Source organism: Mycolicibacillus trivialis (assembly GCF_002102395.1).
GTDB lineage: Bacteria > Actinomycetota > Actinomycetes > Mycobacteriales > Mycobacteriaceae > Mycobacterium > Mycobacterium triviale.
Window position 1 is genome coordinate 1 of record NZ_LQPZ01000032.1, and the last position, 55,725, is coordinate 55,725.

Consider the following 55,725-nt stretch of genomic DNA (forward strand, 5'->3'; position numbering starts at 1 on the left):
GGGTGGGCCCGCGGCCCTCCAGTCCGCCCACAAGCGCCCCTACCACCCGGCCGCCAAGCGCGCCAAGGCCAAAGCCGCCCGCCAGACCCAACGCCGCGGCGACGACACCGAGACCGTGCTGGGCCGCAACCCGGTGGTGGAGTGCCTGCGCGCCGGCGTCCCGGCCAGCGCGCTGTACGTGGCGCTGGGCGCCGACGCCGACGAGCGGCTCACCGAGAGCGTGCGCCGCGCCGCCGACACCGGCATCCCGATCCTGGAGGTGCCGCGCAGCGACCTGGACAAGATCGCCGCCAACGGGCTGCACCAGGGCGTCGCACTGCAGGTGCCGCCGTATGACTACGCCCACCCCGACGACCTGCTGGCCGCCGCGGACTCCGACGCTCAGCCCGCGCTGATGGTCGCGCTGGACAACATCTCCGACCCGCGCAACCTGGGCGCCATCGTCCGGTCGGTGGCCGCGTTCGGCGGGCACGGCGTGCTGATCCCGCAGCGGCGCTCCGCGGCGGTCACCGCGGTCGCCTGGCGCACCAGCGCGGGCGCGGCCGCCCGGCTGCCGGTGGCCCGCGCCGCCAACCTCACCCGCGCGCTGGTCGATTGGGCCGGCCGCGGGCTGCAGGTGATCGGCCTGGACGCCGAGGGGGACACCACCGTCGACGAACTCGACGGCACCGGACCGCTGGTGCTGGTCGTCGGCTCGGAGGGCAAGGGTCTGTCCCGGCTGGTCCGGGAGAAATGCGACCGGATCGTGTCGATCCCGATGGCCGGGGACACCGAGTCGCTGAACGCCTCGGTCGCCGCCGGGGTGGTGCTGGCCGAGATCGCCCGCCAGCGCCGCCGCTGATGACCGCGCCGCCCCGCGGCGCACCGGTGGCGGTGCTGGTCGTGGTGCTGCTGCTCGGCGCGCTGCTGGCCGCGCCGGTGCGCGCCGAGCCTGCGACGTTCGACCTGCAGGCCCACCGCGGCGGGCGCGGCGAGACCACCGAATCCTCGCCGGCGGCGTTCGCCCATGCCCTGCGGGTCGGCGTGGACACCCTGGAACTGGATGTGGTGCTCACCGCCGACCGCCGCCCGCTGGTCTGGCACGATCCGGTCATCGAGGCGGCGAAATGCCGCGACACCGCGCCGGCGGTGCCCGCCGACCCGGCGTTCCCCTACGTCGGCAAGCGGGTGCATGACCTGACCCTGGCCCAGGTGCGCACCCTGGACTGCGGGATCCGGCTGCCGGAGTTCCCCGCCGCCACCGCACTCCCCGGGACCCGGCTCGCCACCCTGCCGGAAGTGTTCGACCTGGTGGCCGCGGCCGGCGCCGACGTCGGCTTCAACATCGAGACCAAGGTGGAGGCCGACGACCCGGCCGCCTCGGCGTCCCCGGCGGAGTTCGTCGAGGTGATCCTGGCCGCGGTCCGGGCCGCCGGGCTGACCGACCGGGTCATCATCCAGAGCTTCGACTGGCGCACGCTTCCGCTGGTCCGCCGCGCCGAACCGGCGATCCGGCTGGCCGCGCTGTGGGAGGAGCACACCTGGCGGCCCGGCTCGCCGTGGTTGGCCGGCGTCGACCCGGCCGACGGGACCGACCCGCTCACCGCGGTTCGGGGCATCGGCGCCGACATCGCCTCCCCGCCCCACCAGGCGGTCGACGCCGTGTTCGTGCAGCGGGCGCACGCGCTGGGGCTGGCGGTGATCCCCTGGACGGTCAACGACGCCGCCACGCTGCGCGCCCAGATCGACGCCGGGGTCGACGGGGTGATCACCGACTATCCGAGCATGGCGCGCGAGGTACTCGCCGGGCTCGGCATGCCGCTGCCGCGCGCCTACCCGGGCTGAGTCGGCCGGGGCCGGCACCGGGTCAGGCCCAGGGATCCTCGGGCCGCCACAACCGCGGCATGGACAGCGTCACGCCGTCACGCTCGGCGAGCTCGGCGAGCACCCGCACCGAGAAGTCCACGTCGTCGACGGCATACGGCAAGGCCCGCAACGGTTTCGACAGCGAGTAGAAGAAGTCGTCCCAGTGCACCAGCACCACGGTCGACCCGCTCACTGCGCGTACCGTCTCGGCCCAGTAGTCGACCAGGTAGGACCGTGGTTGCCGGCCCAGCTGCCCGATCCCCAGGTAGACCACCTCGGCGCGGTGGCCGGCCAGCGCGCCCGGGATGAACCCCGCGCTGCCCTGCACCAGCAGCCGCTGCCCGGACGGCCGGTGTCCGATCAGCGCCGACCAGGTCTCCCCGCAGCGGTAGGCCGAGGCGCGCACCGGCGGTACCACCGGCGCGGTGATCGCCCCGGGGAACCGGTCCGGCGGGCAGTGCCGCGATTCGACCAGGGTCAGCTCGAAGGACCCGAACGTCAGCGGTTCGCCCGGCTCGGCGACCACCACGTCGTCGGCGGGCAGGCCGTGCCCGGCGCCGAGTTGGGCCGCCGACCGCCCGCCGACCAGGGCCGCGCCGGTCTTCTCGGCCACCACCGCGCTGTCCAGCGCGTGGTCGATATGGGTGTGCACCGGGATGACAGCGGCCAGCCGCCGCACCCCGAGCCGGACCAGGCAGCCGTCGATGCGGGCCGGGTCGGGTGCCACCCGGCCGAGTGCGACCCGGGCCAGGCCGGGCCGGGAGAAGTAGCCGTCGGTGAGCACCGCGGTGCTGCCGTCGTCGATCAGCAGGGTGCTCACCCCGGCCCAGGTCACCGCGACCCGCGACTGCGGCCCGACCGCCGCGACGTCGAACCGCCTGGCATGCCGGGTCAGGTCGGGGCGACCGGGCTTGAGGCGCATCGCAACCGCCCGCCTAGACCTTCGGATGCTCACCGTCGCCGACCAGCAGGCGCACCGCCAGGTCCAGCCGCTTGCTGACGTCGGCGGCCGAGGCACGCCGGGTCAGCCAGGCCAGCAGGTTCGACAGCCAGACGTCGGAGATCACCCGGGCGATGTGGTACTGGTCCTCGGTGGGTTCGCCGGTGCTCATCGCCCGGGCGAACATCGAGTCGATGATCTTCTCCACGTGGTCGACCTCGGTGGCCGCCGACGCGTCGGCGAACACATAGGCCCGGGTCATCGCCTCGGTGAGTAGCGGGTTGCGCTGGTTGGCCCGGTTGAGCCGGTTGATCAGCGAGCTCAGCCGCTGATACGGGGTGTCACCGGACAGCGACGCCCGGTCGGTCTTGCCGTCGATGCGCTCGAACTCCCGGCCCAGCGCCGACACCAGCAGGTGAACCTTGGACGGGAAGTAGCGGTAGAGGGTGCCGACGGCCACGTCGGCCCGGTCGGCCACCGCACGCATCTGCACGGCCTCGTAGCCGCCCTTGGAGGCGATCGCCATCGTCGCGTCCAGGATCCGCTTGCGGCGTTCCCGCTGCGCCTCGGAACCCAACGTGGATTCGGCCATGGTCGCCACGAATCAACCCCCCACCGGTCCGGCCGCCGACGGCGGCACCGCGCCGTGCCCGACGATACCGTTGCGCAGGTGACGATGCCCACGATGGATCCCGATCGCTCGCCTCCCTGTCCTCGGGCCGCCGACCGGCCCGTTATCGGGGCCGCGGTCGACGTGACGGCCGTCTACTGGCACCATTAGAACACGTTCTAGTCTGGCCACAAGGTAGGTTCCGCGCAACCCCGTCGCGGTTCGCATCCACCCCGAGCACTCCGAGGAGCCCAGCGTGTCCCCAACGATCACCGACGAGCAGTCCGCCGCGCGGGAGCTGGTGCGGGATTGGGCGGCCGGCGTGGCCGCCGGCGACGTGGTCCGGGCCGTCGAGGCCGGCGACGCCGACGCCTGGCGCCCGGTCTTCGCCGCGCTGGGCCAACTCGGCCTGTTCGGCGTCGCGGTCGCTGAGGAGCACGGCGGCGCCGACGGCAGCGTCGCCGACCTGTGCGCCATGGTCGACGAGGCCGCCGCGGCGATCGTGCCCGGCCCGATCGCCACCACCGCGCTGGCCACCCTCTGCGTCGACGACCCAGCGCTGCTGGCGGCGCTGGCCGCCGGGCAGCGCACCGCGGGTGCCGCGCTGGCCGCCGACCTGCGCGTCGACGGTAATCGCGCCTCCGGCACCGCCGAGTACGTCCTGGGCGCCGAGGCCGACCAGCTGCTGCTGCTCCCGGCCGGGAACGGCTGGCTGCTGGTCGACGCCGCCGCCGACGGGGCGTGCGTCGAACCGCTGCCGGCCACCGACTTCTCCCGGCCGCTGGCGCGGGTGACGCTGGACGGGGCCGCCGTCACCGAGCTGACCGCCCCCGCCCAGCGGGTCGCGGACCTGGCCGCCACGGTGGCCGCCGCCGAGGCCGCCGGGCTCGCCCGGTGGGCGCTGCGCACCGCCACCGACTACGCCAAGGTGCGCGAGCAGTTCGGTCGCCCGATCGGCAGCTTCCAGGCCGTCAAACACCTGTGCGCGGAGATGCTGCTGCGTTCCGAGCAGGCCTCGATCGCCGCCGCGGACGCGGCCGTCGCCGCCGCCGAGGACGACGACGGGCAGCTGTCGATCGCCGCGGCCATGGCCGCCGCGGTCGCGGTGGAGGCCGCCAAGGCCAACGTGCGGGACTGCATCCAGGTGCTCGGCGGCATCGGCATCACCTGGGAGCACGACGCGCACCTGTACCTGCGCCGCGCCTACGGCATCGAGCGGTTCCTCGGCGGGCAGCCGGCCTGGCTACGCCGGGTTGCGGCGCTGACCCGGCAGGGGGTGCGCCGCGAGCTGCGCATCGACCTCGCCTCGGTGGAGGAACTGCGTCCGCAGATCACCGCCGCGGTGGCCGAGGTCGCCGCCCGGCCGGCCGAGGATCGCCAGCGCGCCCTGGCCGAGGCCGGCCTGCAGGCCCCGCACTGGCCCAAGCCCTACGGGCGCAATGCGTCGCCGGCCGAGCAGCTGCTGATCGACCAGGAGCTGGCCGCCGCCGGGGTGGAGCGACCGGACCTGGTCATCGGTTGGTGGGCGGCGCCGACCATCCTCGAACACGGCACCCCCGAACAGATCGAGCGGTTCATCCCCGCCACCCTCAACGGTGAGATCTTCTGGTGCCAGATGTTCTCCGAGCCGGGCGCCGGATCCGACCTGGCCTCGCTGCGCACCAAGGCGGTGCGCGCCGAGGGCGGCTGGCGGCTGACCGGACAGAAGGTGTGGACCTCGGCGGCGCACCGCGCCCAGTGGGGGGTGTGTCTGGCCCGCACCGACCCGGAGGCGCCCAAACACAAGGGCATCACCTACTTCCTCATCGACATGGCCGCCCCGGGTATCGAGATCCGACCGCTGCGGGAGATCACCGGCGACGACCTGTTCAACGAGGTCTTCCTCGACGACGTGTTCGTGCCTGACGAGATGGTGGTCGGCGCGGTCAACGACGGCTGGCGGTTGGCGCGCACCACGCTGTCCAACGAGCGGGTCGCGATGGCGGCGGGCACCGCGCTGGACAACCCGATGGAGGAGCTGCTGCGCACCGTCGCCGAGCTCGACCTCGACGCGGCCCAGCAGGACCGGCTGGGCCGGCTGCTGCTGTCCGCGCAGGTCGGTGCGCTGCTCGATCAGCGCATCGCCCAGCTGGCGGTCGGCGGTGCGGACCCCGGCGCGGAGTCCAGCGCCCGCAAGCTGATCGGGGTGCGTTACCGGCAGGCGCTCTCGGAGTTCCGCATGGAGCTCTCCGCGGGCGCCGGGGTCGTGGTCGACGACACCGTCTTCGATTTCCTCAACACCCGCTGCCTGACGATCGCCGGCGGCACCGAGCAGATCCTGCTCACCGTGGCCGCCGAGCGGCTGCTCGGCCTGCCCCGCGGGTAGCCGGTCAGTCGAACACGGTCTGCGCACAGGTGGGCGGACCGGTGATGTTCACCCCGGTGTAGACCACCTGGATGTGGGTGCACAGGATCACGGTGGCGCCCACCTTGGGCTGACCGGTGGTCAGCTCGGTGACGTTGATGCTGCCGTGGGTCTGGTACTTCTCCGGCGGCCCCGCCCCGCTGTACAGCGAGGTGATCTCGGACGGTCCGCCGTCCTTGAACACCTTGGTCCCCGGCCCGCCGCGGTCGCCCCACGGGCCCTCGCCGCCGTCGGTGTGCACGTCGAAGTAGGTGGTGCGCTGGGTGGAGCGGATCACGGTGCTCTGCCGCGACCACAGGTCGGCGGGGAACCCGGTCACCCCGGCGGGGGTGTGCAGGCTGGCCCCGACGGTGAACCGGCACTCGCCGGCCGGGGCCGGGCAGTCCAGCGTGGCGTGGGTCTCCAGCTGGTCGGCTCCGCCGACCGGGAACAGCGTGCTCGCGCTGTTGGAGCCGGCCGCGGCCACCGCGGGCTGCAGCCCCGCCACGACGATCCCGGTGCCCGCCAGCACCGCCGCCAGCCGTCTCATCGCTCTCCCTCGTCCACGCCGGTCGTTCTCGCCCGCCTCACGGCGAACCTAACCGTTCCGGCTAGTCGTCGTAGGTCACTTCCACCGAACCGGTGGTCGGGCGGGACTGACAGGCCAGGATCAGGCCCTCGTCGAGGTCCTGCTGGTCGAGCACGTCGTTGACCTCCATCGCGACCTTGCCGTCCTTGAGGGTGCAGGCGCAGGCCGCGCAGTGCCCCTCCCGGCAGGAGAACGGGGCGTCCAGGCCGGCGTCGAGCAGCAGGTCGAGCAGTTTGACGTGCCGCGGCCACGGCAGGGTCTGGGTCTCGCCGTCCAACTCCACGGTGACGCTGGCGGGCGGCTCGGCCCCCTCGGGCGCCTCCTCGATCGTGACCGCGGCGAACGGGTCGCTCTCCAGGGACTTGAACACCTCGATGTGGATCTGCTGGGCGGGCACCTCGAGCTGCTCGAGGGCGTCGCTGGCGGCCTGCATGAACGGTCCCGGCCCGCAGATGAACACCTGCCGGTCGGTGTAGCCGGCGGCCAGCCGCGCCAGCGCCGCCGGATTGGGCCGGCCCTGCACCGATTCCAGCCAGTGCACGACGCTGAACCGGTCGGGGTGGGCGGCGGCCAGCTCGCGCAGCGCCGCGGCGAAGATCACCGAGTTCTCGTTGCGGTTGGCGTAGAGCAGCGTCACCTGCCCGCTGCCCTCCGACAGCGCCGACTTGCAGATCGCCATCATCGGGGTGATGCCGCTGCCCGCCGCGATCAGCAGGAAGTCGTCGTCGAGGGTCTTGGGCACGAAGGTGCCCGACGGGGCCAGCACATGCACCCGCATGCCGGGTCGGGCGTTGTCGCACAGCCAGTTCGAGGCGTAGCCGTCGCCGTCGCGTTTGACGGTGACGGTCAGCCGGTCGTCGGTGAACGGGGAGCTGCACAGCGAATAGCAGCGCGCCACCGAGCCGGTCTGCTCGCTGGGCACCCGCAGGGTCAGGAACTGCCCCGGCGAGTAGCGCAGCCGGTCGGCGGGGATGTCGGCGTCCGCAGGCACGGTGAACACCAGCGAACGCGCCTCGTCGGTCTCGTCGACGACGGCGTCGATCTCCAATTCCAGGACGTGGCTTCCCAGCGGTTCGTCCGGGGTGGACTCGGTCACGGATTGCGCCACGATCAGCCCTTCTTCTCCGTCATAACTAGAACAGGTTACAGAAAGCCACCCGCCCGCCGCCACCTGCTGAAGCGGCACCCTGCTCGACACAAATCGGAACGTGTTCTAGTCTCTTCCTGTATCCGAGGCCCGACTCCCGGGAGGCAATAGCAGTGACGTCCATTCAACAGCGCGACGCGCAGGCGGTACTAGCCGGTATCGATGACCTGCTGCCGCAGCTCCGCGAGCGCGCCCAGGCCACCGAGGACCTGCGCCGCCTGCCCGCCGAGAACGTCCAGGCCCTGGAGGACATCGGCTTTTTCACCCTGCTTCAGCCCGAGCAGTGGGGTGGCCTGCAGTGCGACCCGGCGGTGTTCTTCGAGGCGGTGCGTCGGCTGGCCAGCGCCTGCGGCTCCACCGGCTGGGTGGCCTCGATCATCGGCGTGCACAACTGGCACCTGGCGCTGTTCGACCAGAAGGCCCAGCAGGAGGTGTGGGGCGAGGACCACAACGTGCGGATCTCCTCGTCGTACGCCCCGATGGGTGCCGGGGTGGTCACCGAGAACGCCGACGGCTACATCCTCAACGGGTCCTGGAACTGGTCGTCGGGCTGTGACCACGCCACCTGGGCGTTCCTGGGCGGCCCGGTCATCAAAAACGGCAAGCCGGTCGACTTCGGCAGCTTCCTGATCCCGATCAGCGACTACCGCATCGACGACGTCTGGCACGTGGTCGGGCTGCGCGGCACCGGCAGCAACACCATCGTGGTCAAGGATGTGTTCGTGCCGCGGCACCGCTTCTTGTCCTACAAGGCGATGAACGACCACACCGCCGGCGGCTACGAGACCAACACCGCCGCGGTGTACAAGATGCCGTGGGGCACCATGCACCCCACCACGATCTCGGCGCCGATCGTCGGGATGGCCTACGGCGCCTACGACGCCCACGTCGAGCACCAGGGCAAGCGGGTGCGGGCCGCGTTCGCCGGCGAGAAGGCCAAGGACGACCCGTTCGCCAAGGTCCGCATCGCCGAGGCGGCCAGCGACATCGACGCCGCCTGGCGCCAGCTGATCGGAAACGTCTCCGACGAGTACGCGCTGCTGCAGGCCGGCGAGGAGATCCCGTTCGACCTGCGGGCCCGGGCCCGCCGCGACCAGGTGCGCGCCACCGGCCGGGCGATCGCCTCGATCGACCGGCTCTTCGAGGCGTCCGGTGCGACCGCGCTGGCCAACGACGCTCCGGTGCAGCGCTTCTGGCGTGACGCCCACGCCGGCCGGGTGCACGCCGCCAACGACCCGGAGCGCGCGTACGTCATCTTCGGTAACCACGAGTTCGGTCTGCCCCCCGGCGACACCATGGTGTGACACCGGCGCCCGGGAGGGTTCCGGCGGCACGGCCACGAGTTTTCGGGCAGGGTGGACGGTGAACCGCGGTGGAAGGCCCGACACGGTCACCCAGCCGACCACCGATTTCTGAGGAGGTGCGGGATGAGCATCCGGTCCCTGGGGTACCTGCGCATCGAGGCGACCGACATCGCCAAGTGGCGGGAGTACGGCCTGAAGGTGCTCGGTATGATCGAGGGCAAGGGCAGCACCGAGGGCGCCCTGTATCTGCGGATGGACGAGTTCCCCGCCCGCTTGGTGATCGTGCCCGGTGAGCACGACCGGCTCTCGGTCGCGGGCTGGGAGTGCGCCAACGCCGCGGGCGTGCAGGAGATCCGCAACCGGCTGGACGCCGCGGGCGTGCCCTACAAGGAGGCCACCGCCGAACAGCTGGCCGAGCGTCGCGTCGACGAGATGATCGCCTTCGAGGACCCGTCGGGCAACAACCTGGAGGTCTTCCACGGCGCGGCCCTGGAGCACCGCCGGCTGGTCAGCCCCTACGGGCACCGGTTCGTCACCGAGGAGCAGGGCCTGGGGCATGTGGTGCTGTCCACCAAGGACGACGCAGAGGCGTTGCACTTCTACCGTGACGTGCTGGGCTTCCGGCTGCGCGACTCGATGCGGCTGCCCCCGCAGCTGGTGGGCCGGCCCGCCGACGGGGACCCGGCCTGGCTGCGCTTCTTCGGCTGCAACCCGCGCCACCACAGCCTGGCGTTCCTGCCGATGCCGACCCCGAGTGGCATCGTGCACCTGATGGTCGAGGTCGAGGAGGCCGACGACGTCGGCCTGTGCCTGGACCGGGCACTGCGCCGCAAGGTGCCGATGTCGGCGACACTGGGCCGCCACGTCAACGACAAGATGCTGTCGTTCTACATGAAGACCCCGAGTGGCTTCGACGTCGAATTCGGTTGCGAGGGGCTCGAGGTCGACGACGACGACTGGATCGCCCGGGAGTCCACCGCGGTCAGCCTGTGGGGTCACGACTTCACCGTGGGTATGCAGAACCAGTGACCGCGGCAGCCATCGACCCCCGCGCGTTCCGCAACGTCCTGGGCCAGTTCTGCACCGGGGTCACGATCATCACGACCGTCCACGAGGACGCCCCGGTCGGGTTCGCCTGCCAGTCGTTCGCCGCGCTGTCCCTGGAGCCGCCGCTGGTGCTGTTCTGCCCGACCAAGGTGTCGCGGTCCTGGCAGGCGATCGAGGCGTCCGGCACGTTCTGCGTCAACGTGCTGACCGAGTCGCAGAAGCACGTCTCGGCGCGGTTCGGCTCGCGCGAACCGGACAAGTTCGCCGGGATCGACTGGACCCCGTCGCCGCTGGGCTCGCCGATCATCGACGGCTCACTGGCCTACATCGACTGCACCGTCGACTCGGTGCACGACGGCGGCGACCACTTCGTGGTGTTCGGCGCGGTCTCCTCGCTGTCCGAGGTGCCCAAGATCAAGCCGCGCCCGCTGCTGTTCTACCGCGGCGACTACACCGGCATCGAACCGGAGAAGACCACCCCGGCGCAGTGGCGGGACGACCTGGAGGCGTTTTTGACCGCCACCACCGACGACACCTGGCTGTAGCCCCCTGCGTCCGGCGCTCGAACGACTCCGCGCGCACCGCGGCGGCGGTGCGCTGCTGGTCGCCGCGGTGGTGCTGGTCGCGCTGAACCTGCGACCGGCGATCACCAGCGTCGGCCCGGTGCTCGGCGAGATCCGGCGCACCTTCGGTCAGTCCGCGGCCTGGGCCGGGGTGCTGACCACCCTTCCGGTGCTGTGCTTCGCCGCGGCCGGGCTGGCCGCGCCGTGGCTGTCCCGCCGGATCGGGCTGGCCCGGGCGATCTCATGGGCGCTGAGCACCCTGGCCGCCGGGCTGGTGCTGCGCGTTCCGGCCGGTCCGGCGATCATGCTCGGTGGCACCCTGGTCGCCACCGCGGGCATCGCGCTGATCAACGTCCTGATCCCGGTCGTGGTCAAGGGCGCCTTCCCGGCCCGCATCGGGCTGATGACCGGGCTGTACACCGCGGCGCTGCAGGGCGGCGGGGCGCTGGGCTTCGCCCTCACCCCGCCGCTGACCGCGGCGCTGGGCGGGTGGCGTCCGGCGCTGGCGAGCTGGGCGGTGCTGGCCGGCGGGGCGCTGGCGGTGTGGCTGATCGCCGCCCGCGGCCACAACCGGCTGTGGGCGCCCGCCGGCACCCCGGCGCCGGGGCGCGGCGCCGGCCTGCTGCGCAACCGGCTGGCGTGGACGGTCACGGTGTTCTTCGGCAGCCAGGCGTTCCTGGCCTACGTGGTGATGGGCTGGCTGCCGGAGGTGTTCATCGAACGCGGGGTCAGCAAGGGCCAGGCCGGGCTGCTGCTGGGCCTGGTCTCGCTGATCGCGGTGCCGATCAGCCTGTTCCTGTCCCCGCTGGCCGCCCGCCAGGACAGCCAGGCCGGCTGGATCCTGGGGCTGGGGCTGCCCGGGCTGGTCGGAGTGCTCGGGCTGCTGCTCGCGCCGGGGGCGGCCCCGCTGCTGTGGAGCGTGCTGGTCGGGCTGGGGATGAGCGTGTTCTCCCTGGCTCTCACCGTGATCGCGCTGCGCACCCGTACCGCCGAGCAGACCGCCCGGCTGTCCGGGATGGCGCAGGGCCTGGGCTACCTGCTTGCCGCATCGGGTCCGCTGCTGTTCGGGCTGTTGCGCGAGCACACCGGCGGCTGGACGGTGCCGTGGCTGGTGGTCACCGTGGTCTACGTGGTGCAGCTGGTGGCCGGGACGCTGGCCGGGCGGCACCGCTACGTGTGAGGCGGCGCGCTCAGCGGCGGCGCAGATCGGCCAGCGCGGTCTCGGCGGCGTGGAAACCGTTCATGCCGTGCACCCCGGCGCCCGGCGGGGTGGCCGAGGAACACAGGTACAGCCCGCCGGCCAGCCGGTAGGGGTTGGCCGCGAACCGGGGCCGGAACAGCAACTGGGTGACGGAGTTGGCGCCGGCGCAGATGTCCCCGCCGACGTAGTTGGCGTTGTGCCGCTCCAGCTCGGCCGGGCCGCGGCTGGCGGTGGCCAGGATGCGGTCGGTGAAGCCGGGCGCGAACCGTTCGATCTGGGCGATCACCGCGCCGGTGGCGTCACCGGAATAGCCGTGTGGCACATGGGCGTAGGCGTAGATCGGGTTGACCGTGCCCTGCGACCGGGACGGGTCGCACAGATACTGCTGACCGAGCAGCACGAACGGCCGCTCGGGCATCACCCCGCGGGCGGTCTGCGCCTCGGCGGCGGCGATCTGCGCCGCGGTGCCGCCGAGGTGCACGGTGCCGGCCCGCCGGCACTGCGGGTTGGTCCACGGGATGTCCCCGTCGATGGCGAAGTCGACCTTGAATGCGGCCGGCCCGTAGGTGAACCGGTCCAGCGCCCGGCGCAGCCGCGGCGGCAGCCGGCCCCCGGCGATGCGCAGCGCCCCGCGTGCGGCGGTGTCGAACATGACCACCGCCGGTGTGGCGCCGGCGATCTCGGTGAGCTCGCCGAGATCGTGCACCGTCGTTGCGGTGACGACCCGGCCGCCGTGGGCGGTCAACTCTGCGACCAGCGCGTCGGTGATCGCGCCGCTGCCACCGGCCGCGACCGGCCACCCGACCGTGTGGGCCGTGCCGACGAATATCGCGCCCACCGCCGTGCTCAGCGGGGTGTCCAGCCGGCCGAACTTGTGCGCCGCCAAGCCGATGAACAGCGCGCGGGCCGGCTCGTCGGCGAACAGCCGCGCCACCCAGGTCGCCGGCAACGCGGCGCGCAGCCCGAACCGGGCCAGCGCCAGCGGGTGCCGCGGCAGGTGCAGCGGCGGGCCCAGCACTTCGCCGATCACCTGCTCGAAATCGGCGAGCACCGGCGCGAACAGCCGCCGCCAGCGGCGATGGTCGGCGCCCAGCGACTCCGCCGTCGCGTCCGGGTCGCGGGCGGCGACCCCGGCCCGGCCGTCGTCGAGCGGGTGCGCGAGATCGACGTCGGGCCAGCACCACCGCAGGCCGTGCCGCCCCAGGTCCAGCGCCGCGAAGTACGGGGAGGCCACCGCGGTCGGGTGGACCGCCGAGCACTCGTCGTGGCGCAGCCCGGGCAGGGTCAGTTTGGCGGTGCGGGCGCCCCCGCCGGGCCGGTCGGCGGCTTCCACCACGGTGACCCGCAGCCCGGCGTGGGCCAGCCGGATCGCGGCGGCCAGCCCGTTGGGGCCGCTGCCGACGACGACCGCTGCGCTCATACCGCCGGTTCCGGCGCGCGGGTCAGGGTGTGCTTGCGGGTGTAGCCGGCCGCGGCCCAGGTGACGGTCAGCGGCACCGGGCCGTCGGGCAGCCACGGCTGGCGGGCCACGCAGTCCGCGGTGCGCCAGGTGCCCCGTTCGACCACCCCGAGCGCGGCGTCGATCACCTTGTAGTCCTGGGTCTTGCGGAACAGCGGCTGCCCCTCGGCGTAGATCACCACGAAGTCACCGGGCGCGAAGTTCAGCCGTTTCTGCAGGGCGGCGATGAGAGTTTCGCCGTGCAGATGCCCGTCACCGAAGTTCCACCCGGTGATGGTGTTGCACGCCACCTCGCCTTCCCGCACCGTGCGGGCGTCGATGTCGTCGAGGTGTTCCCAGGCCACCGACAGCAGGCCGCGGCCCTGGCCGTGCAGGCTGCGCCAGCCGACCACCCGCTGCACCATCATCTCGGCCTGATCCGGCTCGTAGCCCATCGCGACCAGTTGGTCGACCTGCCGCACCGTGCCGGGCAGGGCGTTGAGCCGCTCCTCGACCCCGGGCCGCATCGCCCAGATCCCGGTGGCCCAGTTGCCCGAGTACTGCCGCATGCCGGGCAGGAACGACACCAGATCCGGGCGCAGTTCACCGAGCACCGGGAAGAAGAACGCCAGGACGAACATCGGGATCAGCAGCCACGCCGGCTCGAACCGGAAGATCGAGAACACCGCCGGGTCGTGGCCGATCCACAGGTTGATCGCCGCGTACCCGAAGAAGATGTTCCACTCCAGCGGCACCGCCAGCGGGAACGTCGAGGTGATGAACACGTGGAAGGCGACCATGACCGCCGCGCCGATCAGCGCCACGGTGGCGTTGGTGGTCAGCAACAACACGATGGGCACCGCGATCTCCACCGTCGTGCCCAGCAGGTGCGCGGCCAGCCAGGCCACCCGGGAGGGCCGCAGGTCGTGCGGCGCGTCCCGGTACTGCAGCCGCTTGAGGAACTTGACCGGGATGGCGGGGCTGTTGGAGATCATCGGCGGCACCACCATCGCGAAGTGCTCGGTGAACTTCGACACCCCGGCGGCCACCCAGACGCAGACGATGACGATCTTGAACGCCACCACCATCGACACGAAGTCCCCGGCGATGCCGAACACCGCCGCCCACAACATGATCGGCAGGTACTGCTCGGAGCGGCCAGCCAAAAAGATCACCTTGTCGCGTAGACCCATCAGCGGCATGACCACGAGCACCGGCAGGAACGCCCAGCCGGGCACGATCTGCTGTCCGCCGAACCCGGCGACGTCGACGGCCGGGGTGGCCAGCGGCAGCACCAGCGCGGCCAGCACCGCGAGGTAGCCGGCGACGTCGCCGCCGGTGCGGGTGTCCCCGCCGGTGCCCGGGACCATGCCGGGCCAGGGCGCCAGCCGGATGGTGCCCGGCCGCAGCCAGAACCGCCAGCCGCCGGTCATCGGTTTGAAATGCCCGCACAGCGGCCCCCAGGCGCCGCCGAGGCCGAGCACCTCCAGCAGCATCAGCCAGACGGCCAGCTTCTGGTAGGTGACGATGTTGGCCCACCACGAGCCGACGTCGGTGACGCTCACCGAGCTGCTGGTCAGCGCGGTGATCACGATGCCAAGCGCCAGGTACAGGCCGAGCATCTTGGCGATGTAGACCAGGTTGAGCACCTTGGGGGTGCCGAACCCCTCATACAGCCAGTCCTGGGCGGCGATCCGCACCCGCTCGCGCAGCGGCAGCGTCAGGTAGTGCGCCGGTCCGACCGGTGGTTCGGACGGTGTCAGAAAGCCCATCTCAGGCCCTTTCGTCGGCGGTGGCGGGGGTGGACAGGGTGCGCAGCGCCGGCTTGTCGATCTTGCCGACGGGGTTTTTGGGCAGCGCGTCGAGGACGGTGATCGCCGCCGGGACCTTGAACCGGGTGAGCCGGCGGGTACAGGCCTGCCGCAGCGCCTCGACGTCGACGGCGTGCCGCGGGCGGGGCGCGACGTAGCCGACCGGCACTTCGCCGTAGACCGGGTCGGGCTGGCCCACCACGGCGGCCTCCAGCACCGCCGGGTCGGCCAGCAGCACGTTCTCGATCTCCTTGGGGGAGATGTTCTCGCCGCCGCGGATGATCATGTCCTTGATCCGGTCGACCAGCCGCAGGTAACCGTCCTCGTCGAGGACGCCGACGTCGCCGGTGTGCAGCCAGCCGTCGCGCAGCGCCGCCGCGGTCGACTCGGGCAGGTTGTGGTAGCCGGCCATCACCTCGGGGCCGCGGATGACGACCTCACCGGCCTCGCCCGGTGGGAGCAGCCGCCCGTCGGGGGCCATGACGGCCACCGTCTGACCCGGCAGCGCGGGCCCGACGGTGCCCGGCTTGCGCAGGCCGTCCGGCGGGTTGCAGGTGCTGCCGCAGGTGGCTTCGGTCAGCCCGTAGCCCTCGACGACCGGGAACCCGAACCGCTGCTCGACGGCGTCGAGCAGCGCCGCGGGCGCCGGGGCGGCGCCGCAGACCGCGAACCGCACCGAGGAGGTGTCGGCGGTGACGGCGTCGGGCAGCGACACCAGATGCGAGTAGATGGTGGGCACCGCGGAGAAGTAGGTGGGCCGCAGCCGGTCGACGGCCGCCAGGAACTCCACCGGGTGGAACCGGCGCAGCACCGACAGCTGGCCGCCGGCGCGGATGGTGGACAGGAAGCTGACGCACAGCGCGTTGGCGTGGAACAGCGGCAGCACCAGCAGGCAGTGGTCGGCGGCGGTGAGGCTCATCGCCTCGACCATCGCGGCGGTCATCGCGTCGAGGTGGGAGTGGTGCAGCCGCACCCCCTTGGGCCGGCCGGTGGAGCCGCTGGTGTAGATCAGGAACGCCAGATCGTCGGGGCGGGTCGCCGGCTCGGGCAGCGCCGGGCCGGCCGGAGCCGGGGCGTGCCGCAGCTGCTCGGCGGTGAGGGTGGGGCGGTCGGCGGCCGGGCCGGGCGCCGCCTCGGCGACGATCAGCGCGGCGCCGGCGTCGGCGACCTGGTAGCCGGCCTCCTCGGCGGTCAGCGCCGGGTTGATCGGGGTGGCCGCGGCGCCCAGTCGCCACGCCGCGACGATCGCGATCAGCAGTTCGACCCGGTTGGGCAGCAGCACCGCCACCACCGAACCGGCGCGCACCCCGGCCTCGGCGAACTGGCCGGCCGCCGCCTCGACCCGCTCGGCGAACTCGGCGGCCGTCAACTCGGTGGTCTCGTTACGTACGCAGGGCCGGTCGCCGCCGCCGGCCGGGCGGCCGGGCGGGCGGGCCCACGGCAGGTAGTCCAATGCCACGGTCGGGTCGCTCCTCGGGGTCGTCGGCGGTCGGGTCTGCGTCTCGCTAGCAATGTCTCGCTAGCAATGTAATGTGCCTCACAGGAACGGTCATTGGTCTTGACGCACAAACATCGCCCGATCCTTGTGCGCTCGTGCCAGGAGAAGCCGATCGCGGTTGGATTACCGGACCAAGGCCGCGGGAGGGGGTGCGCGCCGGTGAACGCACCCGATGCCGCCGCGCTCGAGGCGCGGGCGGCGACGCTGGCCGCCGAGGCCGCCGCCGCCCTCGGGGCGGAGCTGCCCACGGTCGGGCCGACGCTGCACGCCCGGCTGGTCGAGCTCATCCCCGAACTACGCGGCGATCAGCCGATCATCGATCTGCTGCAGGACAGCCTGGAGAGCAACATCGCCTTGTTCGTCGACTCCGCCGTGCAGGCCCGCCCCGTCGAGGAACTCGCCCTGCCCGCAGCCGCGGTGGAATACGCCCGCCGGCTCGCGCAGTGCGGGATCTCCTCCAATGCGCTGGCCCGGGCCTACCGGCTGGGTCAGCGCTGGCTGCTGGACTGGTTCACCGTCGAGCTCGGCCGGGTCGAGCCCGACGCCCGGGTGGCCTACCTGGCGGCCGCCCGGCTGCAGACCTGGTCGTTCGCCTACATCGACTGGGTCTCCGAACGCGTCGTCGCCGAATACGAACACGAACGCGAGCAGTGGCTGGCCAACCAGAACCGGGTCCGGACGACGATGCTGACCGACCTGCTCGCCGGCACGGTCGCGGACACCGCCGCCGCGGAACGCGCGCTGGGCTACCGGCTGCGCGGACATCACCTGGCCGTGGTCGTCTGGACCGCCGACACCGAGTCGCCGGCTCAGCGGCTGCACCGCCTTGAGCGGCTCGTCACCCGGGTGGCCGAGACTCTCGGGGCCACCGGGGCGCCGTTCTTCCTGGCCCAGGACCGGGCCCGCGGCTGGGGCTGGCTGCCGCTGGGGCCCGGCCGGACCGGCCCCGACACCGCGGGGCTGCCCCGCCTCGTCGAGGCCGAAGAGCCGGCGGCGCGGCTGGCCCTGGGCGCCCCCGGCGCCGGGACCGCCGGGTTCGTCGCCAGCCACCGCGGCGCGCTGCGCGCCTACACCGTGGCGGTCACCGCGGGCGTCCGGGCCGGCCGGGTGACCTCCTATGCCGACCCGGGGGTGCGGGCGGCGGCGCTGCTCACCGCCGATCTGGCCGCGACCCGCGAGCTGGTGGCCGCGGCGTTGGGGCCGCTGGGCGCCGACGACCCGGCCGCGGCGGTGCTGCGCGAGACGCTGCTGGAATTCCTGACCGCGCAGTGCAGCTACGTCGGCGCCGCGGGACGGCTGCACGTGCACAAGAACACCGTCAAATACCGGCTGGAGAAGGCGACCGGCATCCTCGGTCGCCCGGTCGAGAACGACCCGCTCGGGCTGGAGTTGGCGCTGACCGCCTGCCGCTGGCTGGGGCCCGCCGTCCTGTCCGGGCGGTGACGGTCACCGGCTGTGCCAGCGCGCCTGGTGCTCGGCGTGACTGGGCAGGTAGGCGCCGGGGGCGAAGAACTCGTCGTAGAAGTCGGTGTCGAGGTGCTGGGCCTGCAGGTACATCAACACGTGCACGGTGGGCACGGTGCCGGGCAGCTTGCCGAACGTGTCGTGAATGTAGGTGGCCTGCAGCGTCACCAACTCGGCGATGCCCTCGGCGGGCAGCGCCGAGGAGCGCACCGCGACGCTGTCCGACCACGGGCCCGCGGTGTCGGGATGGAACGGGCCGCCGGGCCCGAACTTGCGGGCCACCAGTTTGTCCACCCCGGCGGCCACCGTCGGCACGTGCGGCGGGCTCAGCGTCTCGAACACCCCGGGCAGGCCGGTGGCGTTGGGGAACGGCCACCGCGGGTCGTGGTCGGCGCGGAACCCCAGCCCGGGGGCGCGCGGATCCCCGGAGCCGCCCAGCACCGACAGCCGGTCCAGACCGTCGAAGGTCCACCCGCCGAGTCCCATCGCCTGCAGCGCCAGCACCCCGTTGTTGGCGGCGATCGACAACTCCGCGCTGGCCTCGGTCAGGGTGTACTGCTCGACGAACGACAGCGGGATCGGGTCGTCGGCGTGCGGCAGCGCACCGAACCCGTCGACGCCGGGGATGGCGCGGCCGTGGACGTCGTCGAAGACCGGGTAGCCGTTGGCGGCGAAGAACCACAGGTTCTCCATCAGGTGCTCGGCCAGGTCGGCGACCGGGAACGCCAGCAGACTGCCGGGGTGGTTGGCGATCCAGGTGTTGTGGCCCTCCATGTAGGGCTCCTCGCGCGGTAGCTCCAGCCGCCGCGGGGAGAGCCGCCGGTAGCCGGCGACGGTGCCGGCCAGCCAGTCCTCGACACTCCCGGTGCCGCGGTGTGCCCCATCGCGGGTGTCCAACAGGTAGGTGCCGGTGTCGTCGGTGAAGAACAGCCGGCTGGTGTGGAACCCGGCCGCGCTGGGGAACGTGCGCCCGGTGGCGCTGCCCGGATAGTTGGGCAGCGCCGGGGCGTAGCGCGGGTGGTGGGTGATGCCGTCGTGCCAGCCGGTGACCCCGGCCAGGAACGACAGCACCACCGCCCGCTCCACCTCCGACAGCGGCTGCACCGGTCGCCGGCTGGTGAACGCCAATGCGCCCGAGGGGATCCGGCCGCCGACCGGGAAACGCCGGGACCGCCGGCCGGTGATCGCCGACAGCAGCGGGAACCGGGCCAGCTCGGCCAGCGCGGCCCGTTCCCGGTCGGTGATCGCCAGGTTCACGGCGCGCCGGGCGGGCCCGCTGCCCGGATCACTCGGTGATCGTGTCGATCAGGGTGGCCAGGTGGCCGGGGGAGAGCTCCACCCCGCACTCGTTGCGCATGTCGGTCAGCGGCCGGGCGATGTCCTGCAACTCCAGCAGTTCACCGGGGTGGGCGGTGAAGTAGCCGCGCACCGAGTCGCGGGCCTCCTGCGGGGGCTGCTTGGCCGCGGCGGTGATCACGTCGTTGGCCTCAGGGTGGGCGTCGAAGAACCCGCCGGCGCGGGCCAGCACCCCGCTGGCGGTGGTCGACAGCGCTCCCGCGGTGCACGGCGGGGCCGCGGCGGCGGTGCCCGCCGGCCCGGCGACGGCCAGCGCACCGGCCAGGCCGATCGCCGCCGTCCCGGCGACGAGACGGTGGGTGCGGGTCCGGCGGATGCGCGCCATCGAGAAGTCCTTCCGACAGGGGGCGGGGAGCCCTCGCCAACCTACCCGAGCCTGCTCAGCGCCGCAGCCAGTCGCCGAGGCGGTGCAGGCCGGCCTCGATGTCGGCGGTGGGCCCGGCGAACGACAGCCGCACGTGGCGCGGGCCGCGCACGGTGTCGAAGTCGATGCCGGGAGCGAGTGCGACCCCGGTGGCGGCCAGCAGGTCGGCGCAGAACACCTGCGAGTCGTCGGTGAACTCGCCGACGTCGGCGTAGACGTAGAACGCGCCGTCGGCCGGGGCCAGCCGGGTCAGTCCCAGGGCGCGCAGCCCGTCGAGCAGCAGGGTCCGGTTGGCGGTGTAGTGGCGCAGGTGCCCGTCGGCCTCGGCGAGGGCGTCGGCGCCGAACGCGGCGACCGCGGCGTGCTGGGCCAGCGCGGGCGGGCAGATGGTGAGGTTGCCGGTCAGCCGGTCGACGGCGCGGCGCAGCTGCTCGGGAACCAGCAGCCAGCCGAGCCGCCAGCCGGTCATCGCGAAGTACTTGGAGAAGCTGTTGGCGACCACCGCGTTGCGGGAGCTCTGCCAGGCGCAGCTGGTCGTCGGGGCGCCGGGGTAGACCAGACCGTGGTAGACCTCGTCGCTGATCAGCCGGGCGCCGGTCTCGTCGCACCAGGCGGCGATCGAGGCCAGTTCGGCCGGCTCGATCACGGTGCCGGTGGGGTTGGCCGGGCTGGCCACGATCACCCCGGCCACCGGCGGGTCGAGGGCGGCGAGCATCGCCGCGGTCGGCTGGTAGCGGGTGTCGGGCCCGCAGTCCAGTTCGACGACCTCGCAGCCCAGCGCGGTGAGGATGTTGCGGTAGCAGGGGTAGCCCGGGCTGGCGATCGCCACCCGGTCGCCGGGGTCGAAGCACGCCAGGAACGCCAACACGAACCCGCCCGAGGAGCCGGTGGTGATGACCACGTCGTCGGCGTCGACGGTCAGCCCGTGGTTGCGCCGGTAGGAGTCGGCGATGGCGGCGCGCAGCTCCGGGATGCCCAGCGCCACGGTGTAACCCAGCCGGTCGGTGGCCAGGGCGTCGGCGGCGGCGGCCCGCACCGCCGCCGGTGCGCCCGCACTCGGCTGGCCGGCCGACAGGTTCACCAGGTCGCCGTGGCTGAGCTGGCGTTCCGCGGCGGCCAGCCACACGTCCATCACGTGGAACGGCGGGATGCCCGCCCGCGCGGCGACCCGCGCCACCCGCTCGTCGCCTGCTCCGGTCACCGCATGACCCGCTGCAGGAAGGCGGTCGAGTCCGGCATCGACGCCAGGACGGTGCCGGAGTGGTCCTCCTCGGGGTAGATGTGCAGTTCCACCTCCTGACCGCGGGCGACCAGCTGCTCGTTGAGCCACAGGGTGGACTCCGGGGGGACGTCGACGTCCCGCAGGCCCGCACCCAGGAAGATAGGGCGGTCGTAGCCGTCGACCGGGGTGCCCATGAACTGCTCGAGCACCGCGTCGATGCCGGGCAGTGACGCGACCGGCGCGCTGAACAGCTCGTTGAGTGTGGTGCCTGCGACCCGGGTATCCAGGTCGGGTTTGCAGACCGTCTCGGCCAGGTCGGCCAGTTCCTTGCCGCGCGGAGTCAGCACGCTGTCGACCGGCAGCTCGGGGTGCGCCTCGCGCAGCGCGGCCATGATGAACGCGGTGTAGCTGATGGCCGCGGGCGGCACCGGCTGGGCGGGCATGTCGGGGCCGGCGCGCAGGACGGTCTGCTCGATGTTGGCCGGGGTACCGGTCGCCACCACGCCGCGGTAGTCCAGCCCGCTGCCCGCGGTGAACTCGGTGGCGCGGCGCGCGCTGTTGATCGCCGCCCCGCCGCCCTGGGACTGGCCGACGATCGCCCACTTCGGCGAGAGCGGCAGGTCCATGGCGTGGGCGGCGCGCACCGAGTCGACCACCGAGTGCGCCTCGGCGACACTGTTGAGGTAACTCATCAGCCCCGGTGTGCCCAGCCCGACGTAGTCGGTGCCGACCACCGCGTAGCCCTGATCGAGCCAGTGCGACAGGTATTGGTTGTCGCGGGCGCTGCGCGGGTGGGCCGACGGGGTGCAGTCGTCGCCGAGCCCGACGGTGCCGTGCGCCCAGGCGATCACCGGCCAGCCGCCGGGCGGTGGTGTGCCGTGCGGCACGAACACCGCCGCGGTGCTCACCGCGGGCCGGTCGTGCTGATCGGGGGTGGAGTACAGGATCCGCCACGCCTGCCCGGCGCCGGCCACTGACAGCGCCGGGTCCAGCGGCACCGCGGTGATCAGCTCCCCGGCCGGCGGGATCGGGCCGGCGTAGTCGCGGGCGTCCAGCCCCGACCAGGCCGGCGCGGCGGCCACCGCGACGGCCGGGGCGGCCGCAGCCGCGATCAGCACGGCCGCCAGCGCGACGAGCAGTCGCCTCACGCGCCGATCCCCAGGAACGCGAACGGCTCGGCGGCGACGAACTCCGCCGAGCTCTCCCCGGCGAACGTGTTGGATTCGTTGGCGCCCAGATCCAGTTTCAGCACCGGTGAGCCCTCGGCGAGGTCGAGTTTGTTCAGATCCACCCAGAACACGTTGGGGGTGAGGGCCGATTCGAAGAAGTACAGCTTGCGGGTGTGGTGGGCGACGGTGCGCCAGCGGGTCGAGGAGATGTTCGGCTCGTCGGCGGTGGCGATGCCGAACGGCACCGACACGTTGCGCACCACGCTGAACACCGACGCCAGCGCGGTGCGCGGGTCCTCCGGTTTGGGTACCGCGTTGACGTAGAAGGACGCGCGGGCGAACCGGTCGGCGGCCCGGTTGGTCCCGGGCAGCATCACGGTCCCGCCGAGCTGCTCCCAGTAGGCGTTGACCGCCAGCTGTTCGGCGAAGATCGGCGAGTTCGTCATGACCTGGTAGGCCCGGTCGTGGTGGATGGTCTGCACGCCGTCGATGTACTCCACGATCGCGCTGTCGCCGGTGGCGTCCGACAGGGACAGGTGCAGCGTGGCCAGCCGGTCCTGGCCGGGCACCCCGTCGGTGACCACGTCGAACGGGGCCGCGGTGAGCGCCTCGACGGCCTCGGCCACGGTGGCGAAGTTGTCCAGCATGTACTGCGCCCACGCGGCGATGGTCAGCCCGGGCCGGCTGCCGTCATGGGCCGGGTACGTCGACTCGGCCAGCCACAGCAGGTTGGCCGACAGCCCGGCCTCGTTGAGCCCATCGGTGGTGCACACGTCGTAGGCGGTGGCCACCACACTGCCGTACTTGGCGGTCCAGGACACCGAGTTCGGGCCGACCTTGCCGGTGCGGGCGATGCCGCGCGGCAGCGCCCACAGGTTGGTGGCCAGGTCCAGCTTCCAGTCCATCGACCGGCCGGTGATGATGTTGCCCGCCGTGCCCAGATACACCAGTCGGGTGCACATGTGTCCGTCCTCCAGGGTTTTTCCGGAGGCTACCCGACGGGCTGGGTGAGCACCTCCGATTGCAGGCCGCGCAACACATCTGCGGGTGACTGGAGAAGATGTGAACTTCCGTGTGCTCGTTTGAAATACAGCTGGATGTCACTTTCCCAGGTGATCGCGATGCCGCCGTGCAGCTGGACGGCCTCGGCGGCCACGGTGTTGAACGCCTCGCTGGCGTTGACCCGGGCCAGGGCCGCCGAGGTGGGCGACGGGTCGGCGATCGCCTCGGTGACCACCGCGCGCGCGGTCTGCACCGCGACGTACAGGTCGGCCATCCGGTGCTTGAGCGCCTGGAAGCTGCCGATCGGCCGGCCGAACTGCACCCGGCTCTTGGTGTACTCCACGGTCAGGTCCAGGCAGCGGCCGGCCGCGCCCACCTGTTCGGCGGCCAGCAGCAGCGCCGCGTAGTCCGCGATCCCCGGGTCGGCGGCCAGCGGCGCGGTGGTGCCCGCGGTGATCCGCCCGAGCCGGCGGGTGGGGTCCATGGTCGCCAGCGCGGTGGTCTCGAAGGTCTCCCAGCGGACGAGCCGGTCGCGGTCGACGCCGATCACCACGTCGTCGGGGCCGACCAGGTCGCCGTTGAGGGCGTAGCCGGGGTCCAGGGCCACCGTGCCGACGGCCTCACCGGCGGCCAAACGCTCCAGCGCGTCGGCGTCGGGGCTGTCGGCGGCCAGCAGCGCCAGCTCGGCGAGGATGGTGCCCAGCAGCGGGGTGGGGACCAGGGCCTTGCCCAGTTCCTCGAGCACCACCGCGGCGTCGGCCAGTTCGCCACCGGCACCGCCGAACTCCTCGGGCACCACCAGCGCGGCCGCACCGACCTGTTCGCACAGCAGCCGCCACAGCTGCTCGTCGTAGCCGCGCGGTGACTCCATCGCCGCGCGGACCGCCTCACCGGAGGCGTGTTTGTCGACCAGCGCGGCCACGGTCTGCCGCAGGAGATTTCGTTCGTCGCTCATCTGCGGCTCCTCTACAGCGCTTCCAGGACTCGGCGGCGGTGGGTCGCCGGGTCGCCCCAGGCCGAGCGCAGCGCCTGCACCCGCAGCAGCCACAGCGACAGATCGTGTTCGGCGGTGAAGCCGATCGCGCCGTGGGTCTGCAGCGAGGACTGCGCGGCCAGCAGCGCGGCGTCGGAGGCGGCCGCCTTGGCGGCGCTGACGTCGCGGGCGGTGTCGGCGGAGATCGGTCCGGTCGGGGAGTCGGCCAGCGCCAGCGCCGCGCCGTACAGCAGCGGCCGGGCCAGTTCCAGGGCGATGTGGATGTCGGCGAGCTTGTGCTTGATCGCCTGGTAGGAGCCGATCACCCGGCCGAACTGGGTGCGTTGTTTGGCGTAGTCCACCGAGGCGTCCAGCATCGCCTGCCCGGCGCCGACGAGGTGCGCGGCGGTGGCCAGTGCGCCGAACTCGTAGGCGCGGGCCACATCCGCCGCCCAGGACGAGGTTCCGGCGGCGGTGTCGAAGAGCCGCCTGCCGGGGTCGACCGAGTCGTGCCGGTCGCCGACGACGGCTTCGCTGACCGTGCCGTCGGCGGCGTGCAGCACCAGCCCGGCGGTGTCGGCGTCCACCGCGCGCGGCACCGCCGGCGGCAGTGCTGCGGTGGCGATCAGTTCACCGCCCGCCAGCGCAGCCAGCCGGCTCGCGGCGTCGGGAGAGCCGGCCAACAGGATCGGCGCCACCGCAACCGATTCCACCACCGGTCCGGGGACACACCAGCGGCCCAGCCGTTCCATCGCCACCACCAGGTCGACCGGATGGGCGTCCATCCCGTCGTGTTCCTCGGGGATCATCAGGGCGGTCACGCCCAGTTCGGCGAGCCGCTCCCACACCGCCAGGCCCGGCGCGGTGTCGCCCTCGCCCCAGGCGCGGACCGCGGTGGGGACGTCGGCGGCGCCGAGGGCGGCGTCGATGCTGGCGGCGAAGTCGCGCTGGTGCGCGTCAAGGTCGAATTTCACTTCTTCTCCCGGGGCAGGCCCAACAGGCGCTCGGCGATGATGTTGCGTTGGATCTCGTTGGTGCCGGCGTAGATCGGCCCGCCCAGGGCGAACAGGTAGCCGTGCATCCAGGAATCGGCGAGTTCGCCGTCGGCGCCGCGCAGGTCCAGCGCGGTCTGGTGCAGCGCGACGTCCAGGTCCGACCAGAACACCTTGGTCACCGAGGACTCCGCGCCCAGTTCGCCGCCTGCGGCCAGTCGGGTCACGGTGCCGAAAGTGTGCAGCCGGTAGGCCTGCGCCTTGATCCAGGCGTCGGCGACCCGGTCACCGAAGGCGGCGTCGGGGTTGGCCTTCCACGATTCGGCGAGTTTCTCGGCACCGACCAGGAACCGGGCCGGGCTGCGCAGTGACATGCCGCGCTCGTTGCTGGAGGTGCTCATCGCCGCGCGCCAGCCCTCGCCGGGGGTGCCGATCACGTCGTTGTCGGGCACGAACACGTCGTCGAGGAAGATCTCGCCGAACCCGGTGTCGCCGCCCAGCTGCGAGATCGGCCGCACCGTGATGCCGTCGGTCTTGAGGTCGAACATGAAGTAGGTCAGTCCGCGATGGCGCTGCTCGGACGGGTCGGAGCGGAACAGCCCGAACGCCTTCTCCCCGAACGGGGCCCGCGAGCTCCAGATCTTCTGCCCGTTGAGTTTCCAGCCGCCGTCGACCTTGGTCGCCGTCGAGCGCAGCGACGCCAGGTCACTGCCGGACTCCGGTTCCGACCAGGCCTGCGCCCAGATCTCCTCGCCGCTGGCCATCTTGGGCAGGATCCGGTCGAGCTGCTCCTCGGTGCCGTGCGCGAACAGGGTGGGCGCCAGCATCGAGGTGCCGTTGGCGCTGGCCCGGGCCGGCGCGCCGGAGGCGAAGTACTCCTCCTCGAACACCACCCACTGCAGCAGGGTGGCGTCGCGGCCGCCGTAGCGCTTCGGCCAGGCGATCACCGACAGTCCGGCGTCGAACAGGATCTTGTCCCACCGGCGGTGCTGCTCGAAGCCCTCGGCGGTGTCGTAGGACTTCGTCGGGAACGACGCGGTGTTGGCGGCCAGGAACTCGCGCACCTCGGCGCGGAAGGCCCCCGTCTCCTCATCGAATGTCAGGTCCATCAGGCCCACTCTCTCAATTCATGTTTGACCACCTTGCCGCCCGGGTTGCGCGGCAGGGAGTCCACAAAGGCCACCGATCGTGGCGTTTTGAAGTTCGCCAGATGCTCTTTGGCGTAGCCGATCACCTGCGCCTCATCGAGGCCGGCGTCGGGCCGGGCGACGACGAACGCCTTGCCGACCTCGCCGAGACGCTCGTCGGGCACCCCGATGACCGCGACGTCGGCCACTCCGGCCAGCCGGTTGAGCACCTGCTCGATCTCGGCGGGGTAGACGTTGAAGCCGCCGCAGATGTACATGTCCTTGAGCCGGTCGGTGATCCGCAGGTTGCCCGCCGCGTCGAGGGTGCCGACGTCGCCGGTGTGCAGCCAGCCGGCGTCGTCGATCGCGTCGGCGGTCGCGTTCGGGTCGTCGAGGTAGCCCAGCATCACGTTGGGGCCGCGCAGCAGCACCTCGCCGGCCGCACCGGGGGCGGTCGCGGCGCCGTCGGCGCCGGCGACGCGCAGCTCGAAGTCGGCGATCGGGCGCCCGCAGGTGGTGGCCACCGTCACCGCGTCGTCCTCGGCGCGGCACATGGTGCCGAACCCGCTGGCCTCGGTGAGCCCGTAGGCGGTGAGCACGATGTCGATGTCGAGTTCGGACTGCATCCGCTCGATGAGCACCACCGGCACGGTGGCCGCGCCGGTCACCGCGAACCGCAGTGAGCCCAGGTCGAACTCGCCGCGGCGGGGGTGGTCGAGCAGCGTCTGGTAGATCGTCGGCGGGCCGGGCAGCACCGTGATCCGGTGCTGCTGCACCGCGGCCATCGCGGCGGCCGGGTCGAAGGTGAGCTGCGGGACCAGGGTGGCGCCGGTCTGCAGGCAGGCCAGGATGCCGGCCTTGTAACCGAAGTTGTGGAAGAACGGGTTGATGCACAGGTAGCGGTCGTCGGCGCTGAGTTGCCCGCAGGCCGCCCAGGCGGCCGAGCCGGCCAGCGACTGCCGGTGTGCGCAGAGCACGCCTTTGCTGCGTCCGGTGGTGCCGGAGGTGAACAGGATGTCGGAGACGTCGTCGGGGCTCAGCGCGGCCGCCCGCACGTCGACCTCGGCCGGCGCCACGCCCGCGCCCGCGGCGACGAACTCGTCCCAGGTGCCGTCGTCGGCGTCGATCGGCACCCGCACCACCTCGCGCAGCGCGGGCAGCGCGGCGCGGTCCAGTTCGCCGGCCCGGTCGTGGCCGAGGAACTCGCCCATCGCGATCAGCAGCGGCGCCTGGGTGCGGGCCAGGATGTCGGTGGCCTCGGCGGCGGTGTAGCGGGTGTTCAACGGCACCAGGACCGCGCCGGCGTAGTGGGTGGCCAGGCACGCCACCACCCAGTGCCAGGTGTTCGGCGACCAGATCGCCACCCGGTCGCCGGCGCCGACCCCGCGGGCCAGCATCGCCGCGGCGGTGCGGCGCACCTCCGCGCGCAGCTCGGCGTAGGAGAACCGGCGCTCCTCGGTGAGCAGGGCCGGGTGGTCGGGAAGGTCAGCGGCGATCCGGTCCAACACCGCAGGCGTGGTCCGCGGATCGCTCGTCATGGACGCTCCTCTGGGCTGCTCGACGGGGCGGGCACGGCCACAACCGCGGTTGCGGGTGACAAAGTCGAGTAACAAAGCAAGTGCTTGGTAGGTTAGCCTACAAGGGTGCAAGAGGTCGAGGAGTTCCGGGCCGAGGTCCGCGCATGGCTGGCCGACAACCTCGTCGGCGAGTTCGCCGAGCTCAAGGGGCTGGGCGGCCCGGGACGCGAACACGAGGCGTTCCAGGAACGGCTGGCGTGGAACCGGCACCTGGCGGCCGCAGGGCTGACCTGCCTGGGCTGGCCGGTCGAACACGGCGGCCGCGGCATGTCGGTGGCCCACCGGGTGGCGTTCTACGAGGAATACGCCCGCGCCGACGCCCCGGACAAGGTCAACCACCTGGGCGAGGAGCTGCTCGGCCCGACCCTGATCGCGTTCGGCACCCCCGAACAGCAGCAGCGGTTCCTGCCCGGCATCCGCGACGTCACCGAACTGTGGTGCCAGGGCTACTCCGAACCCGGTGCGGGCAGCGACCTGGCCAACGTGGCCACCACCGCCGTCCTGGACGGGGCGGGTGAGCAGTGGCATATCAATGGCCAGAAGGTGTGGACCTCACTGGCCCACCTGTCGCAGTGGTGCTTCGTGGTGGCCCGCACCGAGAAGGGCTCCAAGCGCCACCACGGGTTGTCCTACCTGCTGGTGCCGCTGGACCAGCCCGGCGTCCAGATCCGCCCGATCAACCAGCTGACCGGCACCTCGGAGTTCAACGAGGTGTTCTTCGACGACGCGGTCACCGACGCCGACCTGGTGGTCGGCGAGCCCGGCGACGGCTGGCGGGTCGCGATGGGCACCCTGACCTTCGAGCGCGGCGTGTCCACCCTGGGCCAGCAGATCCGCTACGCCCGGGAGCTGGCCGCACTCGCCGAGCTGGCGCAGCGCACGGGCGCCGCCGACGACCCGCTGATCGCCGAGCGGCTCACCCGCTCCTGGGTCGGTTTGCGCGCCATGCGCTCCTACGCGTTGGCCACCATGGACGTCGAGCAGCCGGGGCAAGATAACGTTTCCAAGCTGCTGTGGGCCAACTGGCATCGCGACCTGGGGGAGCTGGCGATGGACGTCATCGGCAAACCCGGGCTGGTGCTCGGCGAGGCCGACGGTGCGGCCGACTTCGACGAGTGGCAGCGGCTGTACCTGTTCACCCGCTCGGACACCATCTACGGCGGCTCCAACGAGATCCAGCGCAACATCATCGCCGAGCGTGTCCTCGGCCTACCCCGGGAGGCGAAGGGATGAGCCCGTCCTCTGACCTGACGAAGGCACCCGAAGAGATCGGCGGCCACGGGCTGCTCACCGGCAAGGTGGTGGTCGTCACCGCGGCCGCCGGCACCGGGATCGGCTCGGCGGTGGCCCGCCGAGCGCTCGCCGAGGGCGCCGACGTGATGGTCTCCGACCACCACGAGCGCCGGCTCGGCGAGACCCGCGACCAGCTGGCCGCGCTCGGCCAGGGCCGGGTGGAGTCGGTCGTCTGCGACGTCACCTCCACCGCGCAGGTCGACGCGTTGATCGCCTCCACCACCGCCCGGCTGGGCCGGATGGACGTGCTGGTCAACAATGCCGGCCTCGGCGGGCAGACCCCGGTGATCGACATGACCGACGAGGAATGGGACCGGGTGCTCAACGTCAGCCTCACCTCGGTGATGCGGGCCACCCGCGCGGCGCTGCGCTACTTCCGGGAGGCCGGGCACGGCGGCGCGATCGTCAACAACGCCAGCGTGCTGGGCTGGCGCGCCCAGCACTCCCAGTCGCACTACGCCGCCGCCAAGGCCGGGGTGATGGCCCTGACCCGCTGCAGCGCCATCGAGGCCGTCGAGCAGGGGGTGCGGATCAACGCGGTCTCCCCGTCGATCGCCCGGCACAAGTTCCTGGAGAAGACCAGTTCGGCCGACCTGCTCGACCGGCTGGCCGGCGGCGAGGCGTTCGGCCGGGCCGCCGAACCCTGGGAGGTGGCCGCCACCATCGCCTTCCTGGCCAGCGACTACGCCAGTTACCTGACCGGCGAAGTGATCTCGGTGTCCTCCCAGCACCCGTGACCCAGATGACCCGCCGCGACGAACTACTCGATCTGGCGGCAGCCATGTTCGCCGAACGGGGGCTGCGCGCCACCACCGTGCGCGACATCGCCGACGGTGCGGGCATCCTCTCCGGCAGCCTCTACCACCACTTCTCGTCCAAGGAGCAGATGGTCGACGAGGTGCTGCGCACCTTCCTGGACTGGCTGTTCGACCGCTACCGGCAGATCGTCGAGGCCGAGCCCAACCCGCTGGAGCGGCTGCGCGGGCTGTTCATGACGTCGTTCGAGGCGATCGAGCACCGCCACGCCCAGGTGGTCATCTACCAGGACGAGGCCAAGCGGCTGTCCAGCCAGCCGCGCTTCGCCTACATCGACGAGCGCAACAAAGAGCAGCGCAAAATGTGGGTCGACGTGCTACAGCAGGGGATCCGGGAGGCCTACTTCCGCCCCGATGTCGACGTCGACCTGGTTTACCGTTTCATCCGTGACACCACCTGGGGGTCGGTGCGCTGGTACCAACCCGGCGGACCGTTGACCGCCGAACAGGTGGGCCGGCAATACCTCGCCATCGTGCTGGGCGGAATCACCGCAGAAGAAGGAGACTGACCATGTCCACTGCCGTTTCTGAGGCATATGTGATCGACGCGGCGCGCACCGCCGTCGGCAAACGCAACGGCTCGCTGGCCGGTGTGCACCCGATCGACCTGGGCGCCACCGCATTCCGTGGTCTGCTCGACCGGGTCGGGGTCGACCCGGCCGCGGTCGATGACGTCATCGCCGGCTGCGTGGATGCCGTCGGCGGGCAGGCCGGCAACATCGGCCGGCTGGCCTGGCTGGCCGCCGGCTACCCCGAGGGTGTGCCCGGGGTGACTGTCGACCGGCAGTGCGGGTCCAGTCAGCAGGCGATCTCGTTCGGCGCGCAGGCCATCATGAGCCGCACCGCGGACCTGATCCTGGCCGGCGGCATGCAGAACATGAGCTGGATCCCGATCTCCTCGGCGATGGTCGTCGGCGAGCAGTTCGGCTTCACCTCCCCGACCAACGAGTCCAAGAAGTGGCTGGAGCGCTACGGCGACCAGGAGATCTCCCAGTTCCGCGGGGCGGAGCTGATCGCCGAGCGCTGGGACCTGTCCCGCGAGGAGATGGAGCGGTTCGCGCTGCAGAGCCACGAGCGGGCGTTCGCCGCGATCGCCGAGGGCCGCTTCGACAACGAGATCATCCCGGTCGACGTCGACGGCACCGAGTTCCGCACCGACGAGGGGCCGCGGGAGTCCACCCTGGAGAAGATGGCCGGGCTCAAGACCCTGGTCGAGGGTGGCCGGCTGACCGCCGCGCTGGCCAGCCAGATCTCCGACGGCGCCTCGGCGGTGCTGCTCGCCTCCGAGCAGGCCGTCGCCGACCACAATCTGAAGCCGCGGGCCCGCATCCACCACATCAGCGCCCGCGGTGACGACCCGGTGCTGATGCTGACCGGGCCCATCCCGGCGACCCGCTACGCGCTGGACAAGACCGGCCTGAGCATCGACGACATCGACATCGTGGAGATCAACGAGGCGTTCGCGCCGGTGGTGCTGGCCTGGCTCAAGGAGTTCCCGATCGACCCGGCGAAGGTCAACCCCAACGGCGGGGCGATCGCGCTGGGCCACCCGCTGGGGGCGACCGGCGCGAAGCTGTTCACCACCATGCTCAACGAGCTGGAGCGCACCGGCGGGCGCTACGGGCTGCAGACGATGTGCGAGGGCGGCGGCACCGCCAACGTCACCATCATCGAACGCCTCTGAGTCCCAGCGGCGTTCACCGGTAGGAGTGCGCGCCGGTTCCGGCCAGCTCACCGCCCTGCACGATCAGGTACTCCGGGCGGATGGGCCGGCCGGCCAGCCAGTCCTCGAGGATCTCCCGGGTGCCCGCGGCGTAGCGGGCCTGCGCCGACAGGGTGCTGCCCGACACGTGCGGGGTCATCGCGTGGTTCGGCATCGACCGCCACGCGTGGTCGGCGGCCGGCGGCTGCGGATACCAGACGTCCCCGGCGTAGCCGGCGAGGTGGCCGCTCTCCAGCGCCGCCACCACCGCGGCCGGGACGGTCTCCTCGGCGCGGGCGGTGTTGACCAGATATGAGCCGCGGCGCATCGAGCCGATCAGCTGCTCGTCGAACATGCCGCGGGTGTCGGCGTACAGCGGTGAGTGGATCGAGACGATGTCGACCGCGCGGGCCAGCGACGCCACATCCGGATGGAACGTCACCCCGAGCTCCTGCTCCACCGACTCCGGCAGCCGGTGGATGTCGGTGTAGTGCAACCGGACCCCGAACGGCTTCATCCGTTCCAGCACCGCCCGGCCGATCCGGCCTGCCGCGATCACGCCGAAGTCCATGCCCTCCACGTCGTAGGCGCGGGCAACACAGTCGGCGATGTTCCAGCCGCCGTCGACGGCGTACCGGTGCGACGGGACGAAGTTGCGCACCAGCGCCAGCGTCTGCAGCACGGTGTGCTCGGCGACGCTGATGGAGTTGCTGTAGGTCTCCTCGGCCACGGTGATGCCGTGCTTGCGGGCGGCGTCGAGATCGACGTGGTCCGAACCGATCCCGGCGGTCAGCGCCAGTTTGAGCTTGGGGGCCCGGGCGATTCGCTCCGCGGTCAGGTAGGCCGGCCAGAACGGCTGGGAGATCACGATGTCGGCGTCGGCGAGCTCGCGCTCGAACACCGAATCGGGCCCGTCCTTGTCCGAGGTCACCACCAGCTCATGGCCGTTGTCGGCGAAGAACTTCCGCAGTCCCAATGCACCGGAGACGCAGCCCAGCAACTCGCCCGGGGTGAAGTCGACCGCGGACGGGGTTGGCAGGGTGGAGCCGTCGGGGTAGCCGTCGAGGACCGGAATGGAGTCGCGGGCGTACCGCGGCGGGTAGCCGTCGACCGGGTCGGGGTAGAGCACCATCACGCATTTCGCCATGACGCCAGTCTGTCCGGGCCTCGGCGCGGCGTCCAAGACGGATTTCCGACCGGCCGATAGGCCGGGCCGATCAGGCCGGCGGACCGAACTCCAGGCCGCGCGCGGTCGCCACCAGGGCCTCGGTGAGCACCGAGCCGGGTTCGGCGGCCGCGGTCACCAGCACCACCGGTGCGCTGATCGGCGGATGATCCAGCGGCACCTCCCGCACGCCGGCCGGCGGGCGCAGTGCCCGCAGCCACGACTGCGGCACGATGCTGGCCCATCGCCCGGTGCCGACCTGGGCGATCAGCGCGGCGATCGAGTCGGTCTCCAGGCGGGGGACGGCGGTCAGGCCCAACCCGGCCAGCGCGTCGTCGACCAGGTGACGCCCGCGCATCCCCGGCGCCAGCAGGCACAGCGGCAGCTGCACCGCGTCGGCCCAGCTCAGCGGGCCGGGCTGGCCGGCGAGCAGTTCGGCGCCGGCGATCAGCACGTGGTCCTCCCGGTACAGCGGGACCACCAGCAGCTCGGCGGTGTCCTGCCGGTCGGGGTAGAGGATCCCGGCGTCCAACTCGAAGCGGCGCAGCCGCTCGACGATCTCCGCGGAGCGCAGGCTGGTCTCCAGCTGCACCCGCACCAGCGGATGGGCGGCGCAGAACGGGTCGATGAGGCCGGCGACGGTGCTCGCCGCGGCCGGGATCACCCCCAGCCGCAGCCGGCCGGTGAGCCCGCTGCGCAGGGCGACGACCTCCTGTTTGAGGGCGTCGTGGTCGGCGAGGATGCGGCGGGCCCACAGCACCAGCCGCTCGCCTTCGGGGGTCAGGCCCTCGAACTTCTGTCCGCGCCGCACCAGCGGCACCTTCAGCTCGTTCTCCAGTTTGCGGATGGCTTCCGACAGCGCCGGCTGGGACACGTGGCAGGCCTGTGCGGCCCGGGCGAAGTGGCGTTCGCGGGCCAGCGCCACGAAGTACTCGAGCTGGCGGAACAGCATGACCTATTCGACCACGCCGGGACCGCTCGGGGTCAGCCCAGCTGCAGCGCCGCGGGTGCGCCGGCCGGCACGACCGGTTGCCGGGGCGGCACCGGCGGCAGCCGACGGTAGGGGGTGCCCAGCGGTGGGCGCGGGTCGGCCTCGTCCTTGTTGGGCCACAGCGCGGTGGCCCGCTCGGCCTGCGCGGTGATCGTCAGCGACGGGTTCACCCCGATGTTCGCCGAGATCGCCGCACCGTCGAGCACATGCAGCCCGGGGTGGCCGAACACCCGGTGGTAGGGGTCGACGACGCCGCGCTCCGGGGTGTCGCCGATCGCGCAGCCGCCGAGGAAGTGGGCGGTCATCGGGATGTCGAGGATCTCCCCGACGCTGCTGTAGGGCATGCCGTCGATGTCGTCGGAGAGCCGGCGCACCGCCTCGTTGGCCGCCGGGATCCAGGTCGGGTTGGGCACGCCGTGCCCCTGCCGCGAGGACAACCGGAACCGGCCCAGCCGGGTGCGTCGCGGGAACAGGGTCAGCGAGTTGTCCTCGGTCTGCATCACCAGCGCGATCACGGTGCGCTGCGACCAGTCCCGCAGCCCGGCGTACAGCGAGACCGCCTGGGCGGGATGCCGGATCAGCTGACCCAGCCAGCGCAGCCAGCGCGGCGCCCGGCCGCCGCCGTCGGTCATCACGGTGGTCAGCAGCGCCATCGAGTTCGAGCCCTTGCCGTAGCGGACCGGTTCGATGTGGGTGACCTCGTCGGGGTGGATCGAGGAGGTGATCGCCACCCCGGTGTGGAATTCGGCGCCGGCGCGGCGCCGCAGTTTCACGCTGGAGGTGCACAGCGCCTCGGAGTTGGTCCGGGTGAGCTCGCCGAGGCGGGGGGAGAGGTCCGGCAACACCGCGTCGGCCTTCATCCGGTGCAGCAGTTGCTGGGTGCCCCAGGTGCCGGCCGCGAAGACCACCTGGGCGGCGGTGACCGACCGCGCCGTCTTGCCGGCCCGCCACGCGCCGGTGCGTACGGTGTCGACCGCGTAGCCGCCGTCGATGGGGCGCACGGCGGTGACGGTGGTCAGCGCGTGGATGCGGGCGCCGGCCTCCTCGGCCAGATACAGGTAGTTCTTCACCAGCGTGTTCTTGGCGTTGTGGCGGCAGCCGCTCATGCACTCGCCGCACTCCAGGCAGCCGCGCCTGCGGGGGCCGGCACCGCCGAAGAACGGGTCGTCGAATTCGCGGCCCGGGGCCTTGGTGCCGTCCGGGCCGAAGAACACCCCGACCGGGGCCATGCCGAAACTGTCCTTCACACCCATCTTCTCGGCGACGGTGAGCATCGCCTTGTCCGACGGTGTCATGGTCGGGTTCGTCACCACCCCGAGCATGCGTTTGGCCTGGCCGTAGAACGGGGCCAGTTCGGCCTTCCAGTCGGTGATGCCGGCCCAGTGCGGATCGTTGTAGAACGCATCGCTTTTGGGTTCGTAGAGGGTGTTGGCGTAGACCAGTGATCCGCCGCCGACACCGGCTCCGGCCAGGACGAGCACGTCGGGCAGCATGTGGATGCGCTGAATACCCGTGCAGCCCAGCTTCGGTGCCCAGAAGAATTTCCGCACATCCCAGTTCGTCTTCGGCAGTTCCTCGTCGGCGAATCGGCGGCCGGCCTCGAAGACGCCCACCCGGTAGCCCTTCTCGGTCAGCCGGAGGGCGGCCACCGATCCACCGAAGCCGGAGCCGATCACCGCGACGTCGTAGTCCATCAGGCGGCGTCCATCAGGCGGCGCGACCGGCGGCGCGACGCAACGGGGTGCGGGTGGCGGCCTGCTTCGCTTCGGTTTTGGCCACCGTGTGGTAGCCGCTGATGGCGGCGGGGACGAACAGCGGGAACAGGACGAGCAGGAAGACCAGGATCGGACCCAGCATGACTTTCTCCTTCGCTACGGGGCGGGCGGGTGTTCGGTTCGTCGCCCCGGTGTCGGGTGTCACGTACGAGGCGTTGCTATGACGCACGTTACGAACCGATGGGGCGCGGCGGCGACGTCGTCGGGGCACCAACTCCGCGGCCGCTGTTGTCCCCCGGAGACAACGGGCGCCCGCGGCCCGTCCGGCCGCGGCGAATCGGTCCCCGGATCGCGCGGCGCGCATTACCGTCGGGTCTCATGCCCGACCCCAGCAGTGATGAACGGACCATCGCGGAGGCGGCCGCGGTCATCGTCGGCCGGCTCACCGCCCGCCTGGACGAGGTGACCCGGGTGACCCAGGAGCGGGTGATCAGTGAGATCTCGGAGCTGCGCGGCGACGCCCAGCTGCTGCAGTTGCTGCGCGACACCGTCGCGACCAACATCGACACCTACTTCTCCTCGATCCGGCACAACATCCCGATCGACCAGGTGGAGCCGCCCACCCCGGCGCTGGAGTACGCCCGGCGGCTGGCCCAGCGCGACGTGTCGGCGAACGCGCTGGTGCGCGCCTACCGGCTCGGCCACCAGTTGGTGCTGGGTGTGGTGCTCGACGAGGTGCGCGCCTCCGAGGTCGACCCGCGCCTGAGCCTGGACGTCTACGAGCTGGTATCAGCGACCTCGTTCGACTACATCGACTGGATATCGCGGCGGGTGGTGGCCACCTACCAGGACGAGCGGGAACGCTGGGTGGAGAACCGCAACAGCATCCGGGCGTCGCGGGTCCGGGAACTGCTCTCCAGCGACGACACCGACATCGACGCGTTGACCACCGCGATCCGCTACCCGCTGCGCCGCCACCACCTGGCGGCGGTGGTGTGGTGCGCGGAGACCGAACGCGGCGACGACATCACCGCGATGGAGCGGTTCGTGGCGGGGCTGGCGACCGCGGTCGGGGCGCACGAGGCGCCGTTGTTCATCCCGGTCGACGACGTGACCGGCTGGGCGTGGATCCCGCTGCCTGCCGACGCCACCGCGGGCGCCCTGTCCCGGCTGCGGGACTTCGCCGCGGGCGCGGCGGAGGCGCCGTGGCTGGCCGCGGGCAGCCCGCTGCCCGGCATCGAGGGGTTCCGGCGCTCCCACCAGCAGGCCAAGGACGCGCGTGCGGTCGCCACCGCCGCAGGCGCCGAGCCCCGCAGGGTCATCGCCGCGGGCGATCCCGGGCTGGCGGTGGCCGCGCTGTTCGGCGCGAACCTGGGGGCGGCGGCCGCCCTGGTCGCCGAGGCGCTGGGGCCGCTGGCCGCGGCCACCGAGTCCGATGAGCGGCTGCGCGACACCCTGCGGGTGTTCCTGCGCAACGGCGCCAGCTACACCGCCGCCGCCGACGAACTGCACCTGCACCACAACTCGGTGAAATACCGGGTGGGCCGGGCGATCGAACGGCGCGGCCGCCCGATCGACGACGACCGGCTCGACGTCGAGATCGCGCTGCTGCTGTGCGAATGGTTCGGCACGGCGGTACTCAGCTGAGCACCGCCGTGCCTGCCACCGCCGTTACGGGGTGAGCACCTCGCCGGTGTGCGCGTCGATGGTGTACTCGGTCTCCGCGCCCGCCGCGTCGACGAGCTCGACCTCCCAGACGACGACGTCGGCGTCGTTGGTGTCGATCTCCAGCTCCTTGAACTGGGCTTCGGGCTGTTTGCCGCTGGCGGTGTCCAGCGCCTGCGCGGCGGTCACCGTCGTGCCCGCGAGCTTGGCGACGTCGTCGTCGGGCTTGTCGGACTTGGTCTGCGAGATCACCTTCTCGCCGGCGGCGTCGATGACCAGCTTGTGCTCGTCGCCGTCGGAAGCCACCTTGGCCTCGAACTGCACCTGGCCGTCGGTGACCTCCACCTCGAGGTCGAAGGGCTGACCGCCGGGCACCGCCCCGGCGGCGGTCTGCAGCGCGCTCTGGGCCGCGGCCACGGTGGCCAGCTCCGCGGGCGCCTCGGTGGTGGTCGTCGCGCCGGTCGTGTCGGTGGACTCCGCCGACGCGCTGGTCGACGACGCGTCGGTCAGACTCGGCTGCTCGGGCTTGTTGTCGCCGCAGGCGACCAGCGTGAACGCGGTCAGCCCGGTCGCTGCGACCGCCGCGGTGGTACGGGTGAATCTCATTCGGAACTCCTTGCCTCGTGGGTTCCTACCGGTTCTACCCGTTCGCGCCGGTTCGTATACCTCTATTGCACCAGGGCGGCGGCGGCGCGCAGGTGCTCGGCCGCCTCGACCACGATCTGGTCGATCAGTTCCGCGCACGACGGCAGGTCGGCGACGATGCCGGCGACCTGGCCGGAGGCCAGCACCCCGGCGTCGGTGTTGCCCTCGACCAGACCGGCCTTGAGCAGCATCGGGGTGTTGGCCGCCATCACCACCTGCGACCAGGTCAGGTCCTTGCCCTGACGCATCGCCAGGCCGTCTTTGGCCATCGAACCCCAGGTCATCCCGGACATCTTCTTGAACTTGGCGGCGTTGCGGATCGCGGCGGTGAAGCCGCGCACCCGCGAGCCGCTCTCGAGTTTCTCCACCAGCCCGGTGCGCAACACCCGGTGCGGCATCCCGTCGACCCGGGTGGAGACCACGGTCCCGTCCAGCCCGGCGTCGAGGTAGCGCTGCTTGACCGCGTCGGGCACCGTCGAGTCGGAGGTGAGCAGGAACCGGGTGCCCATCGCCACCCCGGAGGCGCCGTAGGACAGGGCGGCGGCCAATCCGCGGCCGTCGAAGAAACCGCCCGCGGCGATCACCTGCATGCCGGTGTCGGCGACGGCGTCGAGGACCGAGGGCAGCAGCAGCGTGGTGGCGACCGGGCCGGTGTGGCCGCCGCCCTCCCCGCCCTGCACGATCACCGCGTCGGCGCCCCAGGACGCCACCTTCTTGGCGTGCTTGGCCGCGCCCACCGACGGGATCACCACCGAGCCGGCCTCTTTGAGGCGGGCGATCAGCTCCGGTTTGGGGGCCAGCGCGAACGAGGCCACCTTGACGCCCTCGGCGATCATCAGCTCCACCCGGTCGCCGGCGTCGGCGGCGTCGGCGCGGATGTTGACCCCGAACGGTTTGTCGGTGCCGGCCTTGACCTTCGCGATCGCGGTGGCCAGCTCGTCGAGGGTCATGGTCGCCGAGGCTAGGATGCCCAGGCCGCCGGCGTTGGCGGTGGCGGTCACCAGCCGGGCGCCGGCCACCCAGCCCATCCCGGTCTGCACCACCGGGTGCTCGATGCCGACCAGCTCGGTCAGCGGGGTGCGCAGCCGCATTACGCCCGCACTTCCTTGTCCCGCAGCGACTTCGGGTCGATGACCTCGCGGATCAATCGCAGCTCGTCGTCGGTGGGTGGGCGGGTCTCCTCGGCGGTGTCGAGCCCGGCCACCTCGAAGGAGGTGTTCTCCGCGACGTCGGCCGGGCTGACGCCGGGGTGCAGGCTCAACGCGCGCATGGTGCCGCCGGGCCCGCCGAAGTCGAACACCCCGAGGTTGGACACCACCCGGTGGACGTCGACGAACCGGTAGGCCGGGTTGTCGGCGTCGACCTTGTCGTTGCCGATGCCGGAGACCACGTCGACCTGTTCGGTGAACACCCGGGTGGAGTGGTTGCCGACGAAGTAGCTGGTGGCGTGGTTGATGGTGTTGCCGGGCGCGCCGCGCACCCCGAACATCTGCCGGGTCGGGTGCTGCAGCGGGCCGAACGCGGAGATGTTCTGGTTGCCGTACTTGTCGACCTGGTTGGCGCCCATCACCACGTGGCGCCGGCCCCAGGCCAGCGTCTCGAAGACCCGGCCGAACGGCATCCAGCCCTCGATGGCGCCCGCGGCGCCCAGGGCCGGGGTGTCGGCCAGCAGCCGTGCCTCCCCGTCGGTGAGCAGGATGTCGGGGGCGAAGGTCAGCCGGGCCAGCCGGGCGCCGACGCTCACCACGGTGGTCATCGGCGAGACCATGATCTCCCCGGCGTCGCGGAACATCTGCGCGCACGCGGTCACACAGATTTCGGCTCGGCTGGCCATGCTCATGATTCCTCCTGGAAGCGGCGCACCGCGGCCTGGTAGTCGGCTTCGCTGCCGGACAGGTAGGTGGCCGTGAACTGCTGCCAGCCCTCCTCCGAGCCGGCGGCCTCGGCGTAGTGCCGCTGGAACTTCTCGTCGCGGCGGTAGTCGGGTTCGGCGGTGGTGAAGTGCGCCCCGCCCGGCGCCTCGACGACGGCGTCGACCATCATCCGGTTGGCGATCAGCGCCTGCGGCGGCACCGCGTCGACCAGCTCGGCGGTGTCGACCACCTTCTCCACCGACAGGAAGCGCCGCTGCGCGGCCATCAGGTACAGGTCGTCGAAGTACGGGTCGATGCCGGTGTAGGCGGCGTTGCCGCGGGCGTCGCCGAGGTTGAGGTGCACGAACGCCGCGTCGAGGTTCAGCGCGGGCATCGCGATCAGGGTCTCGGGCTTGCCGTCGGTCGGGTACGGCGATGTCACCGTCTTGAGCTCGTCGCCCCAGAAGTCCAGCACCGAGCTGCCCAGCCCGGCCCGGGTCGGCAGGAACGGCAGCCGCTGGGCGGCGGCCTGCAGGCCACAGCGCAGCATGCCCTCGTCCATCTCGCGGGCCTCGATCGACCCCGACGTGCGGGCCTTGGCGAACCACGGGTCGTAGAACGGCGGGGAGTCCAGCGAGACGAAGCCGTAGTAGACCTTGGCCACCTTGCCCGCCGAACACAGCAGGCCCAGATCCGGCCCGCCGTAGGTGACCACGGTCAGGTCGGTGACGTCGGTGCGCAGCAGGGCGCGTACCCAGGCCATCGGCTTGCGCCGCGATCCCCAGCCGCCCAGGCCGATCGTCATGCCGCTCTCGATGCCGGCGACGGCCTCGTCGAGACTGGTCAGCTTGCTGGTGGCGGTGGTGGTCACTTCTTCCCCTTCTCGGTGCCGGCGAACTCGTCGCGGTGCTCGTCGGCCACGCCGGACAGGTTGAGCTCGAAGGTGAATCCCTGCTCCATCCGGTAGCTGGAGTTGACCTTCTGCACGTCGATGAGGTTCAGCGCCTCCTTGGCGGCCCGGATCACCCGGGTGTCCTTGGCGGCGATGTCGCGGGCCACCCGCAGCGCGGCCTCGTCGAGCTCGGCGCGCGGCACCACCTCGTGTACCGAGCCGTAGTGGGCCAGGGTGTGCGCGTCGACGGTGGCCGCGGTGTAGAACAGCCGCCGCATCATGTGCTGCGGCACCAGCCGGGACAGGTGGGTGGCCGCACCGAGCGCGCCGCGCTCCACCTCCGGCAGACCGAACTTGGCGTCGTCGGAGGCGACGATGACGTCGGCGTTGCCGACCAGGCCGATGCCGCCGCCGACGCAGAACCCGTTGACTGCGGCGATCACCGGCACCGCGCACTCGTAGACCGCCTTGAACGCGGCGAAGCAGCCCCGGTTGGCGTCGATCAGCGCGGTGAAGCCCTCGGTGGCCTGCATCTCCTTGATGTCGACCCCGGCGTTGAAGCCGCGGCCCTCGGCGCGCAGGATCACCGCGTGGGTGCTCATGTCGGCGCCCGCGGCGGTGATGGTGTCGGCCAGTTCGAACCAGGCGCGCGATGGCAGCGCGTTGACCGGCGGGTAGTCGACGGTGACCGAAACGATGCCCGGTTCGGTCGTGGTGGATGTGATCGGCATCAGAGCCTTTCCTGTCGCTTCCGGGGCACGATTACCTGAGCAAGCACTTGCTTGGTACGCTAGCACAGTGACCGACGCGATCAACCTCGGATTGGCCGGCCGGGTCGTCCTGGTGACCGGCGGGGTGCGCGGCGTCGGGGCCGGCATCAGCGCCGTCTTCGCCGACCAGGGCGCCACCGTCATCACCTGCGCCCGCCGCCCGGTGGACGGCCTGCCGCACGAGTTCCACGCCTGCGACGTGCGCGACGACGCCGCGGTCGCCGCGATGATCGAAGCCATCGTCGCCGCCCACGGCCGCCTCGACGTGGTGGTCAACAACGCCGGCGGCTCGCCGTACGCGCTGGCCGCCGACGCCTCGGCGAACTTCTCCCGCAAGATCGTCGAACTGAACCTGCTCGCCCCGCTGTACGTCTCCCAGCACGCCAACGCGGTGATGCAGACCCAGGAGCGCGGCGGGTCGATCGTGAACATCTCCAGCGTCTCGGCGCACCGGCCGTCGCCGGGCACCGCGGCCTACGGCGCGGCCAAGGCCGGGGTGGACAACCTCACCACCAGCCTGGCGGTGGAGTGGGCGCCCAAGGTGCGGGTCAACTCCGTCGTGGTCGGCATGGTCGAGACCGAGCAGTCCGAGCTGTTCTACGGCGACGCCGACTCGGTGGCCGCGGTCGCGGCGACCGTGCCGCTGGGCCGGCTGGCCAAACCCGCCGACATCGGCTGGGCGGCCGCCTATCTCGGCTCCGACCTGGCGTCCTATGTCAGCGGCGCCAGCCTGCAGGTGCACGGCGGCGGTGAGCCGCCGGGCTACCTGGAGGCATCCAGCGCCAACAAGTAATCAGCACACCACGTTTCATCCGAACGGTTCAGGAGGCAGTTGCATGGGAGTTCTCGACGGCCGGGTAGCCATCATCACCGGTGCGGGCGGCGGGATCGGCCGCGCCCACGCCCTGGCGTTCGCCGCCGAAGGCGCACGCGTCGTGGTCAACGACATCGGGGTGGGGCTGGACGGCTCACCGGCCGGTGGCGGCAGTGCCGCGCAGAACGTGGTGGACGAGATCGTCGCCGCGGGCGGTGAGGCGATCGCCAACGGCTCCAACGTCGCCGACTGGGGCCAGGCCGAGCAGCTGATCCAGGCCGCCGTCGACGGCTTCGGCGGGCTGGACGTGCTGGTGAACAACGCCGGCATCGTGCGCGACCGGATGCTGGCCAACACCAGCGAAGAGGAGTTCGACGCCGTCGTCGCCGTGCACCTCAAGGGCCACTTCGCGACCATGCGCCACGCCGCCTCCTACTGGCGCGGCAAGGTCAAGGCGGGGGAGGCCGTCGACGCCCGGATCATCAACACCACCTCCGGCGCCGGGCTGCAGGGCAGTGTCGGGCAGGCCAACTACTCCGCGGCCAAGGCCGGCATCGCCGCGCTCACCCTGGTGGCCGCCGCGGAGTTGGGCCGCTACGGGGTGACCGTGAACGCGATCGCCCCGGCGGCGCGCACCCGGATGACCGAGACCGTCTTCGCCGAGATGATGGCCACCCAGGACGCCGAGTTCGACGCGATGGCCCCGGAGAACGTCTCCCCGCTATTGGCCTGGCTGGCCAGCGTCGAGGCCCGCGACGTCACCGGCAAGGTCTTCGAGGTCGAGGGCGGGCTGATTCGGGTTGCCGAGGGCTGGGCGCACGGCCCGCAGGTGGACAAGGGCGCCCGCTGGGACCCGGCCGAGCTCGGCCCCATCGTCACCGACCTGCTGGCCAAGGCCCGCCCGAGCGTTCCGGTCTACGGCTCGGCGTAATCCGGTCGGCTCGGCTCTCTTCACGCGCCCACCCCCAGGCTCGCCCCCACCCCCACGCTCGCCGAGCGTGCACGTACTGCGAAGAAATCGCGAAATCCTCGCAGCCACTGCACGTTCGGCGCGGGGTCCGGTGCTTACCTCGGCGGCAGCTGACCGCTGACCCGCAGCGGGGTCAGATCGTCGCGGCTCAGGTGCATCCCGACGGACTCGGCGACGCAGGTCAGCCCGTCGCGCTCCATCCGACACGCGGTGGGGTAGGGGCCCTCCTCGAGCCAGATGGTCGACCCGTAGGGGAGCACCTGCGACTCCGCGTAGACGACCGGGTCTTCGGTGATCACCCCGTTGACGACACCGTCCCAGTCGAAGTTGACCACCGAGTCGTCCCAATCGCCCTCGTCAGCAGCGGGTTTCGGTGTGCGCGGGTAGGTGCCGTCGGGGACGGCGCAGAACAGCGAGTACTTCCGCCAGGTGCAGACGATGGATCCGGTCGGTGAGCGGAAGTGCAGATAGTCCGGGGTCCGCGTCGTCGGATCCCCGGGCAGGTAGCCGCCCAGGTGGTAGGGCTCGGGGTCGACGACCTCCCCCCGGGTGACCCCGGCCAGCTTCCGTGCCTCATCGGCGGACGGTTCGCGCAGCGGCATCGTCCCGGGTGGATCATCGAAGGGATCGGTCGACGGCCCGGTGTAGGGCTGGTAGTCGAACGGCGGCCGAGCGGTGTCGAATGACGCGAAATCCACGTTCTCCACGGTGGCGCGCAACAACTCTCCGGGTTGGTCCGACGGGGAGAGCGCGACCACCAGAATGCCGCGCACCCGGGTGAGGATCGTCCAGAAATCGAAGTTCGTCGGCGTCGAGCGCGTCAGGTGGACCGCATACGCCTCGTGCCCGGCCACGGTCGTCGGGACCAGGTCGACCGAGCCGTCGGCTGCCAGGCGGCCGACGCCGCGATAGGTCGCGCACTGCTGTGCCCACCTCTTCGTCGCCTCGAGCACGTCGGTGTTCGGGTCTTCGACGTTGAGCCGAACCTGCTGGGGTGTCGATTGCCAGTGGTCCAGTCCGCCCGGCAGGCCGACGCCGCCTTCGGGTTGTCCTTCGGCGGTGGCGATCTCGCGGAAATCGCGGCTGATGTCGGCCCGGGGTGCGCCCTCGTTCATGAACGGGATGGTGGCGCAGTCGCGCGGGTCGGTCTCGCCTTCGGGGGCGTAGTCGGCGATCCGGGCGGTGACGGTCGGGGAGGTGTGGCCGACGCTCCAGCCGGCCGGCAGGTCCGCGGTGGAGGGGAGGAGCCGGCTCAGGTCCGCGTCGGAATACCCGCGCAGATCGTCGGTGCCGACCGTGGGCCCCAGCAGCCTCGGAGCCGGGCGGTGAGCGATCAGCCGCCTCAGCGTGGCGGCGAACACCTCGTCGAGCACCGAGCCGCTGTCGTGGCGGCGGCCGCCGACCACGACGTCCCCCACCCGGGCCAGGTACACCACGCTCTCCCTGCGCCCCTCGGGCTGGTAACGGTGCTCGCGGTTGTCGGTGAGATGCACGCGCAGCACGTCGACATCGGCGATCCGGCGTGGCGGCAGGACGCTGACCGCCGTCGGCATCCCCGGGCCGCGGTCCTCGCCCGCGGCGGGGTACCACTCGACGTAGTCGGCGCAGTGCCGCGCCCAGGCGCGGGTCTCGGCGATGAGGTCGCCGGAGTCCTGCGGGTCGAACAGGACGACGGACGCCTCGCCGCCGAACCCGGTGGGGCCCAGGCTGGTGTGCCGGGCGATGGCACGGGCGGCGATGCGGTTCGGGTCGGCGAACGGCGCCTGCTCGCAACCGGCCGGTTCGGCGGTGCGCTCGGGGACCGTCTCGGTGGCTGGGCCGGCCTGCTGCACGACGGTCCAGCCGGTCCACGGGTAGTCGGCAAGACTCGGCAGATACCCGGCCAACCCGGGGTCCGGTGCCGCGCCCGGTGGGGATTGCGTTGGTGCGCAACCGGCGAGCAGCAGCGCCGCGACGATGCTGCGGCACGTTTTGCGCACGGGACCCTCCGGTTCGGCGGGCGGGCTGAGGACGGCGAGAAGGTCAGTCTAAGCACGGCCCGGCGACCCGGCGGACACCGTTTTTCCGAATGCCGTCGGCCCCCTCACAGCAGCGACGGCACCGCCGCGACCACCGCGAGCGCCTCGCCGGAGAGCCCACCGAGGCCGGCCAGGGTCTCCGCCGGGTTGACGCGCCGACCGGCTACGGGTCGCAGATGACGATCGGGATCTCACGGGTGGTGTAGGAGCGGTAGTCGGCGAAGTCGGGGTACATCGCGTCCAGCTTCGGCCAGTACTCGGCCCGCTCGGCCGCGGTGGCGTCGCGGGCGGTCAGCGTCAGCACCTCATCGCGGATCCGGAACGACACCGCCGGGTCGGCCTTGAGGTTCAGGTACCACATCGGGTTGGTGGCCCGGCCGCCCTGCGAGGCGACCAGCACCACCCGGTCTCCCTCACGCAGATACAGCAGCGGAGCCTCGCGGGGCTGACCGGACTTGCGCCCGATCGTGGTCAGGATGCCCACCGGCGGCAGGTCGCCGAAGCGCTTGCTGCCCATCCGCCACTTGCCGCCGACGCGGCCGTTGCTGGCTTTGTACATCGCGGTGTTGGCCCGCGACATCCATTTGATGATGACGCCGGTGAGCGCGGAGTTGAGCGCGCGCGGCGCCTGCGGGGTTTCCGTCATGGCTACCTCCCGATGAACGGCCGGATGTGCGCCCGGATGTGATGGATCCGGGCCCGCAGTTCACCGGCGGGGACCACGAACGTCTCGTCGACGTGGGCGCAGACCCGGCGGCCGAACAACGTCGGCTTGGTGATGATGTCGAACCGGGCCCGCACCTCGTCGCCGTCGACGCTGAACTGCGGCGGCGTCGCCGCCTTGATCAGCTTGAACTGCGGCCCGCGTTCCAGGCTGCGGCGCAGGTGGCTGCCGGAGAACCCGGTCTTCAGGCCCACCTCGATGCGCACACAGTCGTCGGTGAACGGGACCGCGGACGCGTCGTGGCTGACCAGGGCGTCGATGTAGGACTGTGCGGCCGCGATGCGCTCGGCGTCGGACAGGGTCACCGACGCCTCAGATCCGCTCGATGATGGTGCCGGTGGACAGCGCCCCGCCGGCGCACATGGTGATCAGCGCGGTCGACTTGTCGGTGCGCTCCAGCTCGTGCAGCGCGGTGGTGATCAGCCGCGAGCCGGTGCAGCCCACCGGGTGACCGAGCGCGATCGCCCCGCCGTTGACGTTGACCCGGTCCATGTCCGGGTTGTGCACCGCGGCCCAGGACAGCACCACCGACGCGAACGCCTCGTTGATCTCGACGAGGTCGATGTCGCCCATCTTCATCCCGGCCTTGGCCAGCACCTTCTCGGTGGACTGCACCGGGCCGTCGAGGTGGTAGTAGGGCTCCGCGCCGACCAGCGCCTGGCTCACGATCCGGGCGCGCGGCTTCAGCCCCAGCGCCTTGGCCTTCTCCTCGTCCATCCACAGCACCGCGGCGGCGCCGTCGGAGATCTGCGAGGAGGTGCCCGCGGTGTGGATGCCGCCCTCGATCACCGGCTTGAGCTGCCCGAGCCCCTCCAATGTGGTGTCGCGCAGCCCCTGGTCGCGGCTGACGGTGGTCCACTCCTCGGTGGGCTCCTTGTTCTCGTCGATCACCGGCGCCGCGATCGGGGAGATCTCCCGGTCGAACCGGCCCTCGGCCCAGGCCTGCTTGGCCAGCTGCTGGGAGCGCACCCCGAACGCGTCGATGTCGGCGCGGGTGATGCCGCGCCGTTTCGCGATCCGCTCCGCGGCGGTGAACTGGTCGGGCATGTCGATGTCCCAGGACGCGGCGCGGGCACCGCCGCCGTTCTCGCCGAGCCCCACCCGGCTCATCGCCTCGATCCCGCAGGCCACCCCGATGTCGATGGCGCCGGCGGAGATCAGCGCCGAGATCAGGTGGTTGGCCTGCTGGCCGCTGCCGCACTGGCAGTCCACGGTGGTGGCGCCGACCTGCTCGGGCAGGCCGGCGAGCAGCCAGGACTGCCGGGTGATGTTGTTGCCCTGCTCGCCGAACTGGGTGACGCACCCGCCGATGGCCTGCTCGACGCCGGCCGGATCGATGCCGGCCTTTTCGATCAGCGCCTTGTGCACCGCGCCGAGCAACTCGGTGGCGTGGAGCCCCGATAGCCAGCCCTTGCGCTTGCCGATGGGACTGCGGGTTGCTTCGACGATGACAGGATTACCCATGCGGCCAGGCTAGAACACGTTTCATTCGCCTGACAAGCGACGATGCCTGTACGCCTTTCTTCCACGGTGAAGGCATGTTTTACTAGCGGCTAGAACACGTTGTTATTCGAGGAGTGCACCGATGACGTCCCAGCCCAGCGCCAAGTGTCCCGTCGACCTGACCGACCCGGACATCTACGCCGAGCGGATCCCGCACGAGGAGCTCGCCGAGCTGCGGAAGAACTCGCCGATCACCTGGATCGAGCAGCCGGACGGCAAGTCGGGCGGGTTCAACGACGGCGGCTACTGGGCCATCACCAAGCACAAGGACGTCAAAGAGGTCTCGCTGCGCAGCGACGTCTTCTCCAGCGCGGTCAACACCGCCATCCCGCGGTTCACCGACGACATCCCGCGGGAGAACATCGACCTGCAGAACGTGGTGCTGCTGAACATGGACGCCCCGGACCACACCCGGCAGCGTCGCATCATCTCCCGCGGTTTCACCCCGCGTGCCATCGGCCGGCTGCGGGAGGAACTGCAGGAGCGCGCCCAGAACATCGCCAAGGAGGCCTTGGCCACCGGTTCGGGTGACTTCGTCGAGCAGGTCTCCGCGGAACTGCCGCTGCAGGCCATCGCCGGACTGCTCGGCGTGCCGCAGGAGGATCGCGGCAAGCTCTTCGAGTGGTCCAACCAGATGACCTCCTACGACGACCCCGAGTACGCCCACTACGACGAGAAGGCCTCCTCGATGGAGATCATCGCCTACTCGATGAAGCTGGCGGAGGAGAAGAAGAAGAACCCCGGCGCCGACATCGTCACGACCCTGGTGGAGGCCGACATCGACGGTGAGAAGCTCACCGAGGCCGAGTTCGGGTTCTTCGTGGTGCTGCTCGCGGTGGCCGGTAACGAGACGACCCGCAACTCGATCACCCAGGGCATGATGGCCTTCAGCGAGTACCCGGAGCAGTGGGAGCTGTTCAAGAAGGAGCGCCCGGAGACCGCCGCCGACGAGATCGTGCGCTGGGCCTCCCCGGTGACCTCGTTCCAGCGCACCGCCACCGAGGACACCGAGCTCTCGGGGGTCAAGATCAAGAAGGGCCAGCGGGTGGTGATGTTCTACCGTTCGGCCAACTTCGACGAAGAGGTCTTCGACGACCCGTTCAGCTTCAACATCCTGCGCGACCCGAACCCGCACGTCGGGTTCGGCGGGACCGGCGCGCACTACTGCATCGGCACGCACCTGGCCCGGATGACCATCCAGCTGCAGTTCGAGGCGATCGCCGACCACATGCCGGGCCTGCTGCCGCTGGCCAAGCCGGACCGGCTGCGCTCGGGCTGGCTCAACGCGATCAAGCACTGGCAGGTCGATTACACCGGCAACTGCCCGGTGCAGCACTGAGATTCGAGGGCACCGCAGGAGGGTGACGGTGAGCAGCACGACCGGGCCGGCGCGTCCGGCCGCCGCCGACGGTTTCGATCCGCTGGATCCCGACGTGGTCCTCCGCGGCATCCCCGAGGAGGCGTTCGCGGCGCTGCGGAAGTCGGCGCCGGTCTGCTGGATCGACCAACCGCCCGGCGAGGGGGGCGGCTTCCACGACGGCGGCTACTGGGCGATCACCAAGCACCGGGACGTCAAAGAGATCTCGCTGCACAGCGACGTGTTCTCCAGCTTCGAGAACTGCGTGATCCCGCGCTACCCGAACGACATGAAGCGGGAGAACATCGAACTGCAGCGTGCGGTCATGCTCAACATGGATGCGCCGCAACACACCCGGCTGCGACACATCATCTCCCGCGGGTTCACGCCGCGGGCGATCGGCCGGCTGCGCGAGGAACTGACCGAGCGCGCCCAGAAGATCGCCGCCGACGCGGCCGCCACCGGCTCGGGTGACTTCGTCGAGCAGATCTCCTGTGAGTTGCCGCTGCAGGCCATCGCCGGGCTGCTCGGGGTGCCGCAGGAGGACCGGGACAAACTGTTCCGCTGGTCCAACGAGATGACCGGCAGCGAGGACCCCGAGTACGGCGACATCGATCCGCAGGCCTCCTCGATGGCGTTGATCGCCTACGCCATGCAACTGGCCGAGGAGAAGCGCAAGAACCCGGGCCCCGACATCGTGACCACGCTGGTGGAGGCCGACATCGACGGGGAGAAACTCTCCGACGACGAGTTCGGGTTCTTCGTGGTGATGCTCGCGGTGGCCGGCAACGAGACCACCCGCAACTCGATCAGCCACGGGATGGTCGCCTTCGCCGAACACCCCGAGCAGTGGGAGCTGTTCAAGAAGGAGCGCCCGGAGACCACGGCCGACGAAGTGGTGCGCTGGGCGTCTCCGGTGATCTGTTTCCAGCGCACCGCGCTGACCGACTACGAGCTGTCCGGGGTGACGATCAAGAAGGGCCAGCGGGTGGTGATGTTCTACCGCTCGGCCAACTTCGACGAAGAGGTCTTCGACGACCCATACGCCTTCAACATCCTGCGTGACCCCAACCCGCACGTCGGGTTCGGCGGGACCGGGGCGCACTACTGCATCGGCACCCACCTGGCGCGGATGACGATCAACCTGATCTTCAACGCGGTCGCCGACCACGTCCCGGACCTGGCGCCGTTGGCCCCGCCGGAGCGACTACGGTCGGGCTGGCTCAACGGGGTCAAGCACTGGCAGGTCGACTACGCGGGCAACTGCCCGGTGGCGCACTGAACATCGAATCAAGGAGCAAACGGGTGGATTTCACTCCCGAACCGGAGCAGCAGGCTGTCGCCGATGTGGTCACCTCGGTGCTGAGCCGGGAGAACAGTTGGGAGGCGCTGGTTTCCGGCGGCGTGACCGCGCTGCCGGTTCCCGAACGCCTCGGTGGTGACGGCGTCGGCCTCTCCGAGGTGGCGACCGCGCTCACCGAGATCGGCAGGCACGGAACGATCAGCCCGGCCCTGTCCACCCTGGGGCTGACGCTGATCCCGCTGCTGGACCTGGCCACCGACGCCCAGCAGGACCGCTACCTGGCCGGGGTGGCCAAGGGAACCGTGCTGACCGCGGCACTCAACGAACGGGCCGACGCACTCCCGGAACAGCCGGCGACCACGTTGTCCGATAACCGGTTGTCCGGCACCAAGATCGGTGTCGCATACGCGGACACCGCCGAGTGGATGCTGGTCACCACCGACTCCGGCGTCGTGGTCGTGTCGCCGAAGGCCGACGGGGTGCGGCTGACCAGGACACCGACCTCCAATCACAGCGACGAATACGTGGTCGAGTTCACCGACGTGGCGGTGGCCGACGAGGACGTGCTGGCCGGGGCGAGCGTCCACCGGGTCAACCAGCTGGCGATGGCGATGATCGGGGCGTACGCCTCCGGTCTGGTCGCCGGTGCGCTTCGGCTGACCGCCGACTACGTCGGCAGCCGCGAGCAGTTCGGCCGTCCGCTGTCGACCTTTCAGACGGTGGCCGCCCAGCTCTCCGAGGTCTACATCGTCTCGCGCACGATCACGCTGGCGGCGACGTCGGTGGTGTGGCGGCTGGCCAACGGTCCGGGTGACGACGACCTCACCGAAAGTGACCTCGGGGTGCTCGGCTACTGGATCACCTCGGAGGCGCCGCCGATGATGCAGATCTGCCACCACCTGCACGGCGGTATGGGCATGGACATCGACTACCCGATGGACCGCTACTACTCGACCATCAAGGACCTGTCCCGACTGCTCGGCGGCAAGTCCCATCGACTCGACCTGGTGCCGATCGTGACCCCGGCCGGCCGGCGCCCGGAAACCAAGGTGGGAGCCTAATGTTCATCGATCTGACCCCCGAGCAGCGCAAGCTGCAGGCCGAGCTGCGCGAGTACTTCGCCACGCTCATCAAGCCCGACGAGGCCGAAGCGATGGCGGTCGACCGGCACTGCGGCGCCTACCGCGACGTGATCCGCCGGATGGGCTCGGACGGCAAGCTCGGTGTGGGCTGGCCCAAGGAGTTCGGCGGTCTGGGCTTCGGTCCGATCGAGCAGCAGATCTTCGTCAACGAGGCTCAGCGCGCCGACATCCCGCTGCCCGCGGTGACCCTGCAGACCGTCGGACCGACCCTGCAGGTGTACGGCAACGAGGCGCAGAAGAAGAAGTTCCTGCCGGCGATCCTCGCCGGTGAGGTGCACTTCGCGATCGGCTACTCCGAGCCGGAGGCCGGCACCGACCTGGCCAGCCTTCGGACCACCGCGGTCCGCGACGGCGACGACTACGTCATCAACGGCCAGAAGGTGTTCACCACCGGTGCCCACGACGCCGACTACATCTGGCTGGCCGCCCGCACCGATCCGAATGCGCCGAAGCACAAGGGCATCTCGATCTTCATCGTCGACACCAAGGACCCCGGCTACTCGTTCACGCCGATGATCCTCTCGGACGGCGCGCACCACACCAACGCCACCTACTACACCGACGTGCGGGTGCCCGCCGACATGCTCGTCGGTGAGGAGAACGGCGGCTGGAAGCTGATCACCACCCAGCTCAACAACGAGCGGGTCATGCTCGGGCCGGCCGGCCGCTTCGGCGCCATCTACGACCGGGTGCACGCCTGGGCCAACCAGCCCGGCAGCGACGGGGTCACCCCGATCAGCAACGACGCGGTACGCCGCGGCCTGGCCGAGATCCACGCCATGTTCCGGATCAACGAACTGCTCAACTGGCAGGTCGCCGCGGCAGGCGAGATCATCGACGTCGCCGACGCGGCCGCGACCAAGGTGTTCGGCACCGAGCGCATCCAGTACGCCGGGCGGCTGGCCGAGGAGATCGTCGGCGGCTACGGCAATCCGGCCGATCCGGGCACCGCGGAGCTGCTGGACTGGCTGGACGCGCAGACAAAACGCAACCTGGTCATCACCTTCGGTGGCGGGGTCAACGAGGTGATGCGCGAGATGATCGCCGCAGCCGGCCTCAAAGTGCCGCGGGTGCCGCGATGAGCGCCGACCTGCAGGCCGGGATCGACACGCTGCTGTCCGCAGGGCGCAGCAAGCCGCGCTTCGGCCGGGATCCGGTGAACCAGCCGATGATCCACCACTGGGTGGACGCCATCGGCGACGACAATCCGATCTACGTCGACGAGCAGGCCGCGCGAGCGGCCGGGCACCCGGGCGTCGTCGCCCCGCCGGCGATGATCCAGGTGTGGACGATGATGGGCCTGGGCGGCGTGCGCCCCGACGACGACCCGCTGGGCAAGATCATCGAATTGTTCGACGCCGCAGGCTATGTCGGGGTGGTGGCCACCAACTGTGAGCAGACCTACCACCGCTACCTACGGCCCGGAGAAGAGGTCAGCGTGACCGCCGAGGTCACCGACGTCGTCGGACCCAAGCAGACCGGGCTGGGCGAGGGCTACTTCATCAACCAGAAGATCCGCTGGTGGGTGGGCGAGGAGTCCGTCGCCGACATGGACTGGCGGATCCTGAAATTCATCCCGCGGGACAAGGCTGAGCAGGCGCCCGTCGCGGTGCCCGACGACTTGGTCCCGGACAAGATGATGCGGCCCTCCTACTCGCGGGACAGCAAGTTCTTCTGGGACGGGATCGCCGAGCACGAACTGCGGATCCAGCGCCGCCCCGACGGGTCGCTGCAGCACCCGCCGGTGCCTGCGGTGTGGGCCGACAAGACCGAGACCACCGACTACGTGGTGGCTTCCGGGCAGGGCAGTGTGTACTCCTACGTCGTGCACCACGCGCCGAAGGTGCCCGGCCGCTCGGTGCCGTTCATCATCGCGCTGGTCGAACTCGAGGAAGGTGTGCGGATGCTCGGCGAGCTGCGCGGCGTCGGACCCGATGAGGTGGCGATCGGGATGCCGGTTCAGGTGACGTATCTGGACTTCCCGGCCGGGGACAACGGGCCGGCCTGGACCCTGTACGCCTGGGAGCCGCGGGCATGAGCGCGCCGGCCGCGACGGTGGGCACCACGCTGCCCGAGCTGAAGATCTACGGCGACCCGACCTTCATCGTCTCCACGGCGATCGCCACCCGCGACTACCAGGACGTCCACCACGACCGGGACAAGGCACAGGCCAAGGGTTCCAAGGACATCTTCGTCAACATCCTCACCGACACCGGGCTGGTGCAGCGCTACGTCACCGACTGGGCCGGGCCCACCGCGGTGATCCGCTCCATCGGGCTGCGCCTCGGGGTGCCGTGGTACGCGTACGACACCGTCACCTTCACCGGTGAGGTCACCGCCGTCGAGGACGGGCTGATCACGGTGAAAGTCGTCGGCACCAACAGCCTGGGCGACCACGTCGTCGCCACGGCCACACTGACCATCGGGGAGGCGTGATGTTGTCCGGCAAAGCGGCGATCGCCGGGATCGGCGCCACCGACTTCTCCAAGGAGTCCGGCCGCAGCGAACTGCGGCTGGCCACCGAGGCGGTGCTCGATGCCCTCGACGACGCCGGCCTGACCCCCGGCGACGTCGACGGTCTGGTCACCTTCACCATGGACTCCAATCTGGAGACCGCGGTCGCCCGATCCACCGGCATGGGGGAGTTGAGCTTCTTCTCCCAGATCGGATACGGCGGTGGGGCGGCCGCGGCGACCGTGCAACAGGCGGCGCTGGCGGTGGCTGCGGGGGTAGCCGAGGTGGTGGTCGCCTACCGCGCCTTCAACGAGCGCTCGGAGTTCCGGTTCGGTCAGGTGATGACCGGGCTGACCGTCAACGCCGACTCCCGGGGCGTGGAGTACAGCTGGTCCTACCCGCACGGGCTGTCCACCCCCGCGGCGTCGGTGGCGATGGTCGCCCGCCGGTACATGCACGAATACGGCGCCACCAGTGCCGATTTCGGTGTGGTGTCGGTGGCCGACCGCAAGCACGCCGCCACCAACCCCAAGGCGCACTTCTACGGCAAGCCGATCACGATCGAGGACCACCAGAACTCGCGGATGATCGCCGACCCGCTGCGGCTGCTGGACTGCTGCCAGGAGACCGACGGCGGTGTCGCGATCGTGGTCACCACCCCCGAGCGGGCTCGCGACCTCAAGCACCGGCCGGCGATCATCGAGGCCGCGGCGCAGGGGTCGGGCGTCGACCAGTTCACCATGTACTCCTACTACCGCGACGAACTCGGCCTGCCGGAGATGGGGCTGGTCGGTCGGCAGCTGTGGGCCCAGTCCGGGCTCGGCCCGGCCGACATCCAGACCGCGGTGCTCTACGACCACTTCACCCCCTACACGCTGATCCAGTTGGAGGAGTTGGGGTTCTGCGGCAAAGGCGAGGCCAAGGACTTCATCGCCGACGGCGCGATCGAGCTCGGCGGCCGGCTGCCGATCAACACCCACGGCGGCCAGCTCGGGGAGGCCTACATCCACGGCATGAACGGCATCGCCGAAGGGGTGCGCCAGCTGCGCGGCACTTCGGTGAACCAGGTCGACGGCGTCGAGCACGTGCTGGTCACCGCGGGCACCGGGGTGCCCACCTCGGGGCTGATCCTGGGCTGACGCGCCCCGGGCCCGGCCCGCTCCCGCCCCACCTTCCCCGCCGAGCGTGAACCCTTGCTCACGCTCGAGGCCGAACGTGAACCTACGCGCACGCCCGGCGCAGTTGTACCCAGGCGAACCGGCACTGAAGTGACGCCCCGCCACGGCGATGGGACGCTGCGGCGATGGCCGAACCATTCCTGGGCAGTGAGGCGCTGGCAGCCGGGCGGCTGACCAGGGGCCGGCTCGCCGCCGCACACACCCGCCTGTACCCGGATGTGTACCTGGCCAACGGCATCGAGGTGAACGCCGTCGACCGGGCCCGGGCGGCCTGGCTGTGGTCGCGGCGCAGTGGAGTCGTCGCCGGCTTCTCGGCAGCGGCCCTACACGGCAGCGACTGGGTCGGCGCGGACCGGCCCGCCGAACTCCTCCACGACAACCGTCGCGGACCGCCCGGCCTGCTGACCCGCGGCGACGCCCTGCACCCCGACGAGGTCGAGGAGGTCGACGGCCTGCCGGTCACCATCCCGGCACGCACCGCCGTCGACCTGGGGTGCTGGTATCCCACCGCCGAGGCGGTAGCCGGGCTCGACGCCCTGGTGCGGGCGGTGAAGGTCAACGACCTCGACGTGCGGGAGATCCTGCGCCGCTCCGGCGGCCGACGGGGCATTGCGCGTGCTCGGGTTGCGCTGGACCTCGTCGACGCGGGGGCCGAGTCACCGAAGGAGAGTTGGCTGCGCGTCCTGCTGGTCGCCGCGGGTCTACCCCGCCCGCAGACGCAGATCCCGGTCTACGACGGCTATTGGAAACCCTTCGCGGTACTCGACATGGGCTGGCCCGAGCCGAAGGTCGCCGCCGAATACGACGGCGAGCAGCATCGCACCGACCCGCGCCGGTACCGCTGGGACGCCAAACGGCACGAGCGGCTGCAGCGCTGCGGCTGGATCGTGATCCGGGTACTGGCCGGCGACCCGCCCGCCGACGTCGTCCGGCGGGTGCGCAGCGCTCTGGCCCGCCGAGCGTGAGCACAGGTACACGCTGGCGCTCGAACGTGAACCTATGCGCACGTTCGAGCGGTTGGGTGCGCACGCTCGAGCGGTCGGAGCGGGTCGCACGCTCAAGCGGGCGGGCGCGCCGCGCGGCGCTTAAGCCCGCACCAACTCCACACCGCTGAGCACCACGGCGTCGTCGCGG

At 71.4% G+C, this 55,725-nt stretch carries 53 protein-coding genes (1 of these 53 only partly in view); 23 read left to right on the forward strand and 30 right to left on the reverse strand.

What is annotated here, in order from left to right; translation table 11 throughout:
- Together rlmB and AWC30_RS12185 are read left to right on the forward strand one after the other, a co-directional pair.
- Window positions 1-841 (forward strand): 23S rRNA (guanosine(2251)-2'-O)-methyltransferase RlmB (rlmB, locus tag AWC30_RS12180; protein ID WP_109562045.1); only part of this gene is annotated, 841 nt, incomplete at its 5' end.
- On the forward strand, window positions 841-1,824 hold the full coding sequence (locus AWC30_RS12185; RefSeq protein WP_085110494.1) for a glycerophosphodiester phosphodiesterase: 984 nt from the start codon (window positions 841-843) through the stop codon (window positions 1,822-1,824). The genes rlmB and AWC30_RS12185, both read left to right, overlap by 1 nt.
- 22 nt (window positions 1,825-1,846) lie before the next feature.
- Here the strand turns inward: AWC30_RS12185 and AWC30_RS12190 are convergent, their stop codons facing one another.
- Complete coding sequence (locus AWC30_RS12190; protein ID WP_085110495.1) at window positions 1,847-2,767, reverse strand: MBL fold metallo-hydrolase; 921 nt, start codon at window positions 2,765-2,767, stop codon at window positions 1,847-1,849.
- Between the two features lie 13 nt (window positions 2,768-2,780).
- Window positions 2,781-3,377 (reverse strand): cholesterol catabolism transcriptional regulator KstR, encoded by a 597-nt coding sequence (gene kstR, locus AWC30_RS12195; protein ID WP_085110559.1) that lies wholly within the window; start codon window positions 3,375-3,377, stop codon window positions 2,781-2,783.
- Window positions 3,378-3,651: 274 nt separating this feature from the next.
- Between kstR and AWC30_RS12200 the strand changes: the two genes are divergently transcribed.
- On the forward strand, window positions 3,652-5,760 hold the full coding sequence (locus AWC30_RS12200; RefSeq protein WP_085110496.1) for an acyl-CoA dehydrogenase family protein: 2,109 nt from the start codon (window positions 3,652-3,654) through the stop codon (window positions 5,758-5,760).
- 4 nt (window positions 5,761-5,764) lie between these two features.
- Here the strand turns inward: AWC30_RS12200 and AWC30_RS12205 are convergent, their stop codons facing one another.
- Window positions 5,765-6,328 (reverse strand): hypothetical protein, encoded by a 564-nt coding sequence (locus tag AWC30_RS12205; protein WP_085110497.1) that lies wholly within the window; start codon window positions 6,326-6,328, stop codon window positions 5,765-5,767.
- A 61-nt stretch (window positions 6,329-6,389) separates the two neighbouring features.
- On the reverse strand, window positions 6,390-7,463 hold the full coding sequence (locus tag AWC30_RS12210; RefSeq protein ID WP_109562046.1) for a ferredoxin--NADP reductase: 1,074 nt from the start codon (window positions 7,461-7,463) through the stop codon (window positions 6,390-6,392).
- A 164-nt stretch (window positions 7,464-7,627) separates the two neighbouring features.
- Between AWC30_RS12210 and hsaA the strand changes: the two genes are divergently transcribed.
- The 4 genes from hsaA (at window position 7,628) to AWC30_RS12230 (ending at window position 11,608) form a co-directional block, all read left to right on the forward strand.
- Window positions 7,628-8,818 carry a 3-hydroxy-9,10-secoandrosta-1,3,5(10)-triene-9,17-dione monooxygenase oxygenase subunit gene (gene hsaA, locus AWC30_RS12215; RefSeq protein WP_085110499.1) on the forward strand — a complete coding sequence of 397 codons (1,191 nt, stop codon included), beginning with the start codon at window positions 7,628-7,630 and terminating at the stop codon, window positions 8,816-8,818.
- Between the two features lie 123 nt (window positions 8,819-8,941).
- On the forward strand, window positions 8,942-9,847 hold the full coding sequence (hsaC, locus tag AWC30_RS12220) for an iron-dependent extradiol dioxygenase HsaC (protein ID WP_085110500.1): 906 nt from the start codon (window positions 8,942-8,944) through the stop codon (window positions 9,845-9,847).
- Window positions 9,844-10,410 carry a 3-hydroxy-9,10-secoandrosta-1,3,5(10)-triene-9,17-dione monooxygenase reductase subunit gene (gene hsaB, locus AWC30_RS12225; protein WP_085110501.1) on the forward strand — a complete coding sequence of 189 codons (567 nt, stop codon included), beginning with the start codon at window positions 9,844-9,846 and terminating at the stop codon, window positions 10,408-10,410. The genes hsaC and hsaB overlap by 4 nt, the downstream gene beginning before the upstream one ends.
- Window positions 10,411-10,414: 4 nt before the next feature.
- Window positions 10,415-11,608, forward strand: coding sequence for a CynX/NimT family MFS transporter (locus tag AWC30_RS12230; RefSeq protein ID WP_085110502.1), 1,194 nt, complete (start codon window positions 10,415-10,417; stop codon window positions 11,606-11,608).
- Between the two features lie 10 nt (window positions 11,609-11,618).
- Here AWC30_RS12230 and AWC30_RS12235 read toward each other — a convergent pair whose 3' ends face one another.
- Genes AWC30_RS12235 through AWC30_RS12245 form a run of 3 tightly spaced genes read right to left on the reverse strand, consistent with a single transcriptional unit; the run spans window position 11,619 to window position 16,337 of the window.
- Window positions 11,619-13,049, reverse strand: a complete 1,431-nt coding sequence (locus AWC30_RS12235; RefSeq protein WP_085110503.1) for a phytoene desaturase family protein — start codon at window positions 13,047-13,049, stop codon at window positions 11,619-11,621.
- Window positions 13,046-14,839, reverse strand: a complete 1,794-nt coding sequence (locus tag AWC30_RS12240) for a DUF3556 domain-containing protein (protein ID WP_085110504.1) — start codon at window positions 14,837-14,839, stop codon at window positions 13,046-13,048. The genes AWC30_RS12235 and AWC30_RS12240 overlap by 4 nt, the downstream gene beginning before the upstream one ends.
- 1 nt (window position 14,840) lies before the next feature.
- On the reverse strand, window positions 14,841-16,337 hold the full coding sequence (locus AWC30_RS12245; RefSeq protein ID WP_085110505.1) for a class I adenylate-forming enzyme family protein: 1,497 nt from the start codon (window positions 16,335-16,337) through the stop codon (window positions 14,841-14,843).
- 198 nt (window positions 16,338-16,535) lie between these two features.
- Here AWC30_RS12245 and AWC30_RS12250 point away from each other — a divergent pair, with 198 nt between their 5' ends.
- Window positions 16,536-17,819: a PucR family transcriptional regulator gene (locus AWC30_RS12250; RefSeq protein WP_085110506.1), complete on the forward strand. Its 1,284-nt coding sequence runs from the start codon at window positions 16,536-16,538 to the stop codon at window positions 17,817-17,819.
- A 3-nt stretch (window positions 17,820-17,822) separates the two neighbouring features.
- Here the strand turns inward: AWC30_RS12250 and AWC30_RS12255 are convergent, their stop codons facing one another.
- The 9 genes from AWC30_RS12255 to fadD3 form a co-directional block, all read right to left on the reverse strand.
- Window positions 17,823-19,097 carry a hypothetical protein gene (locus AWC30_RS12255; protein ID WP_085110507.1) on the reverse strand — a complete coding sequence of 425 codons (1,275 nt, stop codon included), beginning with the start codon at window positions 19,095-19,097 and terminating at the stop codon, window positions 17,823-17,825.
- Window positions 19,098-19,125: 28 nt separating this feature from the next.
- Window positions 19,126-19,521 (reverse strand): heme-binding protein, encoded by a 396-nt coding sequence (locus tag AWC30_RS12260; protein ID WP_085110508.1) that lies wholly within the window; start codon window positions 19,519-19,521, stop codon window positions 19,126-19,128.
- A gap of 55 nt (window positions 19,522-19,576) precedes the next feature.
- A complete protein-coding gene (locus AWC30_RS12265) occupies window positions 19,577-20,692 on the reverse strand; it encodes an aminotransferase class I/II-fold pyridoxal phosphate-dependent enzyme (RefSeq protein ID WP_085110560.1) in 1,116 nt (371 codons plus the stop codon).
- Between the two features lie 65 nt (window positions 20,693-20,757).
- Window positions 20,758-21,921 (reverse strand): alpha/beta hydrolase family protein, encoded by a 1,164-nt coding sequence (locus tag AWC30_RS12270; protein ID WP_372507134.1) that lies wholly within the window; start codon window positions 21,919-21,921, stop codon window positions 20,758-20,760.
- 5 nt (window positions 21,922-21,926) lie between these two features.
- Window positions 21,927-22,913, reverse strand: coding sequence for a bile salt hydrolase (locus tag AWC30_RS12275; RefSeq protein WP_085110509.1), 987 nt, complete (start codon window positions 22,911-22,913; stop codon window positions 21,927-21,929).
- A 29-nt stretch (window positions 22,914-22,942) separates the two neighbouring features.
- Window positions 22,943-23,908 carry an acyl-CoA dehydrogenase IpdE2 gene (gene ipdE2 / locus AWC30_RS12280; protein ID WP_085110510.1) on the reverse strand — a complete coding sequence of 322 codons (966 nt, stop codon included), beginning with the start codon at window positions 23,906-23,908 and terminating at the stop codon, window positions 22,943-22,945.
- A gap of 11 nt (window positions 23,909-23,919) precedes the next feature.
- Complete coding sequence (locus AWC30_RS12285) at window positions 23,920-24,900, reverse strand: acyl-CoA dehydrogenase family protein (RefSeq protein WP_085110511.1); 981 nt, start codon at window positions 24,898-24,900, stop codon at window positions 23,920-23,922.
- Window positions 24,897-26,027 carry an acyl-CoA dehydrogenase family protein gene (locus tag AWC30_RS12290; protein WP_085110562.1) on the reverse strand — a complete coding sequence of 377 codons (1,131 nt, stop codon included), beginning with the start codon at window positions 26,025-26,027 and terminating at the stop codon, window positions 24,897-24,899. Before AWC30_RS12290 ends, AWC30_RS12285 begins: the two co-directional genes overlap by 4 nt.
- Window positions 26,027-27,583 carry a 3-((3aS,4S,7aS)-7a-methyl-1,5-dioxo-octahydro-1H-inden-4-yl)propanoate--CoA ligase FadD3 gene (fadD3, locus tag AWC30_RS12295; RefSeq protein ID WP_085110512.1) on the reverse strand — a complete coding sequence of 519 codons (1,557 nt, stop codon included), beginning with the start codon at window positions 27,581-27,583 and terminating at the stop codon, window positions 26,027-26,029. The genes AWC30_RS12290 and fadD3 overlap by 1 nt, the downstream gene beginning before the upstream one ends.
- 105 nt (window positions 27,584-27,688) lie before the next feature.
- Here fadD3 and ipdE1 point away from each other — a divergent pair, with 105 nt between their 5' ends.
- The 4 genes from ipdE1 to fadA6 are packed head-to-tail and all read left to right on the forward strand — an operon-like array spanning window position 27,689 to window position 31,414.
- A complete protein-coding gene (ipdE1, locus tag AWC30_RS12300) occupies window positions 27,689-28,855 on the forward strand; it encodes an acyl-CoA dehydrogenase IpdE1 (protein ID WP_085110513.1) in 1,167 nt (388 codons plus the stop codon).
- Window positions 28,852-29,652: a (5R,7aS)-5-hydroxy-7a-methyl-1-oxo-2,3,5,6,7,7a-hexahydro-1H-indene-carboxyl-CoA reductase gene (gene ipdF / locus AWC30_RS12305; RefSeq protein WP_085110514.1), complete on the forward strand. Its 801-nt coding sequence runs from the start codon at window positions 28,852-28,854 to the stop codon at window positions 29,650-29,652. Before ipdE1 ends, ipdF begins: the two co-directional genes overlap by 4 nt.
- Window positions 29,653-29,657: 5 nt before the next feature.
- On the forward strand, window positions 29,658-30,239 hold the full coding sequence (gene kstR2, locus AWC30_RS12310) for a TetR family transcriptional regulator KstR2 (protein ID WP_085110563.1): 582 nt from the start codon (window positions 29,658-29,660) through the stop codon (window positions 30,237-30,239).
- Between the two features lie 2 nt (window positions 30,240-30,241).
- Window positions 30,242-31,414, forward strand: coding sequence for a steroid 3-ketoacyl-CoA thiolase FadA6 (gene fadA6, locus AWC30_RS12315; protein WP_085110515.1), 1,173 nt, complete (start codon window positions 30,242-30,244; stop codon window positions 31,412-31,414).
- 13 nt (window positions 31,415-31,427) lie between these two features.
- Here fadA6 and AWC30_RS12320 read toward each other — a convergent pair whose 3' ends face one another.
- The 4 genes from AWC30_RS12320 to AWC30_RS17840 all read right to left on the reverse strand — a co-directional run bounded on the left by AWC30_RS12320 (window position 31,428) and on the right by AWC30_RS17840 (window position 35,445).
- Window positions 31,428-32,579, reverse strand: coding sequence for an NAD-dependent formate dehydrogenase (locus AWC30_RS12320; RefSeq protein ID WP_085110516.1), 1,152 nt, complete (start codon window positions 32,577-32,579; stop codon window positions 31,428-31,430).
- A gap of 70 nt (window positions 32,580-32,649) precedes the next feature.
- A complete protein-coding gene (locus AWC30_RS12325; protein ID WP_085110517.1) occupies window positions 32,650-33,549 on the reverse strand; it encodes a LysR family transcriptional regulator in 900 nt (299 codons plus the stop codon).
- Between the two features lie 32 nt (window positions 33,550-33,581).
- Complete coding sequence (locus AWC30_RS12330) at window positions 33,582-35,282, reverse strand: GMC oxidoreductase (RefSeq protein ID WP_085110518.1); 1,701 nt, start codon at window positions 35,280-35,282, stop codon at window positions 33,582-33,584.
- A gap of 13 nt (window positions 35,283-35,295) precedes the next feature.
- On the reverse strand, window positions 35,296-35,445 hold the full coding sequence (locus tag AWC30_RS17840; RefSeq protein ID WP_165756480.1) for a hypothetical protein: 150 nt from the start codon (window positions 35,443-35,445) through the stop codon (window positions 35,296-35,298).
- Window positions 35,446-35,681: 236 nt separating this feature from the next.
- Between AWC30_RS17840 and AWC30_RS12335 the strand changes: the two genes are divergently transcribed.
- Entirely contained in the window at window positions 35,682-36,950 is a 1,269-nt protein-coding gene (locus tag AWC30_RS12335; protein WP_085110519.1) for a PucR family transcriptional regulator, read from the forward strand.
- 24 nt (window positions 36,951-36,974) lie between these two features.
- Here AWC30_RS12335 and AWC30_RS12340 read toward each other — a convergent pair whose 3' ends face one another.
- From AWC30_RS12340 to echA20, 5 genes are all read right to left on the reverse strand, one after another.
- Window positions 36,975-37,574 (reverse strand): PepSY domain-containing protein, encoded by a 600-nt coding sequence (locus AWC30_RS12340; protein WP_085110520.1) that lies wholly within the window; start codon window positions 37,572-37,574, stop codon window positions 36,975-36,977.
- Between the two features lie 62 nt (window positions 37,575-37,636).
- A complete protein-coding gene (ipdC, locus tag AWC30_RS12345) occupies window positions 37,637-38,704 on the reverse strand; it encodes a (3aS,4S,5R,7aS)-5-hydroxy-7a-methyl-1-oxo-octahydro-1H-indene-4-carboxyl-CoA dehydrogenase (RefSeq protein ID WP_085110521.1) in 1,068 nt (355 codons plus the stop codon).
- Window positions 38,704-39,447, reverse strand: a complete 744-nt coding sequence (gene ipdB, locus AWC30_RS12350) for a cholesterol ring-cleaving hydrolase subunit IpdB (protein WP_207568441.1) — start codon at window positions 39,445-39,447, stop codon at window positions 38,704-38,706. Before ipdB ends, ipdC begins: the two co-directional genes overlap by 1 nt.
- A gap of 2 nt (window positions 39,448-39,449) precedes the next feature.
- A complete protein-coding gene (ipdA, locus tag AWC30_RS12355) occupies window positions 39,450-40,337 on the reverse strand; it encodes a cholesterol ring-cleaving hydrolase subunit IpdA (RefSeq protein ID WP_264000427.1) in 888 nt (295 codons plus the stop codon).
- Window positions 40,334-41,089: a (7aS)-7a-methyl-1,5-dioxo-2,3,5,6,7,7a-hexahydro-1H-indene-carboxyl-CoA hydrolase gene (gene echA20 / locus AWC30_RS12360; protein WP_085110565.1), complete on the reverse strand. Its 756-nt coding sequence runs from the start codon at window positions 41,087-41,089 to the stop codon at window positions 40,334-40,336. The genes ipdA and echA20 overlap by 4 nt, the downstream gene beginning before the upstream one ends.
- A 67-nt stretch (window positions 41,090-41,156) precedes the next feature.
- On the opposite strand from echA20, the gene AWC30_RS12365 reads away from it, so the two are divergent.
- Window positions 41,157-41,921, forward strand: coding sequence for an SDR family oxidoreductase (locus tag AWC30_RS12365; RefSeq protein WP_234808066.1), 765 nt, complete (start codon window positions 41,157-41,159; stop codon window positions 41,919-41,921).
- Between the two features lie 43 nt (window positions 41,922-41,964).
- Window positions 41,965-42,873, forward strand: coding sequence for an SDR family oxidoreductase (locus tag AWC30_RS12370; RefSeq protein ID WP_085110523.1), 909 nt, complete (start codon window positions 41,965-41,967; stop codon window positions 42,871-42,873).
- A 134-nt stretch (window positions 42,874-43,007) separates the two neighbouring features.
- Here AWC30_RS12370 and AWC30_RS12375 read toward each other — a convergent pair whose 3' ends face one another.
- The 4 genes from AWC30_RS12375 to AWC30_RS12390 form a co-directional block, all read right to left on the reverse strand.
- Entirely contained in the window at window positions 43,008-44,891 is a 1,884-nt protein-coding gene (locus AWC30_RS12375) for a hypothetical protein (RefSeq protein WP_085110524.1), read from the reverse strand.
- 202 nt (window positions 44,892-45,093) lie between these two features.
- On the reverse strand, window positions 45,094-45,576 hold the full coding sequence (locus AWC30_RS12380; RefSeq protein ID WP_085110525.1) for a nitroreductase family deazaflavin-dependent oxidoreductase: 483 nt from the start codon (window positions 45,574-45,576) through the stop codon (window positions 45,094-45,096).
- Between the two features lie 2 nt (window positions 45,577-45,578).
- Entirely contained in the window at window positions 45,579-45,959 is a 381-nt protein-coding gene (locus AWC30_RS12385; RefSeq protein ID WP_085110526.1) for a DUF8021 domain-containing protein, read from the reverse strand.
- A 7-nt stretch (window positions 45,960-45,966) separates the two neighbouring features.
- On the reverse strand, window positions 45,967-47,118 hold the full coding sequence (locus AWC30_RS12390; RefSeq protein WP_085110527.1) for a steroid 3-ketoacyl-CoA thiolase: 1,152 nt from the start codon (window positions 47,116-47,118) through the stop codon (window positions 45,967-45,969).
- Between the two features lie 121 nt (window positions 47,119-47,239).
- On the opposite strand from AWC30_RS12390, the gene AWC30_RS12395 reads away from it, so the two are divergent.
- From AWC30_RS12395 to AWC30_RS12430, 8 genes are all read left to right on the forward strand, one after another.
- Complete coding sequence (locus AWC30_RS12395; RefSeq protein ID WP_085110528.1) at window positions 47,240-48,496, forward strand: cytochrome P450; 1,257 nt, start codon at window positions 47,240-47,242, stop codon at window positions 48,494-48,496.
- A gap of 28 nt (window positions 48,497-48,524) precedes the next feature.
- Window positions 48,525-49,796 (forward strand): cytochrome P450, encoded by a 1,272-nt coding sequence (locus tag AWC30_RS12400; protein WP_085110567.1) that lies wholly within the window; start codon window positions 48,525-48,527, stop codon window positions 49,794-49,796.
- Window positions 49,797-49,819: 23 nt separating this feature from the next.
- A complete protein-coding gene (locus AWC30_RS12405) occupies window positions 49,820-50,878 on the forward strand; it encodes an acyl-CoA dehydrogenase family protein (protein ID WP_085110529.1) in 1,059 nt (352 codons plus the stop codon).
- Window positions 50,878-52,041: an acyl-CoA dehydrogenase FadE29 gene (gene fadE29 / locus AWC30_RS12410; protein WP_085110530.1), complete on the forward strand. Its 1,164-nt coding sequence runs from the start codon at window positions 50,878-50,880 to the stop codon at window positions 52,039-52,041. The genes AWC30_RS12405 and fadE29 overlap by 1 nt, the downstream gene beginning before the upstream one ends.
- On the forward strand, window positions 52,038-52,997 hold the full coding sequence (locus AWC30_RS12415; protein WP_085110531.1) for a bifunctional MaoC family dehydratase N-terminal/OB-fold nucleic acid binding domain-containing protein: 960 nt from the start codon (window positions 52,038-52,040) through the stop codon (window positions 52,995-52,997). Before fadE29 ends, AWC30_RS12415 begins: the two co-directional genes overlap by 4 nt.
- Window positions 52,994-53,395: a MaoC family dehydratase gene (locus tag AWC30_RS12420; protein WP_085110532.1), complete on the forward strand. Its 402-nt coding sequence runs from the start codon at window positions 52,994-52,996 to the stop codon at window positions 53,393-53,395. Before AWC30_RS12415 ends, AWC30_RS12420 begins: the two co-directional genes overlap by 4 nt.
- A complete protein-coding gene (locus AWC30_RS12425; RefSeq protein ID WP_085110533.1) occupies window positions 53,395-54,552 on the forward strand; it encodes a 17-hydroxy-3-oxo-4-pregnene-20-carboxyl-CoA lyase in 1,158 nt (385 codons plus the stop codon). Before AWC30_RS12420 ends, AWC30_RS12425 begins: the two co-directional genes overlap by 1 nt.
- A 164-nt stretch (window positions 54,553-54,716) precedes the next feature.
- On the forward strand, window positions 54,717-55,556 hold the full coding sequence (locus AWC30_RS12430; RefSeq protein ID WP_085110534.1) for a type IV toxin-antitoxin system AbiEi family antitoxin: 840 nt from the start codon (window positions 54,717-54,719) through the stop codon (window positions 55,554-55,556).
- A 120-nt stretch (window positions 55,557-55,676) separates the two neighbouring features.
- On the opposite strand, the gene AWC30_RS12435 is transcribed toward AWC30_RS12430, so the two are convergent.
- Window positions 55,677-55,725, reverse strand: the 3' portion of a protein-coding gene (locus tag AWC30_RS12435; protein ID WP_085110535.1) for an enoyl-CoA hydratase ChsH3. 812 nt of this gene lie beyond the right edge of the window; 49 of the gene's 861 nt are visible here — the last part of the coding sequence; the start codon falls outside the window, past its right edge; its stop codon occupies window positions 55,677-55,679.

Bases quoted from the DNA above. Each gene is read 5' to 3' on its own strand.
- AWC30_RS12395 (WP_085110528.1), top strand. From the start codon at position 47,240: ATGACGTCCCAGCCCAGCGCCAAGTGTCCCGTCGACCTGACCGACCCG.
- AWC30_RS12320 (WP_085110516.1), bottom strand. From the start codon at position 32,579: ATGGCGAAATGCGTGATGGTGCTCTACCCCGACCCGGTCGACGGCTAC.
- fadA6 (WP_085110515.1), top strand. From the start codon at position 30,242: ATGTCCACTGCCGTTTCTGAGGCATATGTGATCGACGCGGCGCGCACC.
- AWC30_RS12425 (WP_085110533.1), top strand. From the start codon at position 53,395: ATGTTGTCCGGCAAAGCGGCGATCGCCGGGATCGGCGCCACCGACTTC.
- AWC30_RS12265 (WP_085110560.1), bottom strand. From the start codon at position 20,692: ATGGACGTGTGGCTGGCCGCCGCGGAACGCCAGCTCAGCCACGGCGAC.
- AWC30_RS12380 (WP_085110525.1), bottom strand. From the start codon at position 45,576: ATGACGGAAACCCCGCAGGCGCCGCGCGCGCTCAACTCCGCGCTCACC.
- AWC30_RS12430 (WP_085110534.1), top strand. From the start codon at position 54,717: ATGGCCGAACCATTCCTGGGCAGTGAGGCGCTGGCAGCCGGGCGGCTG.
- kstR2 (WP_085110563.1), top strand. From the start codon at position 29,658: ATGACCCGCCGCGACGAACTACTCGATCTGGCGGCAGCCATGTTCGCC.
- ipdC (WP_085110521.1), bottom strand. From the start codon at position 38,704: ATGCGGCTGCGCACCCCGCTGACCGAGCTGGTCGGCATCGAGCACCCG.
- AWC30_RS12190 (WP_085110495.1), bottom strand. From the start codon at position 2,767: ATGCGCCTCAAGCCCGGTCGCCCCGACCTGACCCGGCATGCCAGGCGG.
- AWC30_RS12240 (WP_085110504.1), bottom strand. From the start codon at position 14,839: ATGGGCTTTCTGACACCGTCCGAACCACCGGTCGGACCGGCGCACTAC.
- AWC30_RS12325 (WP_085110517.1), bottom strand. From the start codon at position 33,549: ATGCTGTTCCGCCAGCTCGAGTACTTCGTGGCGCTGGCCCGCGAACGC.
- AWC30_RS12340 (WP_085110520.1), bottom strand. From the start codon at position 37,574: ATGAGATTCACCCGTACCACCGCGGCGGTCGCAGCGACCGGGCTGACC.
- ipdE2 (WP_085110510.1), bottom strand. From the start codon at position 23,908: ATGAGCGACGAACGAAATCTCCTGCGGCAGACCGTGGCCGCGCTGGTC.
- AWC30_RS12205 (WP_085110497.1), bottom strand. From the start codon at position 6,328: ATGAGACGGCTGGCGGCGGTGCTGGCGGGCACCGGGATCGTCGTGGCG.
- ipdF (WP_085110514.1), top strand. From the start codon at position 28,852: ATGAGCCCGTCCTCTGACCTGACGAAGGCACCCGAAGAGATCGGCGGC.
- AWC30_RS12415 (WP_085110531.1), top strand. From the start codon at position 52,038: ATGAGCGCCGACCTGCAGGCCGGGATCGACACGCTGCTGTCCGCAGGG.
- hsaC (WP_085110500.1), top strand. From the start codon at position 8,942: ATGAGCATCCGGTCCCTGGGGTACCTGCGCATCGAGGCGACCGACATC.
- ipdB (WP_207568441.1), bottom strand. From the start codon at position 39,447: ATGGCCAGCCGAGCCGAAATCTGTGTGACCGCGTGCGCGCAGATGTTC.
- AWC30_RS12275 (WP_085110509.1), bottom strand. From the start codon at position 22,913: ATGTGCACCCGACTGGTGTATCTGGGCACGGCGGGCAACATCATCACC.
- AWC30_RS17840 (WP_165756480.1), bottom strand. From the start codon at position 35,445: ATGCTGGGTCCGATCCTGGTCTTCCTGCTCGTCCTGTTCCCGCTGTTC.
- AWC30_RS12370 (WP_085110523.1), top strand. From the start codon at position 41,965: ATGGGAGTTCTCGACGGCCGGGTAGCCATCATCACCGGTGCGGGCGGC.
- AWC30_RS12390 (WP_085110527.1), bottom strand. From the start codon at position 47,118: ATGGGTAATCCTGTCATCGTCGAAGCAACCCGCAGTCCCATCGGCAAG.
- AWC30_RS12330 (WP_085110518.1), bottom strand. From the start codon at position 35,282: ATGGACTACGACGTCGCGGTGATCGGCTCCGGCTTCGGTGGATCGGTG.
- AWC30_RS12335 (WP_085110519.1), top strand. From the start codon at position 35,682: ATGCCCGACCCCAGCAGTGATGAACGGACCATCGCGGAGGCGGCCGCG.
- AWC30_RS12185 (WP_085110494.1), top strand. From the start codon at position 841: ATGACCGCGCCGCCCCGCGGCGCACCGGTGGCGGTGCTGGTCGTGGTG.
- kstR (WP_085110559.1), bottom strand. From the start codon at position 3,377: ATGGCCGAATCCACGTTGGGTTCCGAGGCGCAGCGGGAACGCCGCAAG.
- AWC30_RS12290 (WP_085110562.1), bottom strand. From the start codon at position 26,027: ATGGACCTGACATTCGATGAGGAGACGGGGGCCTTCCGCGCCGAGGTG.
- echA20 (WP_085110565.1), bottom strand. From the start codon at position 41,089: ATGCCGATCACATCCACCACGACCGAACCGGGCATCGTTTCGGTCACC.
- AWC30_RS12260 (WP_085110508.1), bottom strand. From the start codon at position 19,521: ATGGCGCGCATCCGCCGGACCCGCACCCACCGTCTCGTCGCCGGGACG.
- fadD3 (WP_085110512.1), bottom strand. From the start codon at position 27,583: ATGACGAGCGATCCGCGGACCACGCCTGCGGTGTTGGACCGGATCGCC.
- AWC30_RS12235 (WP_085110503.1), bottom strand. From the start codon at position 13,049: ATGAGCGCAGCGGTCGTCGTCGGCAGCGGCCCCAACGGGCTGGCCGCC.
- AWC30_RS12420 (WP_085110532.1), top strand. From the start codon at position 52,994: ATGAGCGCGCCGGCCGCGACGGTGGGCACCACGCTGCCCGAGCTGAAG.
- fadE29 (WP_085110530.1), top strand. From the start codon at position 50,878: ATGTTCATCGATCTGACCCCCGAGCAGCGCAAGCTGCAGGCCGAGCTG.